The following is a 56,742-nucleotide window of genomic DNA, read 5'->3' as shown; positions in this document are numbered from 1 at the left end:
TCGGACCTGATGCGCGAGGAGATCTTCGGGCCCCTGCTGCCGATCGTCGAGGTGGCGGACCTCGACGCCGCGATCGCGTTCGTCGCTGCTCGCCCGCATCCGCTCGCCGCCTACCTCTTCAGCGACGACGACGAGCACCTGACGCGTTTCACCGACGGCGTGCAGGCGGGCGGTATCGCGCACAACGTCTGCACCATCCAGCTCGCCGTCCCGGGCCTGCCGTTCGGGGGCGTAGGGGCGAGCGGCACGGGGAGCTATCACGGCCGGCGGTCGTTCGAGACGTTCAGCCACCTGCAGCCGGTGTTCTCGAAGCCCGGACGGGTGGACACGTTACGGCTCGCCTACCCGCCCTACGGCGCCGTCAAGCGCCGTCTGCTGCGCAGACTGCTCTGACTGCTGGAGGCCAGCGAGGCGCCTAGCTGATGACGCCGTCCACGAGCGCCTTGGCCTCGGCCTGCACGAGCTCGAGGTGCTCCTGCCCCCGGAAGGACTCCGCGTAGATCTTGTAGACGTCCTCGGTGCCGGACGGGCGGGCGGCGAACCACGCGTTCTCCGTGGTCACCTTCAGGCCGCCCACGGGAGCGCCATTGCCCGGCGCCTCGGTCAGCCGCGCGGTGATCTCCTCGCCGGCGAGCGTGGTGGCGGTGACGTCCGACGGCGAGAGCTTGCCCAGCGCCGCCTTCTGCTCCCGCGTGGCCACGGCGTCGATCCGCGCGTAGACGGGCGCCCCGAAGCGCTCGGTCAGCGCCGTGTAGTGCTGCGACGGCGTGCTGCCGGTGACGGCGGTGATCTCGGAGGCGAGCAGCGCGAGGAGCAGGCCGTCCTTGTCCGTGCTCCACGGCTTGCCGTCGAGCCGCAGGAAGGAGGCCCCCGCGGACTCCTCGCCGCCGAATGCCAGCTCACCGCTCAGCAGCCCGGGCACGAACCACTTGAAGCCCACCGGCACCTCCTGAAGGGTCCGCCCGAGGTCGGCGGCCACGCGGTCGATGATCGACGACGAGACGAGGGTCTTGCCGATCACGGCGTCCTCGCGCCAGTTCGGCCGGTGCGTGTAGAGGTACTGGATGGCCACGGCGAGGTAGTGGTTCGGGTTCATGAGGCCGGCGTCGGGGGTGACGATCCCGTGGCGGTCGGCGTCGGCGTCGTTCCCCGTCGCGATGTCGAACTGGTCTGCCTGCGTGATCAGCGAGGCCATCGCGTACTGCGACGAGCAGTCCATGCGGATCTTCTCGTCCCAGTCGAGCGTCATGAAGGCCCACTGCGGGTCCACCGCCGGGTTCACGACCGTGAGGTTCAGGTTGTGGCGCTCGCCGATGGCACCCCAGTAGTCCACGGAGGCGCCGCCCATCGGGTCCGCGCCGATGTGCACGCCTGCGGACCGGATGGCGTCGAGGTCCAGGACCGACGGCAGATCGTCCACGTAGTGCTGCAGGAAGTCGTAGGTGCTGATGCCCTCGGCCGTGCGGGCCTGCGCGATCGGCATGCGCTTCACGCCCTGCAGTCCGGCCTCGAGGAGCTCGTTGGCGCGGTTGGCGATCCACGTGGTGGCGTCGGAATCGGCGGGGCCGCCGTGCGGGGGGTTGTACTTGAATCCGCCGTCCGCGGGCGGGTTGTGCGACGGCGTGATGACGATCCCGTCCGCCTGCTCCGTGCGCGTGGCGTTGTACGTGAGGATGGCGTGGGACACCGCGGGGGTGGGCGTGTAGGCGCCGCGGGCGTCGATGAGCACGCTCACGTGGTTGGCCGCGAGCACCTCGAGCGCGGTGTCCTGTGCGGGCTCCGAGAGGGCGTGGGTGTCCTTGCCCATGAACAGCGGGCCCGTGATGCCCTGGCCCGCGCGGTACTCCACGATGGCCTGCGTGATCGCCGCGATGTGCCCCTCGTTGAAGGAGCGCTTCAGGGACGAGCCACGGTGACCCGATGTGCCGAACGCCACGCGCTGGGCGGGATCGGTCAGATCGGGCCGGAGGTCGACGTACGCGTCGAGCAGCTGGGTCACGTCGACGAGGTCGCTGGGGAGGGCCACTGTGCCCGCTCGATTAGCCATGGCCCCAGCATGTCAAAGAACCCCCGTGATTACACCCGCTGCGTGCTCCGCGGGTGATCGGGGTCCGGTTGCCCTCGTCCCCACCGTCAGTAAGCTGAGGATCAGCCCCCGGCCGGGGAGCGGACCGACGACGGAAGGCACCAGCATGAGCGAGAACTCCAGCGGAACCCCGAGCGGCGACCCGGACGAGCAGGGCGCCGAGGAAGCCGGCAAGCTCGAGGAGCAGGCGGCGGGCGGCTACGGCGGACCGGGCACGGACGACGAGATCGCCCCCGGCTTCGAAGCAGAGAACGACGGCGGCTCCGGGGCCTGACCGCCCCGGGTCCGGAGCGCGATATGGGACGCGAGACCGGCACCGCGATGCGCGGGACGCCTAAGGTGGACGCGTGATCACGTCCTCGCCGCAGCGCCCGCTCAGGGTGGTCCTCGCGCCCGATTCACTCAAGGGCAGCCTCCCCGCGGCGGAGGCTGCCCTCGCCATGTCCGAGGGGGTGCGCGCCGCTGCCGCACGCCTCGGGCACCCGGCCCCCGACGTCGTCCTCGCGCCCCTGGCCGACGGCGGCGAGGGCACGCTCGACGCCCTGCTCGCCGCATGGGGCGCCGAGGCCCGCGAGACCCCGTGTCACGACGCCGCCGATCGCGCGCGGACGGGCCGGTACGGCATCGCGGCGCCCATGGGCGGCGTGGTCCGCGGCGTGCTGGAGGCCGCCGAGGCCAACGGGCTGCCGCTCGTGGCCGACCTGCCGCTCGACGCGCTCACCGCCACGAGCTACGGCGTCGGGGAGATCGCCGCGCGGCTGCTCGACGACGGCGCGGACGAGATCCTGCTCTGCATCGGCGGGTCCGCGACCACCGACGGCGGGGTGGGCCTGCTCTCGGCCCTCGGGGCACGCTTCCTGGATGCCGACGGCGATCCCCTCCCTCCCGGCGGCGGTGCGCTCGCGGCCCTGGCGACGATCGACGTCGCCGCGCTCCATCCCCGCGCGCGGGAGGTGCGGTGGCGCATCGCGGTGGACGTCGACAACCCGCTCTGCGGACCGCGCGGCGCCGCAGAGGTGTTCGGGCCGCAGAAGGGTGCCACGCCGGACGACGTCGCCGTGCTCGACGCCGGACTCGCCCACCTCGCTGGTGTTCTGCGGGACGCCACGGGTGTCGACGTGCTGGAGATCGCGGGTGTCGGGGCCGCCGGCGGACTGCCGGCCGTGCTCGTGCCCTTCCTCGACGCGGAGATCGTGCCCGGCTCCGCGCTGGTGGCCGACGCCGTCGGGCTCGCGGACGCCCTCGCCGACGCCGACCTCGTGCTCACGGGGGAGGGCTCCTTCGACGCGCAGTCGCTCGGCGGGAAGGTGGTGCAGGCCGTCGTGGAGAACGCGGCTGCCTCCTGCGCCGTCGTGGTGATCGCCGGCCGCGTGCAGCTCACCGCGGCGGAGGTGCAGGACGCCGGGATCGCCGGGGCGTTCTCGCTCGCCACGGGCCCCATGCCGCTCGACGCGCTGATCCGCGACGCAGCAGCGCTGATGACGGACGCCGCGGCGCAGGTGTACGGCGTGTTCAGCGCCTCCCGCCGAGCCTGATCCGCAGCTAGACGCTGATCTCCCGCTTGAGGATCTTGCCGGTGGGGCCCTTGGGCAGGGCGTCCACGAGCACCACGCGGCGCGGGTACTTGTAGGCGGCCACCCGCTCCTTCGCGAAGTCGAGGATCGCGGTCGAGAGCGCCTCCCGTGCGGCGTCGTCGGCCGGGGCGTGCTCGGCCTTGATGCCGATCACGGCCACGATCTCCTCGCCGTGCAGCTCGTCAGGCACCCCGATCACGGCGGCCTCCGCGACCGCGGGGTGCTCGTACAGCACCTCCTCGACCTCGCGCGGGTACACGTTGTAGCCGCCGCGCAGGATCACGTCCTTCTTGCGGTCCACGATGTAGAGCAGGCCGTCCTCGTCGATGCGCGCGAGGTCGCCGGAGCGGAACCAGCCGTCCGGGATGGCCGCTGCTGTGGCCTCGGGATTCTCCCAGTAGCCCTTCATGACGCAGTGCCCGCGGACGGCGAGCTCGCCCACCTCGCCCTGCGGCACCTCGTTGCCGAGGGGATCGAGCATGCGCACCTCCACGCCCTCGATCGGCGTCCCGATGGAGCCAGGCTTCCGCAGCGCGCCCACGCGGTTGAAGCTGACGATCGGGGACGTCTCGGACAGGCCGTAGCCCTCCAGGAGATCGGCCTTGAACACGCGCTCGAACTCGTGCAGCACCTCCACCGGCAGCGCCGAGCCACCGGAGACCGCCACGCGGACCGAGGAGAGGTCCGTGGTGGCCACGCTCGGGTGCCGCAGCATCGCGACGTACATGGTGGGCACGCCCTCGAAGACCGTGACGCCGTCGCGCGCGATGATCTCGAGGGCCTTGCCCGGCTCGAAGCGGGGGAGCAGCGTGACCGTGGCGCCGGTGAGGACGGCCGCGTTCAGCGCGCACGTCTGGCCGAAGATGTGGAAGAACGGCAGGCCGCCGAAGAGCACCTCACCCTCGGCGGTGCCCATGAGGTCGCGGGAGATCTCCGTGTTGCGGGCCAGGTTCGCGTGGGAGAGCGTGGCTCCCTTGGGGCGGCCGGTGGTGCCGGAGGTGTAGAGCACCACGGCGGTGTCCTCACCGTCGAGCGCCACCACCCCGGGCGTGGGCTCGGCGGCCGAGACCCGCTGCATGAACGCGCCCGCATCGACGGTCACGACCTCCACCGGAGCACCGACCTCCGCGGCGGAGGCCTCCGCACCGCCCTGGGCCTCGGCGATGATGCCCTCCCACGCGAAAACGAGCCTCGAGCCGGAGTTGGTGAGGTGGTATGCCACCTCGCGTGCCTTGAGCAGGGGGTTCAGGGGGACGACGACGGCACCCGCACGCAGCACCCCGTAGTACACGAAGGCCATCTGGGGGATGTTCGGCATGATCAGGGCCACGCGGTCGCCGCGCTGCACGCCGTGTTCGGCGAGGAGCGTCGCGACCTTCTGGCTGAGGACCTCGAGGGCCCCGAAGGTGACCTCCACGTCGTCGAGCTTGATGGCGACGGCCGAGGGGCTTCTCGTCGCAGTGGCCACGAGGTTGTCAGCGAGGTTCGGCACGCGATCTCCTTTGATCATGAGGCACGGTGGTGCGGCTCCCGGCACAGAGGTTACCGGTGGGTAGAAGTCTCTGTGATCGGGGCCGCACGTGCAACAGACCCGCGGCCGGAGTGGCTGCCGGGCGCTCAGCGGACCCCGCTCATGCCCTTCCGGATCGCTGGCGCCGCCGCCACGAGTGCGGCGCCCAGCACGATCGCCGTGATGCCGCTGAAGGCGAAGTACGAAACCTCCGTGTCCTCGGAGTAGAACCCGGCGAGCAGGCCGGACGCCGTGGTGCCGAGGGAGATGGACAGGAAGAACAGCGCGAGCATCTGCGTCCGGAAGGCCTCGGGCGCCAGCTTGGTGGTGACGGACAGGCCGATCGGGGAGATGAACAGCTCCGCCCAGGTGAACAGCAGCAGGATGCCCACGAGGGCCAGGAGCGGTGTGCTGTTCTCGCCGCCCCCGGCGAACGGGATGAACGCGAGGAACGCCACGCCCATGACGATCAGCCCGAAGGAGAACTTCAGCGGCGACGACGGCTGGCGGCTGCCGAGGCGCGTCCAGACGGTCGCGAAGACACCGGCGAACACGATGATGAAGATCGGGTTGATGGACTGCACCATGCCCGGGGGCATCTCCCAGCCGAACAGCGTGCGGTCCAGGCGGCTCTCGGAGTACAGGGCCACCACGGTGAACTGCTGTTGGAACAGGGACCAGAACGCGGCGCTCGCGATGAACAGCGGCATGAACGAGTACACGCGCCGCCGCTCGAGGGCAGTGACTTTCCGGCTCGTGAGGATCACCGCGAAGTAGGCGATGGTCGCCGCGATGGCGGTGTACGCCATCACGGTGGCGAGGTTGCCGGCGTCGAGCAGGCCGGTGGCGAGGGCGCCCCCGATCAGCAGGACGACGACGGCGGCGACCACACCCCAGCGCGCGTACTGCGCGCGCGGGAGGGGGTTCTCGACGGCGTGCGCCTCGGCCGGGAGGTTCTTGCGGGTCGCGGCGTACTGGACGAGGCCGGCCGCCATGCCGACCGCCGCGAGGCCGAAGCCCACGTGGAAGCCGAGGCTGTCGGCGGCGAGGCTCGTGAGCAGCGGGCCCACGAGGGCGCCGATGTTGATACCCATGTAGAAGATCGAGAAACCGGCGTCGCGGCGTTCGTCCCCCTCGGAGTACAGGGTGCCCACGAGCGAGGAGGCGTTGGCCTTGAGGCCGCCGGAGCCGAGGCCCACGAGCACGAGGCCGATGGCGAGGCCCACCGCGCCGGGCAGCAGCGCCAGGGCGATGTGCCCGAGCATGATGATGACGGCGGAGACGAACAGGACGCGCTCTGAGCCGACCACGCGGTCAGCCAGCCAGGCGCCGAGGATGGTCGAGAGGTACACGCCACCGCCGTAGGCGCCCACGAGTCCCGCGGCCGCGCCCTCGTCGATCCCGAGGCCGCCCTCGGCTGCCGAGTAGGTCATGTAGAACAGCAGCAGCGCCTGCATGCCGTAGAAGGAGAAGCGTTCCCACAGCTCCACGCTGAAGAGGTTCGCCAGCATGCGCGGATGGCCGAAGAAGGGTGTGTCGCCCGAGGTGGAGGGCTTGAAGAGAGTGCTCACCTACTCCATGGTGCGCTCGGTGTGGCAGCCGGGCAAAATCGCCACCCTACTGCCCGTGACCCTCGAGTTGTGCTGCGAGTGCGAGCAGCTGCGCTTCCTCGCTGGGCCGTCCGATGAGCTGCACGCTCATCGAGATCCCGTCGGGTAGGCGGAGCGTGGGCACCGTCACGGCGGGCAGGCCGATCACGTTGACCATCGACGTGTAGGGGGAGTACTGGCACTGCCGCAGGTAGTCGGTGTCGCCGTCGGCGTCGGTGTACCAGCCCAGCGGGCGCGGGGTCATCGCGACGGCGGGCGTGAGCACCATGTCGTAGGGCGAGTACCGGCGGATGGTGGTCTGCTCGAACTCCCGCAGCACGTCGACGGCCCGTGCGAGGTCGGCGGCGCTCGCAGCGAGGGCGCGACGTCGGAGCGCGCGGGTGATGTCCGTCAACCGGTCCTCGCGCTCGGCGGGAATCGGGGCGGTGGCGAGCCCGGCGGTCCACACGGTCCGGAAGGCGTCGTGGTACCGCGGGTCGTAGGTGAGGTCGGCCTCGACGACGTCGTGACCCGCGCGCTGCAGTGCCTGGATGCCGGCGTGGTAGGCGTCGGTCGCGGCGCTGTCCAGCCGGATGTCCACGGCGGCGGCGAAGGGCGACACCGTGCTGACGCCGATGCGGAAGCGGCCCTCGGCGCGCAGGGCGGCGTCCGTGAAGGAGCCCGCGTACCGCGACGCCGCGCTGGTGGGCCGGAAGGTGGGTTCGCGCACCAGTGCGTCGAGGAGCAGGCCGGCGTCGGCAGCGGTCCGCGCGAGGGGACCGGCGACCACGAACTGACCGAGATCGGCCTGGCCCGAGCCGGAGGGCACGCGTCCGCGGTTGGGCTTCAGGCCCACGAGGCCGGTGGCCGCGGCCGGGATCCGGATCGAGCCGCCACCGTCGGTCCCGGGCGCGAAGGGGATCATGCCGGCGGCGACGGCCGCCGCGCTGCCGCCGGAGGACCCGCCGGGGCTCAGCCGGCGGTCCAGCGGGTTGCGGGCGGGGGCCGCGATGCGGTTCTCGCTGTAGCAGCTGAGGCCGAACTCGGGCACCTGTGTCTTGCCGAGGCTGATGGCACCGGCCCTGCGGAGCACGGCTGCGAGCGGGGCGTCCTTCTCCGCGACGGCGTGGTCCAGGGCGGCCGTGCCGAGCGTGGTCCGTACCCCGGCGACGTCCGTGAGGTCCTTGTGGGCGAGGGGCACCCCGTGCAGCGGGCCGAGGGCCGCCCCGGAGGAACGCAGCCGGTCGGCGTGATCGGCGGCGCGCAGGGCGTCGTCGTGGGTGACGGTGATGAACGAGCCGAGATCCGGATTCAGGGCGTCGATGCGCCGCAGGAAATGCTCCGTCACCGCGCGGGCGCTGACGGCGCCGCGCGCGAGGGCGTCGCGGAGGGCGAGGGCGGGGAGTTCGTACAGGTCGGTCATGCTCAGCTCCGTCGGAAGGCGGGGGTCGCCGGGCCCGCTGCGGCGCCGTGCGAGAAGGCTGCCAGACTATCGGCTCCGTCCTCCGGGCCGCCGAGGACGAACCCGGGCTCAGATGCTGTTCATCCGGGGTGTCCGGGTGCGTGGGCCGTCGTCGTCGCCCGACCCGGATCTGGCGGAGCGCCGCCGCACCGTGACAAGGTAGGCGCATGAGCGATCCCCAGAACGTAGCGGTGACCGATGTGCCCAGTGATGCCCGCATCCTCGACGTGCGTGAGGACCACGAGTGGGAGGCGGGCCACGCGGAGGGCGCCGTCCACATTCCCCTCGGTGAGCTCCCCGAGCGGTTCCAGGAGCTCGATCCGGACCAGGAGCTGCACGTGATCTGCCGCAGCGGCGGCCGGTCGCAGCGCGCAGCCGAGTGGCTCGAGGGCCACGGCTACTCGGCCGTCAACATCAGCGGTGGCACGGGCGCGTGGCTGGAGGCCGGCAAGCCCATGGTGTCCGAGACCGGCGGCGAGCCCACCGTCCTGTGACGCCCCCGCCGCACGGCACCGGCTCCGCGTACGCCTACCTCGGGCCCGAGGGCACCTTCACCGAGGCGGCGCTGCTGCAGGTACCGGGTGCTGCCTCCGCGCGCCGCGTCCCCGTTCCCTCCGTCGGTGCAGCTCTCGACGCCGTCCGCACGGGATCCGTCGACGCCGCCATGGTGCCCATCGAGAACTCCGTCGAGGGCGGCGTGAGCGCCACCCTGGACGCCATCGCCGTCGGCGAACCGCTGCGGATCCTCCGCGAGGAACTCGTGCCCATCACCTTCGTGCTCGCGGCACGTCCGGGCACCACGCTCGACGCCGTGCGCCGCATCTCCACACACGGCCACGCGTGGGCGCAGTGCCGCACCTGGGCGGACACCCATGTGCACCACGCCGAGTACGTCCCGGCGTCGTCCACCGCCGCCGCGGCCCTCGCCCTCTCCGAGGGCGACGACGCCTTCGACGCCGCGATCTGCTCGCCCCTCGTGGCGGGCCGGCTGGGCCTGACGGTGCTCGCCTCGGACATCGGGGACGTCACGGATGCCGTCACGCGCTTCGTCCTCGTGGGCCGGCCGGACACCCTGCCCGCGCCCACCGGGGCGGACAAGACCACCCTCGTGATCCCCCTCCCCGAGGACCACCCGGGTGCGCTGATGCAGATCCTCGACCAGTTCGCGGCCCGCGGCGTCAACCTCAGCCGCATCGAGTCGAGGCCCACCGGCCAGTTCCTCGGCGACTACGTCTTCAGCGTGGACGCGGACGGTCATGTGGCGGACGCGCGCATCGCCGACGCCCTCAAGGGCCTGCACCGCATCAGCCCGGGCCTGCGGTTCCTCGGGTCCTATGCACGCGCGGACCGGCGCTCCACCGCCGTCGAGCGCCACACGTCCGACGACGCCTTCGGTGCCGCCGACGCCTGGCTGCGGGAGATCCTCGGGGACTGACCTTCCACCGGGGCAGAAACGCAGTAGGCTTACCATCGACACCCCTCCCGTTCGAAGGCTGGTTCACGATGGCTCGACTGCGCCGCAGCAACACGCGCCGCCCCGGCATCACGCGTCGTCGCCACGGCAAGGGTTTCAGCTACCGCGAAGCGAGCGGGAACCTCCTGCAGGACCGCGAGCAGCTCGAGCGCATCAAGGAGCTGGTGATCCCGCCGGCCTGGAAGGACGTCTGGATAGCCCCCTACGCGAACGGGCACGTGCAGGCGATCGGTACCGACGACGCCGGGCGCCGCCAGTACCTTTACCACCCCGCGTGGCGTGAGCAGAAGGACCGCGAGAAGTTCGACCGCGCACTGGACTTCGGCGCCAAGCTGCCGAGTGCGCGCCGCGTCATCACCCAGCACCTGCGCAGCGACGGCGTGACGCGCGAGCGGGCGTTCGCCGCGGCCCTGAGGATCGTGGACGCCGGCGCGCTGAGGATCGGGTCCACGCAGTACGCCGAGGCCAACGGGTCCTTCGGCGTCACGACCCTCCTCGTGGAGCACGGCCTCGTGGAGGGGCACACCGTGTCCTTCGACTTCCCCGGCAAGAGCGGCCAGCACTGGGACACGCGCCTCGAGGACGAGGACCTCGCGAACGCCCTGCGGCCGATGCTCGAGCGCGAGGACGCCGACACCGTGCTGGCCTACCGGACCGAGGACGGCAAGTGGCACCACGTCGACGGGTCGCAGCTCAACGAGTTCCTGCGTCAGGTCACCGGCGGTCCGTTCACCGCGAAGGACTTCCGCACGTGGCAGGCCACCGTGGTGGCGGCCATGGCGCTGGCCAAGGAGGATCTCGGGGCCACCACGCGCACCGCGCGGCAGAAGGCCGTCAGCACCACCATGAAGGCCGTGGCGGAGCATCTCGGCAACACCCCGACGGTCGCGAGGACCTCCTACGTGGACCCGCGGCTCGTGGACCGTTTCATGAGCGGCGAGGTCATCCCCATCACCACCTACTCGGGGTCGGAGAAGGCCGTGCAGGAACTCCTGCGCGACTGACGCCCACGTTCCCAACCTTCTCGGCGGTCAGTACGCTGACACCGGGCGCCCAACGAGGAGCGCATCCTTCGACGAAAGGCAGCATGATGACGGAGAACGCGCACGGCGGACACATCGTGAACCCCAACGAGGGCGACGGCTCGACCTCGGATCCGAATTGGCATGGCGACATCGGCGACCAGGGGAACGATCTCCGGTTCGCCGAGGAGCAGGCGCTCATCAACGAGCAGGCCGACCGCGCCGACCGCGACCCCTCGGAGGCCGTCCAGGCCGCCGAGCAGGAGGGCCACTACACGAGCACCGAGCCCGCAGGCGAGTCCGGCGGCTACACCTCGGCGCAGGACCCGGCCGAGGAGGGCGAGTACACCGACAAGGACAAGCCCCTGCTCGACGCGCCGGCGGGCGAGGGCGAGTACACCGACCGCGACCGCTAGTCACGGTCGTGACCGCTCGGCGCACCAGCGCCGCAGCGGTCAGGAACGACGACGGCCGAACCCCAGCCTCTCGCGGTAGTCCTCGAGCCGGCGCACGGACACGGACGTCGACCCCGATGGTCCGGATACCCCTCTCGGGGGTACCCGGACCATCAGTGCGTCCGGGTCCACGCGAGCGGTCAGCGAGGTGATCGATCCGGAGGGGTCGCCGTCGAGCTGGGTGGCGATCGGCTCCGCCGACCACACCGTCACCTCGCGGGCCCGGTAGTAGGTGATCACAGGGATCCCGCCCCGGTGGCGCAGGAGGATCTTCGCGGCCATCCAGGTCCATCCGAGCAGGCTGCGGGGACTGAGCACCACCACGTCGAGGTGGCCGTCGTCGATCACGGCGTCGGGCACGAAGTCCACGCCGGCCGGCAGCTTGCCGCAATTGGCGACCAGCAGACTACGCACCTTCCGGCTCTGCGGAGGCTGTCCGTCCAGGCTGATCGAGATGCGCCGCCGCCGCCCGGGCAGATGGCGCACACCCGCTTCGCTGTAGGCCAGCCAGCCGAACTTCTCCTTGAGATCCTGTTTGGCGTCGGCCATGACGCTCGCATCGAAGCCCACGCCGCCCATCACGAGGAACGGGTGCTCGCTCGAGGCGCCCGTGCGCTCGTTGCGCAGCGTGATGCCGGCGGCGTCGATCCGCCGTTCGTGACCGTGCAGCGCCGTCCCGAGGCACCCGGCGACGTCGTGGTACGGCAGCCCGAGGTTCCGGACCAGGAGGTTGCCGGTGCCCAGGGGGAGGAGGCCGAGGCTCGCCGGTGCGTGGGCCAGCGCCTTCGCGACGGCCCGCACCGTGCCGTCGCCACCCGCGGCGATCACGAGGTCGGCACCGGCCGCGAGCGCCCGCTCCGCCTGGCCGGTCCCCGGATCCTCCACGGTCGTCTCCAGGACCAGCGGCGGCTCCCACCCGGCCTCGGAGCACGCCTGCTCGAGCAGGGCGCGCGCCTGCGTCGCCTGGGACTTCGTGGGATTGACCACCAGCGCCACGCGCTGCGGCCCGGGGCGTACGGGTACGGGATCGTGGACGGACGCGGTCGGTGTACGGGTCTGCCGCAGCCGGCGGACGGACCAGTAGCTCTGGAGGGAGGCGGCGGCGGCGGACGCCGCGGCGGTTCCGGCGAGCAGTTTGCGGCCCATGCCTCCTCACAATAGCGGCAGCCACCCGGGCCGTCGGGGGACGGTGCGGCCTTGGGTAGGCTTGACCGCGTGATCGACGTCAACGAACTCCGCCAGAGCCCCGAGCAGTTCCGAGCATCGCAGCGTGCGCGGAGGGCGGACGAGACCCTCGTGGACGCCGTCCTCGCGGCGGACTCCTCGCGCCGGGAGGCCGTGACGTCCTACGAGACTCTGCGCGCCGAGCAGAACGCCTTCGGCAAGAAGGTCGCGCAGGCCACGGGGGACGAGAAGAAAGCGCTGCTCGCCGAGGTCAAGGACCTCGCCGCGTCGGTGAAGGCGGCCGCTGCCGCCTCCGAGGCCGCGAAGGCCGAGCAGGAGGCCCTGCTCAGGAAGCTCCCGAACCTCGTGCAGGACGGCGTGCCCGAGGGCGGCGAGGACGACTACGTGGTGGTCAAGACCGTCGGGACCCCCCGGGACTTCGCCGCCGAGGGCTTCGAACCGCGCGACCACCTGGAGATCGGCGAGCTCATCGGCGCGATCGACATGGAGCGTGGCGCGAAGGTCTCCGGCTCACGCTTCTACTTCCTCAAGGGCGTCGGCGCCCGGCTCGAGCTCGCGCTGCTGCGGATGGCCCTCGACCAGGCCATGGACGCCGGGTTCACCCCCATGATCACGCCCACACTGGTGCGCCCCGAGACCATGCAGGGAACGGGCTTCGACATCGCGCACGACGCCGAGATCTACCGGCTCGAGGCGGACGACCTCTACCTCGTGGGCACCTCCGAGGTGGCACTGGCCGGGTACCACGCGGACGAGATCCTGGACCTCACCGGCGGCCCCGTGCGCTACGCCGGGTGGTCCTCCTGCTACCGCCGCGAGGCGGGCTCCCATGGCAAGGACACCCGCGGCATCATCCGCGTGCACCAGTTCAACAAGGTGGAGATGTTCACCTACACGTCCGTGGAGGACGCCCCCGCGGAGCACGAGCGCATGCTCGCCTGGGAGGAGCAGATGCTCGCCAAGGTGGAGCTCCCCTACCGCGTCATCGATACGGCGGCCGGTGACCTCGGCATGTCCGCCGCCCGGAAGTTCGACTGCGAGGCGTGGGTCCCCACACAGGGCGACTACCGCGAGCTCACGTCCACCTCCAACTGCACCACGTTCCAGGCCCGGCGCCTCAACATCCGGGAGCGGCAGGACGGCGAGGGGCAGAAGGGCACGCGCGCCGTCGCCACCCTCAACGGCACCCTCGCGACCACGCGGTGGATCGTCGCAATCCTCGAGCACCACCAGAACGCGGACGGTTCGGTCACCGTCCCGGCGGCGCTGCGGCCGTATCTTAACGGACTGGAAACCCTGCCCGTCCTCTGAGTGCACTGTGAGCGTCGCCCTACTGCGGCGTCGGTGGCAGGTGCTTCACTGAAGTATGAGTACCTTGATCGACGCCGGCATCGATGACCGGCACGAGAACCGCAGACACCACCTGATCGCCCTCGACGTCGACGGCACGCTCGTCGACCACGAGGGTTCCATGACGGAGGAGGTGCGCGACGCCGCCCGGGCCGTCATCGAGGCGGGGCACGACGTCGTCATCTCGACCGGCAGGTCCCTCGGGGCCACGCTGCCCGTCATCCGCCTGCTCGGGATCACCCGCGGCCACGCGGTCTGCTCGAACGGCGGCGTGACCCTCCGCCTGGATGCCGACCTGCCCGAGGGCTTCGAGGTGATCGATCGCGTGACCTTCGATCCGCGACCGGCCCTCACGGCGCTCCGCGAGCGGTTGCCGTCCGCGAAGTACGCCCTCGAGGACGACCGCGGCAGGTTCCTCTCCACCGAGAGCTTCCAGGACGCCAGCTTCGGGTCCGAGGCCGAGAACGTCTCCTTCGAGGAGATGCTCGGCAGCCGGGCCGTGCGCGTGGTGGTATTCAGCACGGACAGCTCCGCGGAGGAGTTCGGCGAGGCCGTCGCCTCCATCGGTCTGCACGGCGTCACCTACTCGGTGGGCTGGACGGCCTGGCTGGACATCGCGGCCTCCGGCGTCACGAAGGCCAGCGCCCTCGAGGCGCTGCGTACCCGGCTGGGTACCCCGGCGTCGATGACCGTGGCGGTCGGGGACGGCCGCAACGACATCGAGATGCTCCAGTGGGCCGCCCGTGGCGTCGCCATGGGTCAGGCGCCGGAGGAAGTGCGCGCGGTCGCCACCGAGATCACCGGATCGGTGTACGACGACGGCGCGGCCAAGGTGCTCCGCTCGATCGTCTGACGGCGTCTGCGTCTGACGGATTTCGGCCTTCGCGTCCGACCGTCGCCTCTGACGGGCGACTGGCCGTCTGATGGCCCGTCCGGTCCCGCTCCGCCTGCTCAGTAGGCGAGTGCTGCCTCGGGGAGCGAGGCGGGCCCGTGGGTGAGGTCGAGCAGCCGGGCGGCGGCAGGCCGTGTGGCCCACTCCTCCAGCCAGTGCGACCTGACCACGGCGCGGCTCACGGCCTGTGCGGTGATGCCGAGTTCGGCAGCGATGTACTTCTGCTGCCCGCGCGCGCCCGGTGTCATGAGGTCCAGGACCGTCCACTCGGCGTCGGTCCGGGTGTAGACGATCTGCCCGAGCAGTCTGAGCACCGCTTCCGCCTCCGCCGCGATCTCGCCGTCGGGCCCTTCGACCGCCAGCGGGATGCGCTCGCCGGTCTTCCGCGCCCGGTCGACCGCGCGGCGGGCGTAGACGAGCCCGTAGCCCTCGGCGTCGACCAGGCGCTCCGGAACGGGTGGAGTCAGACCGCCGACGCCGATCCCCACGTGCCACCGGCGGTGGCGGATGGCACGCAGTGCGGCATCCACCGCAGTTGCCGCGTCGTCGACGACGCCCTGCACCTCGTCCCCGACCGATCGCTGGAAGGGGACCAGGGTAGGGAGCGGCCGCAGGGTCTTGAGGAGGTCGCCCGTCAGGTCGCCGACCTCGCGCGAATCGCGCTGGTTGATGGTCAGGACGTACCGCATGGGATCAGTATGGGCCGGAGGCGCCCGAAACCAACGCATTCGGGTTGATTCCGCGCAGTTGAAAGCGGGAGTCGCTAATTCCCGAGACGCACCACGTCGTCGGTGAGGCGGCGGCGGAGGGTCGCGGGCGAGACGTCGACGATGCTGTACTCGATGCCGCTCGGGCCCTTGCTCGCATCGAGTGTCCGGACCCGCGTCGGTTCGGCGTAGACCGTGACCGTCGCCTCGGTGTCGGCCTCGACACCGCCGGCTGCGATCGTCGTCACGGTGTGGGCATCGGCGAAGATCACCGGTGCCCCGCTCTCGAAGTCGCGCTCCCCGAGCACCTGCGGCACGCCGTCGTCGGCCGCGGCGGCCTCGCGATCCACGAGGACGCTCAGCCGATCCACGAGCTGCCCCACCGGGTACACCTCGAAGGCGTGTACACCGGCGTCGCTGATCTGCTCCTCGAGCACCTGCTCACCGTGCACGTAGCCGAACAGCCAGTGCGTGCCGGCGGCGGAGCGTCGCTCTCCGGATACGATCCGCTGACCTGAGCGCCGGAGCGTCAGAATGCCCGTGATGTCCGTCCGGACCCCGAGGCGTGACGGCTCGGTCTCGCCCTCGGGCGTGATCGGGAAGGCGATCTGCTTGGCGAGGAGTCCCCTGAGAGCCACCGTCGCCAGGGCGCGCCGTTCCACGGTCTGCCCGTCGAGGAACGGCAGCGGCACCAGCTGCGGGCGTTCCACGCCGTCGAGCGCCACGATCTCCTCGTCCGTCAAGGTGGGGAGATCGACCTCCGGACCGGCGTCGAGCACCGCCCGGGCACAGATGAGGTCCCGCTCGGTCCAATCGATCTGCTGCGTGCTCATGAGAGCCATCCTCCAAGTTTCCCGACCGGGTCCTTCATGAACTCACCGACGTCCTCCGCCGCGTCACCGACGTTCTCGGCCGCGTCCCCGATCACCTCGGACGCGTCGTCCAAGCGATCTTCCGCGTAGTCCTTCACGGCGCTCCCCGCATCACTGATGGACTCCCCCACGTTCCCGGTGAACTCCGTGATGTTGTCCCAGTTGTCGTAGATGTAGTTACCCGCGGCCCAGGCGCCCGCCGCGAGGCCGGCACCGATGACGATCCCCGCACCCACCGGGTTGAGCAGACCGGCCGCCATGAGCAAGGTTCCGCCACCACCGATCACGCTGAGCCCGCCTGCGACGCGGTCACCGACTCCACGCGCTCCCGAATGGGCGGGATCGATCATGTCGTGGATGCCGCCGGCGATCGCGAAGGGGGCCAGGGCCGGGCCACCGAACCGGAGGGCCTTGCTGAACCGGCTCGCGGTGACGAACTCGTCCGCGTAGGTCGCGTTCCGGATCCCATTCGTGATGTCGAGGAGCCGCTTGCTGTTGAGCAGCGCGCTCGGGGTACGGAGAAGACCGATCGCGTCCTTGATCTTGAGCCCGAGGGGTACCGCGACACTCCCGGCAGCGATTGCCTCGAGCAGCCAATTTCCGCCGGACGTGGCTCCGCCATCACCGGCCCCGCCAGGTCCGGACCCTGCCCCGGTTGACCCCGGTCCGCTGGATCCACCGGCGCCTGCTGCAGAACCTGAGGCCTGATCGCTGGCCTGCTCCTGCTCGCGCACGTTGTCGATCAGCTGCTGTGAGCCGGTGTCGAGGCTGCCTGCGATGCCTGCGAGGGCCGCATCGTGGGAGCCCCACTGGGCCTTGAAGCGGTCCGCGTCGCCTCCCCGCCAACCCTGATTGTTCACCACGCGCTGCGTGAGCGTGGAACGGATCAACCGCAGTTGCTCCGCCGACTGGGAGAACTGCTGCGCCAGTGTCGCGAGGTCCTGCAGGTTCGCGCCGATGATCGCCGTCATGGGAGCCTTCCTGAGCTGAGTGACCGCATTCCTTGCCAGACCCTACCTACGGCGGAGGTGATGGACCATGGGGAGCACTCCCCATGGTCGGTCCGCCACCTGGTCCACCGCACCACCCGAACGGTCAGCGTGCTGGCGGTCGCGTGGTGACCACGGCGAAGCGCGGAGGATTGACGAGGCTGAACGAGGAGCCGCTGGTCACCATGCCCACGACGATGATCGGGATCCCCGGCACGAGGAGTGCGCCGCCAAGCATCCGGAGCATGCCGCGCCACGCGCCGGGGCGCCCGCCGTCCGCGATGCGCACGGTGCGCACCCCGAAGAGCGTCTGACCGAGCGTCCGCCGAAGGCCGTAGAAGAGTCCGTAGAAGACGACGGCGGAGAAGAAACCGCCGACGATGAAGATGAGACCCGCGGCGGCGTCGTCGAGCCGCTCCGATGCAGGAACGAGGACGAGCACGAGGACAAGGAGCGCGGCGAAGGACGCCCAGAGGATCAGCCCGACGACGACGTCCACGGCGTAGGCGCCGAGCCTTGGCCCGAAGGCGGCCCGCCGGAGGGTCTCACCCGTTCCGAGGTTCACGACCGTGCGGTCGATCGGCGTGCGGGGCTTCCGATCGGCTGTCTGGCTCATGAGGCCACAGTGTACCGACCAGCAGCGCGCGGACAGGAGCCCCCGCTGCGCGTGCAGCGGGGGCTCCTGGTCGAGGGCTCCGGAGAACCCGACGGCGCGCTCGGGCGCCGTGAGGTAAAGGGTCAGCGTCCCTCGGGCGTCTCCGTGGTGTTCTCGGCCTGCACGTCGACGTCGCGGCCCTGCGGCTCGTCGTGCGCGCTGGCCTCGCCCTGATCCTTGAAGCGCTTCAGCGATGCCTCGACCTCCGCCTCGGCCTCCTCGCGGCCCGCCCAATCGGCGGCCTCCACCCACTTGCCCGGCTCCAGGTCCTTGTACTTCGTGAAGAAGTGCTTGATCTCGTCGAGCAGGAAGTCGGAGACGTCGGACAGGTCCTGGATGTGGTCGAAGCGGACGTCGACCGGCACGCAGAGCACCTTCGCGTCACCGCCGCCGTCGTCCACCATGTTGAAGACGCCGATGGGGCGGGACTCCACGAGGACGCCGGGAATGAGGTCGAAGTCCTGGAGCAGCACCAGGGCGTCCAATGGATCGCCGTCCTCGCCGAGCGTGTTCTCGAAGTACCCGTAGTGCGTTGGGTACTGCATCGACGTGAAGAGCACGCGGTCGAGGCGCAGCCGGTGGGTCTCGTGGTCGATCTCGTACTTGACGCGCGAGCCCTTCGGGATCTCGATGGTGACGTCGAGCTTCATCATGGCAACTCCTGGGTAGGTCGGGAAAGCGGACCGCGCCGTGCGGGGGAAGGGGCGAGGCGCCGGTCTACTGTTGATCGTCAGCCCTAACATATCGGTCGCGCACCGGGAGCAGGGCATCATGCTGGTGCGCAGGCGGGCCGCCGGGCGTGTACTGCGGGTGGCCGGCGCGGTGTCGGGCGCAGTGTCGGGCCGGTGTCGGACGGCCGACCGAGCACCTGATGAGCACCTGATGAGCACCGTCCGAGAGCCGCACCACCGCAGGAAGGGTTCCGTGAAGCGTCCACTGCGTCTGCTGACCAGCCTGCTGCTGATCATCGCGATCGCCGCGCTCGCCGTCCCGCTCGCCCTCCACCTCACGCCCGCGGTGCTGGCCGCCATCGATCCGCCGCCTCCGCCGCGGCCCGCGGTGACTCCCGCCGCGCAGATCCCACCGACGTCGATCCCGGCCCCCGACGTCGTCGGACCATTGACCCCCACCGCACCCGCGCCTGCCCCGGCGGTACTCGGTCCGCAGCTCGACGCCGCCCTGCAGCTGGCAGGGCCCGGCGAGCTCGCGGGCACGGTACTCGACGCCGCGGACGGCACGGTGCTCTACGCGCGGGAGGGAACCCGCGTGCAGCCACCGGCCTCGAACATCAAGCTCGTCACGGCGGTGGCTCTCATGACGCACGCGCGGCCGGAGCAGACCCTCGCCACCTCCGTGCTCGCGGCGCCGAGTACCCCGGGAGTGCTCTACCTGCGCGGCGGCGGCGACGTGCTGCTCGGCTCCGGGGTCTCGGACCCCGCCTCGGTGGTGGGCCGCGCCGGGCTCTCGACGCTCGCGGCCGAGACGGCCGCAGCACTGCCGGCGGGGTCGGGGCCGTACACCGTGACCCTGGACGAGTCGCTGTTCTCCGGCGCCACCCTCAACCCCACGTGGGCGCAGGGTGACATCGACGCCGGGGAGATCGCGCCCATCCATCCCCTCGCCGTCACCTCGGCGTGGCTCGAGGAGGGCAGCACGGGCGGGCCGCGGTCCCAGGACGCAGGGCTCGACGCCGCGCGCATCTTCGCCTCCGCACTCACCACCGCCGCGGCGGGGCGGGGCATCTCTGTCGCCGGGGATGTGCAGCGCCGGACGGCACCCGAGGACGCCGAAGGGCTCGCCTCGGTGGAGTCGGCGCCCCTCGGCGAGCAGCTCGAACGCATGCTCGAGGTCTCCGACAACTACCTCGCCGAGTCCCTCGCGCGGATCGCCGCGCTCAGGAGCGGCCGCCCGGGGTCCTTCGGCGGCGCCACGGAGACGATGACCGCGGCCGCCGTCGGGCTCGGCGTCCCGCCGGAGGGGCTCCTCATCGGCGATGCCGCGGGCCTGTCCACCCGCAACGCCCTGTCCGCCGACCAGTTGGCCCTGCTGCTGCGCGCAGTCGTCACGTCTCCGGAGCCGGGGCTCGCGGGGATCGCCCATTCCATGCCCGTCGCAGCGCTCACGGGAACGCTGTCCACGCGGTTCGTCCCGGGCTCCGAGCCTGCGCAGGGTGCCGGAGTGGTACGCGCCAAAACCGGCACCCTGAACGCCGTCACCGGTCTCACCGGGTACGTGGTCACCACCGACGGCCGCCTCCTCGTCTTCTCGTTCCTCGCCTCGGGCCTCGACGGCAACACGGTCGAGGCGAGGGAGGCGGTGGACCGGGCAGCCGCGGTGCTGGCGGGTTGCGGCTGCCGCTGATGCAGCCCGGCGTCGGACGGCGCCACCGCCGGTCCGTCAGCGCGATGTGATCGAATGGGTGCATGACCAGGAACGAGTCCGAGACCTCACGCCCGCAGCTGGTCAACTGGGACATCGCGGCTTCCACCGCGGCGTCGCTCACGCCCGCCGGCCCCACCATGAAGCCCGCCGACATCGCGCGGGCCGTGCAGAACATGCGGGAGCTCGCGGATGCCTCCGTGGGCCACGTACACACCATCTCGCGCCTCGATGCCGCCCGGGACCTCCGTGACTCGGAATTGCTGATCGTGGACCGCGCCACGTGGTCCAGGGCGAACTCGCAGAGTTTCAGGACGCTGCTGGAGCCGGCGCTCGACCAGCTCGCGGCCTCCCGCCCCGACGCCCTGAAGTCGGCGTCCCTCGTGCTCGGTGGCACCCTCACGGGTGCGCAGCTCGGCGCGATCCTCGCGTTCCTCTCCAGCAAGGTGCTCGGGCAGTACGACCCCTTCACGCCCTCCCGCAACGGGCAGGGCGGACGGCTCATGCTCGTGGCACCGAACATCATCTCCGTGGAGCGCGAGCTCAACGTGGACCCCTCGGACTTCCGCCTGTGGGTGTGCCTCCACGAGCAGACCCACCGCGTGCAGTTCGCCGCCGCGCCGTGGCTGAAGGACCACATGACCGGGGAGATCGGGCAGCTGACGTCGGGTCTGATGGACAAGGCCGACACCCTCTCGGAGCGCCTCGGCGCGGCCGTGAAGAGCATCACCGCCGGCAGGGCCCGCGCCCGGGGTGAGGTGACGACGTCGGACGGCGCCCCCGCGCAGGAGATCGGCGTGCTGTCCATCCTGCAGGACCCGGACGACAAGGCCCGCCTCTCGCATCTCACCGCCGTCATGAGCCTCCTCGAGGGCCACGCGAACGTCGTGATGGACGGCGTGGACGGCAGCATCGTGCCCTCGGTCAAGACCATCCGCCGCCGCTTCAACGCCCGCGGCACGTCCCGTGGACCGCTCGAGAAGGTCATCCGACAGCTGATGGGCCTCGACGCGAAGATGCGCCAGTACAGCGACGGCTCGAAGTTCGTGCGCCGCGTGGTCAACCAGACCGGGATGGACGGCTTCAACGCCGTCTGGGAGTCGGCGTCGCACCTGCCCACCGAGCGCGAGATCCACGCTCCCGACGAGTGGATCGACAGGATGAGCCTCCGGCGCCATGGCTAGACGCCCGCGGCTCCTGCCCGCCGTCGGAACGGCCCGCAATCTCGTGTCGACGAGCCTCGCCGATCTGCTGCCGGAGCCGTCCGGACGGAGCGGCCGCGTCGAGCCCGACGACGGCACCGAGGGAGAGACGGCGCTCGCCGACCGTCCGCTCGTGCTCGTGGCCTGCAGCGGTGGACCGGACTCCCTGGCGCTCGCCGCCGTCGTCGTGCACCTCGCCCGCACGCGGCGTGCCCGCGTGGGCGCCGTCGTCGTCGACCACGGTCTGCAGCCGGGAAGTGACGAGGTGGCGGCTTCGGCCGCGCGTGCGCTGACGGAGCTCGGGCTGCAGCCCGTCGAGGTGCACCGCGTCTCCGTGGCGAGCGAAGGCATGGGTCCGGAGGCCTCCGCCCGGACCGCCCGGTACCGCGCCCTCGACGATGCCGCGGCGAGGCTCGGGGCCGACGTCGTGCTGCTAGGCCACACGCTCGACGACCAGGCGGAGCAGGTGCTGCTCGGGCTCGCGCGGGGCTCGGGCACGCGGTCGCTCGCGGGGATGCCGCAGCGGCGGGGCATCTACCGCAGGCCGTTCCTCGAGCTGCGGCGCACGGATACCGCGGCGATCTGCAGCTTCTACGGCCTCGACCCCTGGCACGACCCCGCCAACCGTGATCCCGCCTTTGCCCGGTCACGCGTCCGGACGGACGTCCTGCCGTATCTCGAGGACACCCTCGGCCCCGGGATAGCGCTAGCCCTCGCGCGGACGGCGCGGATCCTCGGCCAGGACGCCGACGTGCTCGAGGGCATGAGTGCCGAGGCCTACGCTCGCCTGCGGATCGAGGGCGACGACGGCGAGGTGCTGCTGCCCGAGGACGGCCTGCTCGCACTACCGGCAGCTCTTCGGCAGCGCGTGATCGCGCTCGCAGCCCTGGACCTCGGCGCCTACCAGCCGAGCTCGGAACGGTTGCGCGCTGCGGAGTCGCTGCTGGACCGCACGGGTTCCGCGGGGCCCGTGCAACTGGGCGGCAAGGTGAGCGTCCACCGCCAGGTACGGGGCCGGGCGGTTCTCCGCGGGCAACCAAGCTATGGCAATCTTGTCCTACGCGGTGCCGGCTCCCCGAGCGGTGCCCGCGGGCCCAGCAGCGATACGCCGGCGTGAAGCAGCCGTGCCGTCCAACACAGGAGTGACCGGTGGATTCCAATGACGTCCAGGCAGACCTCAAGCACGTCCTCTACACCAGGGAGCAGATCCAGCAGCGCGTCGACGAGCTCGCGCAGCAGATCGACGCCGACTACCAGGGCCGGGAGATCCTCCTCGTCGGCGTGCTGAAGGGCGCCGTGATGGTCATGGCGGACCTCGCCCGCTCCCTCCACTCGCACATCACGATGGACTGGATGGCCGTCTCCTCCTACGGCTCCGGCACACAGTCCTCCGGGGTGGTGCGCATCCTGAAGGATCTGGAGACGGACCTCATGGGCAAGCACGTGCTCATCGCCGAGGACATCATCGATTCCGGCCTGACGCTCTCGTGGCTCAAGGCGAACCTGCTTTCCCGCGGCCCGGCCTCGGTGGAGATCTGCACGCTGCTCCGCAAGCCCGACGCCGCGAAGGTGGACATCGACGTGAAGTACGTCGGGTTCGACATCCCCAACGAGTTCGTGGTGGGCTACGGGCTCGATTTCGCCGAGAAGTACCGCAACCTCGATTTCATCGGCACGCTCGCCCCGCACGTCTACGAGTAGGTCCGGCGGCCGGGCGCGCTTCGCCCAGAGGGAACTAACCCCCGGAGCCGCGCGTGGTCAGACACAGACGGTGTATATGTTGAGGTTCTCGCAAGGGCACCCGCACAGCAGTGCGCCCGCACACAGATACTTGCATCAGCAGGAGGGACGGGGCTTGCTGCCCCGAGACAAATGAAATTCAAGAACATCTTCAAGGGGCCGTTCTTCTGGATCGCCCTCGCGGTCGTGGCGCTCCTGCTGGTGCTCCCGAGCCTCTTCGGCAACGGCACCTCACGCGTGGACACCAACGTGGGTCTCCAGCTCCTCGCCGATGACCAGGTCACGCAGGCCAAGATCTACGACGGCGAACAGCGCGTGGACCTCACACTGCGCGACGACTACCAGGACATGGGCCGGAGCGTGCAGTTCTTCTACAGCACCGCACGCGCCGAGAGCGTCGTCGACGCCATCACCGCGTCCGACACCGACGGCTTCACCGACCAGCCCGCCGAGAGCAACTGGCTCCTCAGCCTCGCCGGTCTGATCTTCCCCATCCTGATCCTCGGCGTCATCTTCTGGTTCCTGCTCAGCCGTATGCAGGGCGGCGGCTCGAAGGTCATGCAGTTCGGGAAGTCCAAGGCGAAGCTCATCTCCAAGGACATGCCGCAGGTGACGTTCAACGACGTCGCCGGCGCCGACGAGGCGGTGGAGGAACTGCTCGAGATCAAGGAGTTCCTGCAGGAGCCCGCGAAGTTCCAGGCGCTCGGAGCCAAGATCCCCAAGGGCGTGCTGCTGTACGGGCCTCCCGGGACCGGCAAGACCCTCCTCGCCCGCGCTGTCGCCGGCGAGGCCGGCGTACCGTTCTACTCCATCTCCGGCTCGGACTTCGTCGAGATGTTCGTCGGTGTGGGTGCGTCCCGCGTGAGGGACCTCTTCGAGCAGGCCAAGAACAACTCGCCGGCCATCATCTTCGTGGACGAGATCGACGCCGTGGGCCGTCACCGTGGCGCCGGCGTGGGCGGCGGCAACGACGAGCGCGAGCAGACGCTGAACCAGCTCCTCGTCGAGATGGACGGCTTCGACGCCACCACCAACGTGATCCTCATCGCGGCGACGAACCGCCCCGACGTCCTCGACCCCGCACTGCTGCGTCCGGGCCGCTTCGACCGCCAGATCGGCGTGGAGGCACCGGACATGAAGGGCCGCGAGCACATCCTCTCCGTGCACTCCAAGGGCAAGCCCATGGCTGCCGGCGTGGACCTCAAGGGCGTCGCGAAGAAGACCCCGGGCTTTACCGGTGCCGACCTCGCGAACGTGCTCAACGAGGCGGCGCTGCTCACGGCCCGCTCGAACGCGCAGCTCATCGACGATCGCGCCCTCGACGAGGCGATCGACCGCGTGATCGCCGGCCCGCAGAAGCGGAGCCGCGTGATGAAGGAACTCGAGCGCAAGATCACGGCGTACCACGAGGGTGGTCACGCCCTGGTGGCCGCCGCGCTCCGCAACACGGACCCCGTCACCAAGGTGACCATCCTGCCGCGCGGCAGGGCCCTCGGCTACACCATGGTCATGCCGAGCGACGACCGCTACTCCGTGTCGAGGAACGAGCTCCTGGACCAGCTCGCGTACGCCATGGGCGGCCGCGTGGCCGAGGAGATCGTGTTCCACGATCCGTCCACGGGTGCCTCGAACGACATCGAGAAGGCCACCGGTACGGCACGGAAGATGGTCACGCAGTACGGCATGAGCGAGCGCGTGGGCGCCGTGAAGCTGGGTCAGGGCGCGGGGGAGCCGTTCCTCGGCCGCGACATGGGCAGTGACCGCGACTACTCGGACCAGATCGCGCTCGTGGTCGACGAGGAGGTGCGCCGGCTCATCGACAACGCGCACGACGAGGCGTACCAGATCCTCACGGAGAACCGTGACGTCCTCGACCGCCTGGCCCTCGAACTGCTGGAGCGCGAGACGCTGAACCAGGCCGAGATCGCGGAGGTCTTCCACAACGTGCGCAAGCGCGATCTCCGGGAGATCTGGCTGTCCAAGCAGTCACGCCCCGTCCACTCGCTCCCCCCGGTGACGTCCCGCAAGGAACGTGCCGAGGCGCTCGAGAGCGGACGCCCGGCACCCGAGACGGTGTCCCCGCAGGACCAGATCGCGGATGCCGACGTGCCCGGCGACTTCGACGTCCACGGCTCCGAGCTGCCCTCGCCCGAGGCCGGCGGAGCGCCCGGGGGCGGCCGGGACTCCTAGTCCGGTCCGGCACCTGCGAGCGGACACGACGGATGCGGATCCGTCGGTGAGTACTGCCCGGTCCGATGTACGAGGGAGGATGGGCCATGACTGATTTCGACGACGAAGTGGTGGACGCGGCGCTGGTGGCCTCCGGATCGCCGGTGGACCAGCTGCGCATCCAGCGGGCCGTCCGTGAGATCCTCGCGGCCATTGGCGAGGACCCGGACCGCGACGGGCTGCTCGACACCCCGAAGCGTGTGGCGAAGGCCTACGCCGAGATGTTCGCCGGGCTGCACCAGGACGCCGGCGAAGTGCTGTCGACGTCCTTCGACATCAACCACCAGGAGCTCGTGCTGGTCAAGGACATCCCGTTCTACTCGACTTGCGAGCACCACCTCGTCCCCTTCCACGGAACCGCCCACCTCGGTTACATCCCGTCGACGGACGGCCGCGTCACGGGGCTGAGCAAGCTCGCACGCCTCGTCGAGGTCTATGCCCGGCGTCCGCAGGTCCAGGAGCGGCTGACCACGCAGATCGTTGATGCGATGATGGAACACCTCAAGCCAAAGGGCGCGATCGTCGTCATCGAATGCGAACACATGTGCATGTCGATGCGCGGGGTGCGGAAGCCCGGTGCGAAGACCGTCACGTCCGCCGTCCGCGGTCAGATCCGTGAGACGGCGACGCGTGCCGAGGCGATGAGCCTCATTCTCGGAAGGTAGGACCCGTTCCATGGATTCACTCGCCGCAGCGCCCGGTACAGGGCCGGCGACGTCGCCGCTGCCCGTGATCCGGCCGGTCCGGGTGGCACGGAAGGTCGCGGATCTGCCCGTGGGCCGGGCCGTCGTCATGGGGATCCTGAACGTCACCCCCGATTCGTTCAGCGACGGCGGGAAGTACGCCTCCACGAACGACGCCATCAGCCACGGGCTGCGGATGCACTACGCCGGGGCGGACATCATCGACGTCGGCGGCGAATCGACCCGGCCTGATGCACGGCAGGTGCCGAGGGACGAGGAACTCGCCCGCGTGCTGCCGGTGATCAACGCGCTGGTGAAGGCGGGGGCGCTCGTCAGCATCGACACCATGCACGCCGAGACGGCCCGGCAGGCTCTCGACGCAGGAGCCGCGATCGTCAACGACATCTCGGGGGCAGGGTTCGATCCGGAGATGCCCTCCCTCGTCGCGGAGCGCGGCGTGCCGTACATCCTCACGCATCGCCGGGGAACCGCCGCGACGATGAACGGCCACGCCCGGTACGAGGACGTGGTGCGCGAGGTCGTCGACGAGCTCACGGAGCTCCGCGACCGCTTCGTCGCGGCGGGCGTGGACCCGTCCTGCATCATCCTCGATCCAGGGCTCGGCTTCGCCAAGGCCGCCGAGCACAACTGGACCCTCCTGCAGAACCTCGGGGCGTTCACGGCCCTCGGTCACCGGGTGCTGATCGGTGCCTCCCGCAAGCGGTTCCTCGGGACCCTGCTCACCTCGGCGGGGAAGACGGCCACGCCGCTCGAGCGTGATCAGGCGTCCCTCGCGGTCGCCACCCTCGCTGCGGCATCCGGCGCCTGGGGTGTCCGTGTGCACGACGCCGCGGCCACGCTCGACGCCGTCAAGGTGGCAGCCGCGTTCGGTCGCAGGCCGTGAGCGACGTATCGGACGGCGTCCGCACCGGATCGCCGTCGGGTGAGCTCGACGCCGTGGAACTCCGCGGCATCACCGCCACGGGCCACCACGGGGTCTTCGACCACGAGCGGCGCGACGGACAACCCTTCGTGGTGGACATCATGCTGCACCTCGACCTCCGGCCCGCCGGTGTGAGCGACGACCTCACGCGGACGGCGCACTACGGCGAGCTCGCGGAGCTGGTGCACGGCATCATCGGGGGTGAGCCCTTCGACCTCATCGAGGCCCTGGCGGAGACCATCGCCGCCGCGGTCCTGACGGCGTTCCCCGTCTCCGCCGTGGACGTCACGGTCCACAAGCCGAAGGCGCCCATCGGGGTCCCGTTCGGTGACGTGGCGGTCACGCTGCGGAGGGGCCGGGCGTGAGCGCCGTGCGTGCGGTCCTCGCGCTCGGCAGCAACCTCGGTGCGAGCAGCGACACCCTGCTGCACGCCGTCGCCGATCTCGTGGAACCGGACGACGTCCGTCTGCACGCCGTCTCGCCCGTGGTGCGTACCCGGCCGGTGGGCGGCCCGGAGCAGCCCGACTACCTCAACATGGTCATCGAGGTCGAGACGGCCCTCGGCCCCTACGATCTCCTCGCTCACTGCCAGGCCGTCGAGGCGAAGCACCAGCGGGAGCGAACCGTCCGCTGGGGCCCGCGGACGCTCGACGTCGACATCATCACCTTCGGGTCCTGGACGTCCGACGACGAGGTCCTCACGGTCCCGCACCCGCGGGCGGCGTCCCGTGCGTTCGTCCTGCAGCCGTGGGCGTGGATGGACTCGGGGGCGGAGCTGAACGGGCGGTCGGTCGCGGAACTCGCCGCGGAGGCCGAGGATCTCCCCGGCCTGGTGCCCTTCGAGGGAGTCTAGGACGCCGTGAGCACCCTCCGGTTCCGCTGGCTGCTGGTCGTCGGGCTGCTCGCCGGGCTCGCCGGGTACGTGGTGAACCTGCTCGCCACTCGGAACGGCTACGGCACGCCCACGCTGCCGCTGACCTCGCTGGTGACCACGGCGGTCATCATCACCATCACGCTGGTCTTCGGGCGGCGGGTGCAGCAGTGGCGCAATGGTCGGCGGGACCGTCCGCTCGATCCGATCCTCGCCACGCGGACGCTCGTGCTGGCGCAGGCCTGCGCGTACGCCGGGGCCCTCAACCTCGGCTGGCACGCCGGGATCCTCGTGGACCAGCTCACCCTGCTGGGCGTGCGCTCCACCGTGGCCCCGCTCTGGGGGTCCGTGGCGCTGATGGCGGGCGGGATCGTCATGATTGTGGTGGGATTGATCGTCGAGAGCTTCTGCAGGCTGCCGCCCGACGACGACGGCACCGCAGCTCCGGGGCACAGCGAGGGGGAGTATGCGTAGCGAACCGATCGATCCGTCAGGGCTCGAGTGGACCCGGGTGTCGCCCAAGTACCTGCGCGTCCGGCTCCTGGGGTGGTTCATCGGGTCCCTCGTGTGGCTCGTGCTCGCCTGCGTGCCCCTGGCGCTCCGCCTGGCCGGCGTGTGGGACAGCTTCCCGCCGTACTGGCTCGCGTGGGGCCTGCCGGTGCTCGTGCTGGTCATCGCCGCGTGGCGCGGAGTGCTCCTGCCACGCCAGGTCGCGGCGATCGGGTATGCCGAGCGCGACGACGACCTCCTGGTCCGCCAGGGCGTGTTCTTCCGGCGCACCATGGTGGTGCCCTACGGCCGCATGCAGTACGTGGACGTGGCCGTCGGCCCCCTCGAGCGGGCCTTCGGCATCTGCACGCTGAAGCTGCACACGGCCGCCCCCGCCACCAACGCGTTCATCCCCGGCCTGCCCACCGACGAGGGCACGAGACTGCGGGAGCAGCTGTCCGCGCGGGGAGAAGCCAGGCTGGCCGGGCTGTGACCACCGAGCGCGCGCACGCCGAACCGCCGGAGCAGGCCCCGACCGCGCCGTCGCCGTCGTCCCGCACTGCCGGCGCTCCGGCGCCGTCGGCCGAGGCACCCTGGCTGCGCGTGCACTTCATCTCGCCGCTCGTGCGCGGGTGGATCGCCCTCGTGGCCATCCTCTACTTCGCGGGCCGCGACTGGTTCGAGGGCCTGTTCGACGCCGAGACGCGGGGGAGGAGCCCGCTCCCCGAGGGTGTGGGGCTCCTCGTGGCGGTCGGCGTGCTGGTGGGCGTCGTGGTGCTGATCGCCCTGGTGTTCCTCGTGTCCTGGTACTTCACGCGCTACCAGGTCACCGAGGACCACGTGCGGGTGCACTCCGGCGTCGTCTTCCGGCAGCAGCGGCAGGCGAGGCTGGACCGCGTGCAGGCCATCGACATCGTCCAGCCCCTGCTCGCGCGCATCTTCGGCCTCGCCGAGCTCAAGTTCGAGGTGGCGGACGCCGGCGAATCCGCGGTGCGGCTCGCGTTCCTCAAGATCGACGACGCCAAACGCCTTCGCGCCACCATCCTGGCCCACGCGGCGGGTGTCCGGACGGATCCGGAGCACCCGGAGGAGATCGTCGAGGCGCCCGAGCGTGAGGTCGTCGCGATCCCGCCCCGCCGCGTGGTCGGAGCAGCCCTGCTCTCCGGGACCACCGTGGCACTGGTGCTCCTCGTCGTCGTGGTGGTCACCCTGAGCATCGTGCTGGAGACGGTCATCATCGGGGCCTCGATGGCACCCATCCTCATCGGTGTGGTGGGTGCCTACTGGTCCGTGCTCAGCACGGGCTACAACTTCCGCGCCGCCACCTCGCCGGACGGCATCCGGCTCCGGTACGGGCTGCTGGACACCCGGGCGCAGACCGTCCCGCCGGGCCGCGTGCAGGCGCTGAGCATCACCCAGTCACCCCTCTGGCGGCTCAAGGGCTGGTACCGCGTCAAGGTGAACGTCGCCGGCTACGGGTTGTCCGGGAGCAACGAGGGGCAGGCGCGCGCCACCCTGCTTCCTGTCGGGACGCTCGATGAGGTCCTGCAGATCGTTGCCCTCGTGCTCCCGGATCCGGGTACCGCGCGTCCGGTGGAACTCTTCGCTCAGGGGCTCACCGGCCGGGATTCCGCCGAGGGCTTCGCCACCACCCCGCGTCGGGCCCGCTGGCTCGCACCGCTCGCCTGGCGCCGCAACGGATTCGCGGCCACGGACACGGCGCTGCTCGTGCGGTCCGGGGTGCTGTGGCGCCAGCTCGTGGTGGTCCCGCATGAACGGACGCAGTCGCTCTCGCTGCACCAGGGGCCGCTCGGCCGGCGCTTCGGCGTGGCCGACCTCCAGTTCCAGACAACCCCGGGCCCGGTCAGCCCCCACGTCATCCAGGCCGACGACGCCGTCGCCTGGGAGCTGTTCCACGCGCAGTCGGCGCGCGCGGCCGAGGCGCGGAGCCGCAGCCTGCCCGAGCAATGGATGATGCCCGTCCCGGTGCGCGTGCCCGACGCCGCCACCTCCGGGCATGCGCCCGGCACCACCGGTCCCGGGTTCGGCGGCCCCGGGTTCGGCGGCCCAGTGGAGTCGGCCGCCCACACGGGAGCAGTTCCGGATCACGCGGGCGTCGCGGGTGCCGGTGATCCGGGCGCTGCCGAGCGTGCTTCCTCCCAGCCCGCCGACGACGTCGTGCGCATCGACCCGACCGTCCACGCACCCGCGCCCGCACCGGCTCCGGCGGGTGGCACGCGAGACTCCCGGTCTCTCGCCGTCGGTAACGCCGACCATGCGCGTACCGGCGCGCTGGCTCCCGCGGCTGACGACGCACCCGTCCCCGCCGGGGGATCGGCCAACGTCTCCGACGGCGCCGGGGGATCGGCGCACATCTCGGACGCCGCACCCGCGTCCGCCGGCGGACCGGCCCACCTCTCCGACGACGCACCCGCGTCCGCCAATGGATCGGACCACCGGGTCGAACACGAACCTGCGCTTCCAGGGGACGGGTCTGCCGGAGACCCCGCCCCCGCGCACCGCGCGTCGGGGACGAGCGGTGCTCCGCAGCAGACGCAGGTGATGCCCGAGGCCCCCCGTTACGTTCCGGCGGAACCCGAAACCGGCACCGGCGACGGCAGGGACGCGCTCGATGGCCGGGAGTGATCCGTCGCGCCGACCGGGCAGGCTCGGCGTCGGCATCATCGGCGCCGGCAAGGTGGGTGCTGTCCTCGGGGCGGCTCTCCGCGCTGCGGGCCACGCCGTCGTCGGCGTCTCCGCGGTGTCCGAGGCCAGCCGTGAACGCGCGGAGAGCCTCCTCCCGGGCGTCCCGGTGCTCGAGATCCGGCAGATCGTGGAGCGGGCCGAGCTCGTCCTCGTCGCCGTGCCGGACGACGCCCTCCCGGAGCTCGTGGACGGACTCGCGCGGCTGAAGGCCTGGCAGGCGGGCCAGCTCGTGGTGCACACCTCCGGCCGGTACGGCATCTCGGTGCTCGCGCCAGCGCGGGCGGCGGGCGCCATTCCCCTCGCCATCCACCCCGTGATGACCTTCACCGGCCTGAGTCTCGACCTCGGGCGGCTCCCGGACAGCGTTTTCGGCATCACCGCTCCGGCCGCCGTCCTGCCGATCGCGCAGGCGCTCGTCGTCGAGATGGGCGCGGAACCCGTGGTGGTGGAGGAGGAGAGCCGCGTGCTCTACCACGCGGCCCTCGCGCATGCCTCGAACCACCTCGTGACCATCGCCGCGCAGTCCTCCCAGATCCTCGCGGACCTCGGGGTCCAGCACCCGGACCGCATGCTCGGCCCCCTGATGAAGGCGGCCCTCGAGAACGCCCTGTCCTCCGGCGAGGGAGCGTTGACCGGACCGGTGGCGCGGGGCGACGCCGGAACGGTCTCTGCGCACCGCGCCGCGTTGGAGTCACATGACGCCCCCGATGTCCGGCAGGCCTACCTCGGGATGGCGCGCGCCACGGCGCTGCGTGCGCTCGAGCGGGGGGTGCTGTCCGCCGCCCAGGGTGCGGCCATCCTCGCGGCGCTCGGGGACTCCCGGGACTCGGGCGGCACGGGCGGCTCGGGCGGCTCCGGCGCTTCTCCGGGCGCTGCCGGGCGTACCTGACCCGCGCCGGGTGACCTCGAGCGTCCGCTCGCCCCGAGCAGCCCCGCCGATCGGACTCCTCGAACCGCCGCCGAACGCAGACCGTCGAACCCAGACCACGAACCACAGACCCTCGAGAACAGACCACAGGTGCCACCCCGCCCCGTCCGGAAGGACTCCCGTGACCCCCACCGGAACCGACCACCGCTCATCGCTCTCGGTCGTGACGACCCCCGCCGACCTCACGTCCGCGACGTCCGCCCTGCTCCACGCCGTCGGACCGTCCGCGCGTCGTACCGTCGGAGACTCGACCGGCACTGATGACCGGCGCCCGTCGCTCGGCCTCGTGCCGACCATGGGCGGCCTGCACGACGGTCACGCGTCGCTCGTGCGGACGGCGCGGGAGGCGAACGACGTCGTCGTCGTCTCGATCTTCGTGAACCCCCTCCAGTTCGGCGATCCGGCGGACCTCGAGCGGTACCCGCGCACGCTCGACGCCGACCTCCTGCTGCTCGCCGAGGCCGGCGCGGACATCGTCTTCGCCCCCGGGCTCGAGGACATGTATCCCGGTGGCGAGCCTCTCGTCCGCCTGAGCGCCGGTCGCATGGGCGAGGTGCTCGAGGGCGCCGCGCGCCCCGGGCACTTCGACGGCATGCTGACCGTCGTCGCGAAGCTCCTGAACCTCGCGATGCCGGCGGTCGAAGCCCGGTACCGCGCGTACTTCGGGGAGAAGGACGCCCAGCAGCTCGCGCTGATCCGCCGCATGGTGCTGGACCTCGACGTACCCGTGCACATCGAGGGGGTCGCCACGGTCCGCGACGCCGACGGGCTCGCCCTCTCGAGCCGCAACCGCTTCCTGGCGCCGGGGGAACGCCCGGCGGCACTGGCGCTCTCGCAGGCCCTGTCCGGGCTGCGGCACGCTGCCGAGCGCGGCACGCGCCCCGACCTCGCTGCAGCGCGCGCGGCCATCGAGGCGGTCGACGGCGCGCACCTCGACTACCTCGAGGTCGTCGATCCGTCCACGTTCCGGACGCTGACGGAGGACGACGACGCCTGGTCGCGACCGGCGCTCGCCGTCGTCGCGGCTCGCGTGGGCTCCGTCCGGCTCATCGATAACACCTTCCTGCCCGCTACGGGCTGACGAGGGCCCCGGACGCCGAGCCGGTGCCCTCGGGGCGGACCCGTAAACTTAGGTTCCGTGACCCACCGAGACGCCCCTCCCACCGATGCCCTTCCCGAGGACGACCTCAACGAGCAGATGCGCTTCCGGCTGCAGAAGCGCGCAGCCCTGCTGGAGGCTGGCACGGAACCGTACCCGGTCAAGCCCGAGCGCACGCACTCCCTCGCGGCGATCCGCGAGCAGTTCGCCGAACTCGGAACGGGTGAGTCGAGCGGGGTGAACGCCGCCGTCGTCGGCCGCGTGGTCTTCATCCGTAATTCCGGGAAGCTCTGCTTCGGCACGCTCCAGGAGGGCGACGGCACGCGCCTGCAGGTCATGCTGAGCCTCGCCGAGATCGGTGAGGGGCGGCTCGCGGACTGGAAGGCGCAGGTGGATCTCGGCGACCACGTGCAGGTGCACGGTGAGGTCATCAGCTCACGCCGCGGCGAGCTCTCGGTCATGGCGGACTCCTGGTCCATGGCGTCCAAGGCCCTCCGCCCGCTGCCCACGCTGCACACGGGCCTGAGCGAGGAGACCCGCGTACGTCAGCGCTATGTGGATCTGATGGTGCGCGAGGAGGCGCGCCAGATGGTGAGGACGCGCGCCGCCATCACCAGGACGCTGCGGGAGACCCTGCACGCCCGGGGCTACACCGAGGTGGAGACGCCCGTGCTCCAGCTGGTACACGGTGGCGCGACGGCCCGGCCGTTCGAGACGCACCTGAACGCCTTCGACCAGAAGATGACGCTGAGGATCGCCCTGGAGCTCTACCTGAAGCGCGCGGTGGTCGGCGGGATCGACCGCGTGTACGAGATCGGGCGGATCTTCCGCAACGAGGGCGTGGATTCGACGCACAGCCCGGAGTTCACGATGCTCGAGTCCTACGAGGCCTACGCGGACCAGTTCGTGATGGCGGACCGCATGCAGGAGATGATCGTGGCCTGCGCGGACGCCCTCGGCTCGCGCACCATCGAGACGCCGAAGGAAACCATCGACCTCGACGGTGACTGGGCCTGGCTCGGTGTGTACCCCGGGCTCTCCGCCGCCGTGGGGCAGGAGATCACGCCGGATACGCCGGTCGAGGAGCTGCGGGCCGTCGCGGACCGCCACGAGGTGTCGCTCGACCCGTCGTGGGGAGCCGAGAAGATGGTCCTCGAACTGTTCTCCGAGATCGTCGAGCCCACGCTGATCCAGCCGACGTTCGTCCACGACTACCCGCCCTCCGCACAGCCCCTCGCCCGCCCGCACCGGGACGATCCCCGTCTCATCGAGGCGTGGGACCTGATCATCGGCGGGATGGAGCGCGGCACAGCATTCTCCGAGCTGATCGATCCGGTCATCCAGCGTGAGCGCCTCACCGAGCAGTCGCGTCAGGCGGCAGCGGGCGACGACGAGGCGATGCAGCTGGACGAGGACTTCCTCCGCGCGCTCGAATACGGGGCTCCCCCCATGGGCGGAATCGGTCTCGGACTCGACAGGCTCGTGATGCTTTTCACCAGTGCGGGAATTCGGGAGTCCATCCTGTTCCCCGTGCTCAAGCCCGAGGCAGGTCATTAGCCGTGGAATATGTCGCCGTCCTCCTACCCTCAGCCTGCTTGGCACTACTTTTCTATTTCGTGATCAAGTCCATATTCAACGCTGACCGTGCAGAGCGCGAAGCCATGGCCCGCGCGGAAGAATTGCAGGATGCCGAGGATTTCCGGGCGCGCGAGGCCTCGCAGCGGAATGACGAACCAGGAATAGATCCGCGAAAAGAATGAATCTTTTGACCTCGCTCGAATAGTGCCCCATACTTCATTGGGGTATCAATTCGAAGAGTTCAGAGGAGCATGCCGTGGCACAGAAGGTGAAGATCATCCTCATCGATGACATCGACGAGGGAGAAGCCGATGAAACGGTGAGGTTCGGCCTCGATGGTGTGAACTACGAAATCGATCTGTCCGAGGCCCACGCCTCGGAGCTGCGATCCGCTCTCGGTGACTACGTGGCGGCCGCCCGGCGCAGCAATCAGTCCCGGCAGCGGTCCGCAGGGACGGGGACGCCGTCGGCCTCCCGCAACCAGGAAGCCGCGCAGATCCGTGAGTGGGCCAAGGAGAACGGCTACACCGTCTCCGCCCGCGGACGCGTGAACAGCGAGATCGTCGAGGCGTTCCGGGCCGCCCAGCGCTGACCCGCAGGGGCAACTGCGCGAGGACGCCCCACCAGCGGATATCTCGCCTGTGGCGAACAGGCCCCCGCAACACACTCCGTGCCCGTAGCATCGAAATACGCGTTAGCTAGGAGTGTGTGTCCTCATGTTTGAGCGATTTACAGATCGTGCCCGTCGAGTTGTCGTGCTGGCCCAAGAAGAGGCCCGCATGCTCAACCACAATTACATCGGCACCGAGCACATCCTGCTTGGCCTGATCCACGAGGGCGAGGGCGTGGCCGCGAAGGCCCTCGAGTCGCTCAGCATCTCGTTGGGTGCAGTGAGGGAGCAGGTGCAGGAGATCATCGGCCAGGGCCAGCAGGCCCCGTCCGGTCACATCCCCTTCACCCCTCGTGCCAAGAAGGTCCTGGAGCTCTCCCTGCGGGAGGCACTCCAGCTCGGTCACAACTACATCGGCACCGAGCACATCCTGCTCGGCCTCATCCGTGAGGGAGAGGGTGTCGCGGCGCAGGTGCTCGTGAAGCTCGGCGCCGACCTCAACAGGGTGCGCCAGCAGGTCATCCAGCTCCTCTCGGGCTACCAGGGCAAGGAGCCGGCTGCTGCCGGCGGACCGCAGCAGGAGGGGACTCCCGCCGGTTCGGTGGTCCTCGACCAGTTCGGTCGCAACCTCACGCAGGCTGCCCGCGAGTCGAAGCTCGACCCGGTGATCGGACGCGAGCAGGAGATGGAACGCGTCATGCAGGTCCTCTCGCGCCGCACGAAGAACAACCCCGTCCTGATCGGCGAGCCAGGCGTCGGCAAGACCGCCGTCGTCGAGGGCCTCGCCCAGGCGATCGTCCGCGGCGACGTCCCGGAGACCATCAAGGACAAGCAGCTCTACACGCTCGACCTCGGGTCGCTCGTGGCGGGCTCGCGGTACCGCGGTGATTTCGAGGAGCGCCTGAAGAAGGTCCTCAAGGAGATCCGCACCCGCGGCGACATCATCCTGTTCATCGACGAGATCCACACCCTCGTCGGGGCGGGTGCTGCCGAGGGGGCGATCGACGCCGCGTCGATCCTGAAGCCCATGCTGGCCCGCGGTGAGCTCCAGACCATCGGTGCCACCACCCTGGACGAGTACCGCAAGCACATCGAGAAGGACGCCGCCCTCGAGCGACGCTTCCAGCCCATCCAGGTCGCCGAGCCCTCCGTGGCCCACGCGATCGAGATCCTCAAGGGCCTGCGCGACCGCTACGAGGCACACCACCGCGTCTCGATCACGGACGGCGCCCTCACGAGTGCCGCCACCCTCGCCGAGCGCTACATCTCCGACCGCTTCCTGCCGGACAAGGCGATCGACCTGATCGACGAGGCCGGGGCGCGCCTGCGCATCCGCCGCATGACCGCGCCGCCGGAGCTCAAGGAGATCGACGAGCGTATCGCCGACGTCAAGCGCGAGAAGGAGTCGGCGATCGATTCGCAGGACTTCGAGGGTGCTGCCTCGCTCCGTGACAAGGAGCAGAAGCTGCACGACGAGCGCAGCGACAAGGAGCGCCGGTGGAAGTCCGGCGGCCTCGATGACATCGCCGAGGTGGACGAGGAGCTCATCGCCGAGGTGCTGGCGAACTCCACCGGTATCCCCGTGTTCAAGCTGACCGAGGCCGAGTCCTCGCGACTGCTCAACATGGAGGCCGAGCTCCACAAGCGGGTCATCGGTCAGAACGAGGCGATCAAGTCGATCTCGCAGGCCATCCGGCGCACACGTGCCGGCCTGAAGGACCCGAAGCGCCCGGGCGGTTCGTTCATCTTCGCCGGCCCCACGGGCGTCGGTAAGACCGAGCTGGCCAAGGCACTCGCCGAGTTCCTGTTCGGCGAGGAGGACGCCCTCATCACGCTGGACATGTCCGAGTACTCGGAGAAGCACACCGTCTCCAGGCTCTTCGGTGCCCCTCCGGGCTACGTCGGCTACGAGGAAGGCGGCCAGCTGACCGAGAAGGTCCGCCGCAAGCCCTTCTCCGTGGTGCTGTTCGACGAGGTGGAGAAGGCGCACGCCGATCTCTTCAACTCGCTCCTGCAGATCCTCGAGGACGGCCGCCTGACCGACAGCCAGGGCCGCATGGTGGACTTCAAGAACACGGTGATCATCATGACCACCAACCTCGGAACACGTGACATCTCGAAGGGCGTCATGACGGGCTTCCAGTCCGGCACGGACACAACGACGAGCTACAACCGGATGAAGGCAAAGGTCACGGAGGAGCTCAAGCAGCACTTCCGGCCCGAGTTCCTCAACCGCGTCGATGACACCGTGGTGTTCCCGCAGCTCACGCAGGACGAGATCGTGCAGATCGTGGACCTGTTCCTCGAGCGCCTGAGCGGTCGCATGGCTGACAAGGGCATGACGATCGAGCTCACGCCCGCGGCCAAGGTGCTGCTGGCCACGCGTGGCTACGACCCGGCGATGGGTGCGAGGCCGCTGCGCCGCACCATCCAGCGCGAGATCGAGGACCAGCTCTCGGAGAAGATCCTCTTCGGCGAGATCACGTCCGGCGAGCGGATCGACATCGACGTCGAGGGCGAGGGAGACGAAGCACGCTTCACCTTCATCGGCCATGGCGCACCGAAGGAGATCGAGGACGCGCCCGCCGCGCTCGAGGCCTCCGTCCGCGACTGATCCCTCCGGATCGCTCGACTGCTCAATCGCTCGATGAACGAAGCCCGTTCCGCGTCTCGCGGGGCGGGCTTCGTGCTGTCCGCCCCCATGCCCTCGGGTGCCGTCGACCGCCGCTGGAGCCATCGGTGCCTGCGGCAACCGTATTCCTCTGTCAGTGAACTCCTGTGACGGGGCGCACAGCTGCTGGTAGAGATGAGCCATGACCACCCCCTTCTCCTCCCTCGACGACTTCGTCGCCCTTCCCCGTCTCAGCGGCCTCACCCTCAACCGGGACGGCAGCCGCCTCGTCACGTCGATGGCGACGCTGACGCTGAAGAAGACGGGGTACCAGACGGCGCTCTGGGAGATCGACCCTGCCGGCGACGCCCCGGCCCGCCGCCTCACGAGGAGCGCGGCAGGGGAATCGGGCGCTGCCTTCCTCGCCAGTGGTGACCTCCTGTTCGCGTCGTCGCGCCCTGATCCGCAGGACGCCGACGCCGAGAAGCGCACGGCTCTGTGGCGGCTCCCCGCGGCCGGCGGCGAGGCCGCGCTGCTCCTGACGCGCGAGGGCGGAGTGGGAGGCGTGACCGCCGCGGAGGCGAGCGACGTCGTCGTCGTGACCGCTGACGTACTCGCGGGCTCCACCGGGGAGGAGGACGACGCCGAACGGCGGAAGGCGCGGAAGGACTCCGGCGTGGCCGCGATCCTCCACTCCGAATATCCCGTGCGGTACTGGGACGCCGATCTCGGTCCAGGCGAGCCCCGGTACTTCGCCCTCACGAACCTTCAGAGCCTTCACCCCGACGGCCCCGGTGACCTGGAGAACTTGGAGGACCTCACGCCCTCCGCCCGTGGCAACCTGCGCGACGCCCATCCGGTGCTGTCCCCGGACGGAGCCGCGCTCTTCACCTCGATGACGCTGCCGGAGGCACGGGGTTCCCAGCGTGTCGTCCTCGCACGCGTGGACCTCGCCACGAAGCAGGTGGACGTGCTCCTCGAGGATCCGGCGTACGGGTATGCGCCCGGCCCGGTCAGTCCGGACGGAAAGACGCTCGTCGTCTCGCGTGACCGCCGCACCACCGCGGACCTGGCGCCGCAGACCTCCCTGGTCCTCGTCCCCCTGGACGGCAGCGAGCCCGTGCCACTCGCCACCGACTGGGATCGTTGGCCCGCACCCGCAGGGTGGCTCCCCGACGGCTCCGCTCTCGTGGTCACGGCGGACGACGACGGCGCCTCGCCCGTCTTCGTCATAGACGCCGCATCGGGAGCGGTGCGGCAGGTCACCACGGATGCAGCCTCCTACACCGATGTGCAGGTGGCGCCCGACGGACGGACCGCCTACGCACTCCGCAGCTCCTACCTCTTCCCCCCGGAAGTAGTGCGGATCGACCTCGCGTCCGGTGCCACGGAGCGGCTGCACAACCCCTTCGAGCGCCCCGCCCTCCCCGGCACGCTCGAGCGCTCGGAATCGGTGGGTGAGGACGGCCAGCGGATCGGCTCCTGGCTCGTCCTGCCGGAGGGTGCCTCGGCGGACGCCCCGGTACCCGCGCTCCTGGCCATCCACGGCGGTCCCATCGGCTCGTGGAACGCGTGGTCCTGGCGATGGACACCCTGGCTGCTGGCCGCCAAGGGGTACGCGGTGCTGCTCCCCGACCCCGCGCTGTCCACCGGCTACGGCCAGCACATGGTGGATCGCGGCTGGGGCGAATGGGGCCGCGCGCCCTACACGGACCTGATGGCGGCGACGGACGTCCTCGTGGCGCGCAGCGACATCGACGAGACCCGCGTGGCGGCGATGGGTGGCAGCTTCGGCGGCTACATGGCCAACTGGATCGCCGGGCACACCGACCGGTTCGCGGCGATCGTCACCCATGCCTCGCTCTGGGCGCTGGACCAGTTCGGCCCCACGACGGACGCCGCCTTCTACTGGGAGCGCGAGATGACGCCGGAGGCCCGCGAGGAGAACTCCCCGCACCACCACGTCGCCAACATCAGCACGCCGATGCTGGTCATCCACGGCGACAAGGACTACCGCGTCCCCATCGGCGAGGGCCTCCGGCTCTGGTACGAACTGCTGTCGCACTCCCGGCTGCCCGCCGACGAGAGCGGCCGCACGGCACACCGTTTCCTGTACTTCCCGGACGAGAACCACTGGATCCTGAAGCCGCAGCACACGAAGGTCTGGTACTCCGTCATCGACGCGTTCCTCGCGGAGCACGTCCTCGGACAGGAGCGGGAGCTGCCGCGTGAACTGGGGCTGTGAGGCCTGCCCCGCCGATGGGGCAGAACCCGTCGACGGGGCGCCACGGACATCTTTCACAGATTGTGGAAAATAGCTTCTACAAATCGTAGAAGAATGCTTCTACCGGGCGTAGAATCAGCGCACACGCCGCGTGGAACAGGACAGTTTCCATTGTCCACCGCCGTGCAGAGATCATTCGATTCTGTGCGAAGGAGCACGTTCATGATTCCAGAAACCCTCACCCAGGGTCAGTTCGACACCGTCTACAACTTCCTCTCCCTGGTCATCGCCTCCCAGTTGTTCACCGCGCTCTTCCTCGTGCTCGTCCTCCAGCGGGTCCTCCCGCGATACCGCCAGGCACTCATCATCGCCGCGATCGTGTGCGGGATCGCGGCGTACCACTACTTCAGGATCTTCGACTCGTTCAAGGAAGCGTTCGTCACCGACGCGATCGGTGGGCGCGGAACCTACACGCAGGCCGCCGGGACGTCCTTCAACGAGGGGTACCGCTACGTCGACTGGCTGTTGACGGTCCCGCTGCTGCTGGTGGAGCTCATCGCGGTGCTCGCCCTGACCCGCCAGCTCCAGTCGAGCCTGCTGCGCAAGCTGATCCCCGCCGCCACGCTGATGATCGCACTCGGGTACCCGGGGGAGATCAGCACCACGGACGGCTCCAGGATCATCTGGGGTGTCCTCTCGACCCTGCCGTTCCTCTACATCCTGTACGTGCTGTTCGTGGAGCTCACGAAGTCGCTGGACCGGCAGCCGCCGGAGGTTGCGAAGCTCATCTCGAGGCTCCGCGTCCTGCTCCTCGCGAGCTGGCTCGTGTACCCGCTGGCCTATGCGCTCCCGCTGCTCGGTATCTCGGGCGCGGATGCCTGGGTGCTCAAGCAGGGCGGCTACTCGCTGGCCGACATCGCGGCGAAGGCCGTCTACGCGCTGATCATCTACCGCGTGGCGAAGCTGAAGTCGTACGCGGATGACCCCGCCTTCGCTGCCGTCGAGGAAGCCCATGGCGAGGAGCCGAGCGCCACGCCGAGGGGTACGGCCGCCGCAGGGCGCTGACCCCTGACCATCGCGTCGGCCCCGCGGGCCGATGGACCGCCGGATCGGTGGACGCCCCCAGCGTCCTGCGGTCCGGCGGTTTGTCGTTAGGGTGAACAGGATGAGCCCGACCTTCACCATCCGCCGCGCCCGCACCTCCGACGTCCCAGCGATCAAGGGTCTCGTGGAGCCGCTGGCCGAGCAGCGCATCCTGATGGCCAAGGAGACCGTGGCCTACTACGAGGGCCTGCCGGAGTTCCGGATCGCGGAGTCGGAGACCGGCGAGGTGCTCGGCTGCGGTGCACTGCACGTCATGTGGGAGGACCTCGCAGAAGTACGCACCCTCGCCACGTCCAGCGCTGCCCGCGGCCGCGGTGTGGGTCACGCCCTCGTCGAGGCGCTGTTGGAGGAGGCGAGGCAGGTGGGGGTGGCTCGCGTCTTCTGCCTCACCTTCGAGGTGGAGTTCTTCAGGCGCCACGGGTTCGAGGTAATGGCGGACCAGTCGGCCGTGGACCCGGTGATCTACTCGGAGTTGCTCCGCTCACACGACGAGGGCATCGCCGAGTTCCTCGACCTCGCCCGGGTGAAGCCCAACACCCTCGGGAACACGAGGATGCTGCGGCTCCTGTAGTGCCGCAGGGCCCGGCTGGCCATCGGGCACCGGGTGAGCCTAGAGTAAGGCTACTTAGCATCGCCTCGTGCGGAGCAGGCGGGCCATCGGAACCGATGGCCGATCACCGAACTGAAGGAGGTCCGCATCATGGGACTGGATGACAAGATCGGGAACAAGGGCGAAGGCCTGGGCGGCAAGATCAAGGAAGGTCTGGGCAAGGCGACCGGCGACGAGAATCTGGAAGCCGAAGGCCACAAGGACCAGGCGTCATCGAGCATCAAGGATGCCGGCGAGAACGTCAAGGATGCGTTCAAGCAGGGCCACTGATTACTGCCGCCGCACATGATGTGAGCGCAGGACACTCGAGGGAGGGCACCCGTCACGGGGCCCTCCCTCGGGCGTTCCGGGCGGCACCGATGGCTGCGTGCGGACCTATAGGCAGGGTCAGGTGCGGGCGGTAACGTTCATCGTGGCCGGGGTGGTCCACGTGAGGCGGGCTGCAGGTCATCGACACGTCCGTAGCAGTCCGTCCAGAACCAGGAGCACCTTTCGTGAAGAAGCTCATCAATGACCCCAGAGCCGTGGTCGGCGAGTCCGTCGAGGGATTCGGCATCGCGCACGCAGACCTCGTCACGGTCCATCCGGACCCGCTGTTCATCACCCGCACGGATGCCCCCGTCCAGGGCAAGGTGGGCCTCGTGTCCGGAGGCGGGAGCGGCCACGAGCCGCTGCACGCAGGCTTCGTGGGGCGCGGCATGCTCGACGCCGCCGTGCCGGGTGCCATGTTCACCTCCCCGACGCCCGACCAGATCATCCCCGCCACGGTAGCCGTGGACGGCGGCGCGGGTGTGCTGCACATCGTGAAGAACTACACCGGTGACGTCCTCAACTTCGAGACGGCGGCCGAGATGGCGGAGGCCGACGGCGTACGCGTCCGCTCGGTCCTCGTGAACGACGACGTCGCCGTCGAGGACTCCCTCTACACCGCAGGCCGGCGAGGCGTGGGCGGCACCGTCCTGGTCGAGCGGATCGCGGGCGCCGCCGCGGAGCGCGGGGACGACCTCGACGCCGTCACCGCCGTCGCCCAACGCGTCATCGACAACGTGCGCTCCATGGGCGTCGCGCTCGCGGCCTGCACCGTGCCGCACGCCGGCGTTCCGAGCTTCGACCTCGGGGAGGACGAGATCGAGATCGGCGTCGGGATCCACGGCGAGCCGGGGCGCCACCGGATCGCGATGGAGGACGCCGACGGCATCACGCAGCGGCTCCTCGACCCGATCGTGACCGACCTCGGCCTCGCCCGCGGCGACCGCACCATCGTCATGGTGAACGGCATGGGCGGGACGCCCGCCAGCGAGCTGTACATCGTCTTCCGGAAGGTGTCCCAGCTGCTCGAGGGGCTGGGCATCACCATCGACCGCTCACTGGTCGGCAACTACATCACGGCCCTCGAGATGCAGGGGGCGTCGCTGACCGTCCTGAGGGCCGACGACGAGATGCTCGGCCTCTGGGACGCACCGGTGCACACCGCGGCACTGCGCTGGGGGGTCTGAGGATGACCGAGCCCCTCGACACCGCGTGGGCCGTCCGCTGGATCCGGGAGACGGCGCGCGTCGTCTCGGAGAACCGCGCTCTGCTCATCGACCTCGACCGAGTGATCGGCGACGCCGACCACGGCGAGAACCTCGACCGCGGTTTCGGCGCCGTCGTCCTCAAGCTGGACTCGGGAGATGCACCCGCCACGCCCTCGGCGGTGCTGAAGCTCGTCGCCATGACGCTGATGTCCACCGTCGGCGGAGCCGCCGGGCCGCTGTACGGTACCGCGTTCCTCCGCGCGGCGACGTCGCTCGGTGACGTGGAGGAGATCGACGCCCAGGCAGCGGCGACCATGATCGCGGCTGCCCGCGACGGGATCGTGGCGCGCGGCAAGGCCGAGGTGGGCGACAAGACCATGGTGGACGCGTGGACGCCCGCCGCCGAGGCGGCCGAGACCGCGGCGCAGGCCGGCGCCTCCGCCGCCGATCTCCTCGCGGCGGCGGCGAACGCGGCCCACGCCGGCGCCGTGGCGACGGAGCCGCTGATCGCGCGGAAGGGCAGGGCGAGCTACCTCGGTGAACGCAGCGCCGGGCACCAGGACCCCGGAGCGGTCTCGACCGCCCTGATCCTCTCGGCTGCCGCCCGCGCCGCCGGAGGAGAGGTGGCATGAGCGTCGGGCTGGTCATCGTCTCCCACAGCGAGAAGATCGCGGAGGGCGTCGTCGAGCTGGCCGGGCAGATGGCGGCCGACGTCGTCATCGTCGCCGCGGGTGGCGTCGACGACGGTGGGGGGACCTCACGCATCGGCACGAGCCTCGAGCGGGTGCAGGCGGGGATCGAGAGGGCGGACGGGCACGACGGCGTGGTGCTGCTGACCGATCTCGGTTCCGCCGTGATGACCGCCGAGATGGTGCTCGAGTTCCTCGACCCGTCGGTCCGCGACCGCGTGCGGCTCGCGCAGGCGGCACTCGTGGAGGGAGCGGTGGCCGCCGCGGTGCAGTCCCAGGGCGGAGGGTCGCTGGACGAGGTGGTCCGCGCCGCGGAGGGCGCCGTCGTGTCGATCCGGCCCGAGGAACTCGAACCGTTCGTGACCCACGCAGCGGCTGCACCGGGCGGACCGGTCGACACCCCCGCCGGGAGCGACGGCCCGCGAGCCGAGGGGTCGTGGACGCTACGGAACCAGATGGGTCTGCATGCCCGGCCGGCGGCCGCGCTCGCAACGGCCCTCGCGGAGCTCGACGCCGAGGTCCTGGTGAACGGCGTGGACGCGAAATCGGTGATGTTGCTCATGAGTCTCGGGCTCGGGCAGGGTAAGACGCTCACCGCGGAAGCGACCGGGCCCGACGCCCGCACCGCCGTCGAGGTGATCGGTACGGCCGTGGAGTCGGGGTTCGGCGAGCAGGCCTGACCCGCGTCCGTGACGCCGCCGGACCATTCCGTCCGGTCCGCGTGCTGTCCTGGGCCGATCACACGGCCGGTCCGCGTGCGTCGCCGGGCTCAATTGTGCAGCCGGATTGCTCAGCGTGTCGGACAGGTGTCAGCCCGGCAATGCCAGCGCGCCGTCGGACTCCTCCGCCAGGCCGTCCGCGAGGAGGCCGGCGATGGCACGGTCGAGCTGCTCCGGGGGCGCCTGCAGCGCGTGCAGCGTGGCGAGCGCCCCACCGCTGATGCCGCTGCCCGGTGCTCCGCCCCGCCCTGCGAACGTGAGCTGCCCGGCACCCGGGTCGGCACTCGGGTCGGAACCTGAGTCGGTACGCGGGTCGGAGCCCGAGCTCACCCGCGGGACGGCGCCCGGGTCAACCCCCGGGTCGGTAGGCTGATCGACGGACAGGGCGACGGGTGGTTCGGAGAGCCTGGCCCGCGGTACCGGTTCCTGCGCTTCCCTGAGCACGGCGACGATCGCCCCCCGCACCTGGCGGTCCGTCCCCGCCCACGACTGGCCCCGCGGCACGTAGGTCGGTGCGGGGCGTCCGGCCTGCACCCACGCGCAGCTGTCGATCACGGGGCAGGCGTTGCACAGCGGTGATCGGGCGGTGCAGATGACCGCTCCCAACTCCATGACGGCCGCATTCCACCGGACGGACAGGGCGTCGTCCTCGGGTAAGAGGGCGGCGGCACGCTTCATCTCCGCGCTGGTGAGCGACGGCGACGGGAGCGCCTCTCCGCCGAACAGTCGTGCGTGGACGCGACGGATGTTGGTGTCCACCACCGTCTCGCGGCGCCCGAAGGCGAAGGCGGCAACCGCGGCGGCCGTGTAGGCGCCGACGCCGGGGAGCGAGAGCAGTTCGTCGTGCGTGGAGGGGACGGCGCCTCCGTGATCGGCCACGATGGCGGTGGCTGCGGCGTGCAGACGCAGGGCGCGGCGCGGATAGCCGAGGCGGCCCCAGTGGCGGACCGCCGTGCCGGAGGGTTCGGCAGCGAGATCGGCGGGAGTGGGCCACCGTTCAAGCCACTCGCGCCAGACCGGCAGCACCCGGACCACGGGGGTCTGCTGCAGCATCACCTCGCTGACGAGGATGCCCCAGGGCGAACACCGCTCTTCCCGCCACGGTAGATCCCGGGCTGTGGAGGCGAACCATGAGGTGACGCGGAGGTGCAGGTCCTCGAGCGTCGCGCCGGTGGTCCCGGTGGTCCCGGTGGTCTCGGCCATGCCGGTCGGCGTAGCCGTGCCGGTCGACGTCGCCGTGCCGGTGGAACGAGCCGCGCGGATCGAGGTGGCCGCGCCGGCACCGGCCGTTCCTGGAGTGATCATCCTGAATACTCTAGCCACCGGCGTGGTGGCAGCCTGAATGCGGGCACCGCTCCCTAGCCTTGATGCATGGCATCGACGGGCAGTCCTCACTTCGACCCACCCCTGCGCGGCGGGCGGCGGCCGAGTCAGGCCGTGTACCGCAGGCGGCGCCTCGTCGCCGTCGTCCTGCTGCTGCTCCTGCTCGCGGGTCTGGCCGTCGGTGCCGCGACGCTCGCGGGTGCCTTCGGTCCGGGGGCGCGCGGCACCGAAGCGGCTGCCCCGACCTCCTCCGCGACGGACGCTCAGGCACCCACCCCGGACACGACGGCCCCACCGTCGGCTGCGTCGACGCCATCTCCGACACCGACACCGACACCGTCGCCGACCGCCGCATCCCCGTCCGCAACCCCGACGCCGTCCGCCACTCCGGCGCCGTCAGCGACGGCCGCCGGCTGTGCGACCGCCGTCGTCGTCGAGGCCGAGACCGACAAGCCCAGTTACGCGCCGGGGGAGGAGCCCGTGCTCTCACTCGTGGTGCGGAACACGGGCACGGAGGCGTGTGAGGTGAACGTCGGCACGTCGCAGATGGAGTTCGTGCTGACGAGCGACGGCGAGCGGGTGTTCTCCTCGGTCGACTGCCAGGCCGATTCGCAGGACCTCCAGCAGACCATCGAACCCGGCGGTGAGGAGCGCGCCACGTTCGACTGGTCGCGCACCAGGACGGTGCCGGAGTGCACGGTCGTCGACGAGGAGCCCGCGCCCGGCGAGTACACCCTCACCACGCGGCTCGGCGCGCGGAGCAGCGAGCCCGTCGGGTTCACCCTGCAGGAGTGAGCGGCCCGGCGGGGCCACCCGGTGGCAGGGCTACATGAAGCGGTCGAGGAGGCTGGTCTCCGCGATGCGCGAGAGGCCCTCCCGGACGGTCCGGGCACGCTGTTCGCCGATGCCGTCCACCGCCATGAGGTCCTCGATGTTCGCAGCCATGAGGTTCTGCAGCCCGTCGAAGTGCTCCACGAGGCGGTTCGCGACCGCGGGTGGCACGGCCTTGATGCCCGAGAGCAGCCGGTAGCCCTTGGGCTGGATCACCGCTTCGAGGGAGTCGGCCGAGGGGTTGAAGCCGAGCACGCTGGCGATGGTGCCGAGATCGATCAGGTCCGTGGAGCTGAAACCCTGCAGGGTCGCCGCGCGCTCGTCGAGCGGCGCGGTGCTCGAGCCGAGGTCCATGTAGTCCCGCAGCACCATCTCGGGACCGGGGCCGAGGCCCGTGGTCAGTTCCTCCACCTGCAGCGACAGCAGCCGGCCGTCGACGCCGAGTTCCAGGACGTACTGCGAGATCTCCTCGGAGATACGGCGGACCATCTCCTGGCGCTGCAGTGTGACTGCGACGTCGCGCACCGTGACCATCGCCTCGATCTCGAGTGCCGACAGCGAGTTCGTCACCTGGTCGAGCCGCGCACGGTAGCGCTCGAGGGTCGCCAGCGCCTGGTTCGCGCGCGCCAGGACGGGCTCGGAGCCCTCGAGGACGAATCGCAGGCCGTCGATGTAGAGGGCGATGATCTGCATGGACTGGCTGACGCTGATCACGGGCAGGCCGGTCTGCTTGGCCACGCGCTCGGCGGTCCGGTGGCGTGTGCCGGATTCCTGCGTCTCGATGGTGTGGTCGGGCACCAGTTGGACGGCGGCGCGGAGGATCCGGCTGGCGTCCTTGTCGCACACGATCGCGCCGTCCATCTTCGCCAGCTCGCGAAGGCGCGTGGGGGAGAACTCGATACCGATGTCGAACCCACCGGAGCAGATGGAATCCACGGTGCGGTCGAAGCCGAGCACGATCAGCGCGCCGGTGCGGCCGCGCAGGATGCGTTCGAGGCCGTCGCGCAGCTGCGTTCCGGGGGCAACCCGGGCGAGGGTGGCTTTGAGCGAGTCCTCCGGACTGCGGACCATGGGCCTATCCTTTCGCCGCACACGCCGTCGGGGACCCGGCACGGACGGGCGGTCGGCGTCGTCGTGCTCCAGGAGAGGATGGCCGGGGCTGCGGACGGGCCGCGCAGCCAACGCAATACTACTGGCGGTGGCGGGACCTCAGCGCCGGGGCGCGTCGCAGATCGGTAACGTCGACGGCACGACGACGGCGGCCGGCCCCGTGGGACGTGCTGAGCGCACAGCCCGCCGGGTCACGCGTTGGAGGGAAGCAGTTCGCCGATCGGCACCTGGACGCGGCGCTTGATCTCGTCGCGAATGGGCCGGACGGACTCCACGCCCTTGCCCGCCGGGTCCTCGAGCACCCAGTCCTCGTAGCGCTTGCCCGGGAAGTACGGGCATTCGTCGCCGCAACCCATCGTGACCACCACGTCCGAGGCCCGGACGGCGTCCGTGGTGAGGATCTTCGGCGTCTCGGCGGTGATGTCGATACCCTTCTCCCTCATGGCCTCGACGGCCGAGGGGTTCACCTGATCGGCAGGCTGCGACCCGGCCGAGAGGACATCGATGCGCCCTCCGGAGAGGTGGCTCAGGTACGCCGCAGCCATCTGTGAGCGGCCTGCATTGTGGACGCAGACGAAGAGGACCGAGGGCCTGACGGCTTCAGCTGAGGCGGTGGTCATGGGGATCCTTCGGTGGCGGGCGCGCGCCGTACTCGGCGTTCCCGGAGGTCGATCGGTGGCGGTCCGAGTACGCGCAAACGTATCGATGAGTGTCAATGCGTTGGTATGCTGGGCGTATGACCACTGTCTCCGCGGACGTCGCAGAGCGCGCCTCCGATGCGCTGTCCTCCGACGCGCTGTCCTCAGATGCGTCGTCCTCCGCTGCGTCGTCCTCCGCTGCGTCGTCCCTCGCTGCCGAGGAGCGCTGCTGCGTGCCCTCGGGTGTACAGGCGATGAGCCCCGAGCGGGCCGACGCACTCGCCAGGCAGTTCAAGGCGCTCGCCGACCCGGGCGGCTCCGCCTGGTCTCCCTGATCTCGTCGAGTGCCGGGAACGAGGCATGCGTGTGTGACCTGACCGGCCCGCTCGGCCTCGGTCAGCCCACGGTCTCCCATCACCTGAAGGTCCTCGTCGACGCGGGCATCCTGCACCGCGAGAAGCGCGGCGTGTGGGCGTACTTCTCGATCGTGCCCGGGGCGCTCGACTCCCTCGCGCATGTGCTGACCGAAAATCCCTGAGCCCTTTCAGTCTCCACCGACACCCCGAAGCGAGAACACGTGACTCCTCAGGCCCGCCCGTCCGTCCTGTTCGTGTGCGTCAAGAACGGCGGCAAGTCGCAGATGGCCGCCGGTCTCATGGCGAAGGTCGCGGGTGCGTCCGTCCTCGTCGACTCCGCCGGCACCGCACCCGGCTCCGCGGTGAACGCCCTCTCCGCCGAGGTGCTCGAGGACGTCGGGGTGGACATCCGAGCGAACACGCCCCGGAGGATCACGGCCGAGGACCAGGCACGGGCCGACGTCGTCGTCCTCCTCGGGGCCGAGGCGCAGGTCGACGCGGTCGAAGGCCCGCGGTACGAGCGCTGGGAGACCGATGAGCCCAGCGAGCGCGGCATCGACGGCATCGAGCGCATGCGCCTGGCACGCGACGACATCCTCGCCCGCGTCACCGCCTTACACGCCTCCCTCACCACCTGACCGACCGCTTCCCACTCCCGCGTCGCCGTGCCCGCGGGAGGTGGTCCGTCATGCGTGGACGGTTTCCTCCCGTGCCACGGCATCCTCGCCTTCCTCTCAGCCCTTCCTGCCCTCCTGTAAGGAGCCCTGCGCCATGACCGGTATGACCGTGGTCGCCGTCCTGATCTTCCTCGCCACCCTGACCCTCGTCATCTGGCAGCCGCGGGGTCTCGGCATCGGCTGGTCCGCGCTCGGCGGGGCGGTCGCGGCGCTGCTCACCACGGTGGTGAGCCTCTCCGACGTCCCGGTGGTGTGGGACTTCGTGTGGAACGCGACCTTCGCCTTCGTGGCGATCGTGATCATCTCGCTGATCCTCGACGAATCGGGCTTCTTCACCTGGGCCGCACTCCACGTCGCCCGCTGGGGGCGGGGCAACGGGCTGCTGCTGTTCACGCTGATCGTCCTGCTCGGTGCCGCGATCTCCGCGGTGTTCGCGAACGACGGCGCCGCCCTGATCCTCACGCCGATCGTCATCCAGATGCTCCTCGCCCTCGACTTCCCGGCTAAGGCCTCGCTCGGCTTCGTGATCGCGTGCGGATTCATCGCCGACGCGGGAAGCCTGCCGCTGGTGGTGTCCAATCTCGTGAACATCGTCACCGCCGACTTCTTCGACATCGGCTTCGCCCGCTACGCCGTCGTCATGGTGCCCGTCGGCATCGTGTCGGTGGCCGCGAGCCTCGGCGTCCTGCTCCTGTTCTTCCGCCGGGCCATCCCGCGCCACTACGACGTCGGAGACCTCGCCCGGCCGGGCTCCGCCATCACCGATCCGCTGACCTTCAGGACGGGCTGGGTGGTGCTCGGAATCCTCCTGATCGGCTACTTCGCAGCGGAACCGCTCAGCGTGCCGCTCTCGGCCGTCGCGGGCGTCGGCGCGGTGGTCCTGATGCTCGTGGCCTCCCGACAGCCCGGGTTCCTGTTCGCCCGGTCCTCCGGAAGCGCCGCGGCGGGAGCCACCGGGGCGCCGGGACCCTCGAGGGCCACCCCGACGGCCCCGGACGGCACCGCCCCGGCGCGCGCCATCTCGGTACCGCGGATCCTCCGGGAAGCGCCCTGGCAGATCGTCCTGTTCTCCATCGGGATGTACCTCGTGGTGTACGGGCTGCGGAACCAGGGCCCCACGGACGAGCTCGCGGGCGTCTTCGCGGGCATCGGCTCCCACGGTGTCCTGATCACGGCACTCGGTGTCGGGGTGATCGTGGCGGTCCTCGCCTCGCTCATGAACAACCTCCCCACCGTGCTGATCGCGGCACTGGCCATCGGCTCGGCCGGAGCGACGGGGCTGACGCAGGAGGCGATGATCTACGCGAACGTCATCGGGTCGGACCTCGGGCCGAAGATCACGCCCATCGGCAGTCTCGCGACTCTCCTGTGGCTGCACGTGCTCGACCGCAAGGGCATCCACATCGGCTGGGGTCAGTACTTCCGCACGGGGATCGTCCTCACGCTGCCGGTCCTCGTCATCACGCTGGTGGCCCTGGCCGGGTGGCTCACCGTCGTCGGGGTGTAGGCGCGGACGAACGGCTGTGCGGTCGCCGAGATGGGCCGGGCGGCCGCGTCAGGAGAGGCTCGGGTCAGAAGAGGATCGCGAGCGCCTCGGCCAGCGTCGACACCTCGCGCACCGAGAAGCCTTTCGGCACGGGCCCGGTGCCGCCGGGTGAGGCGGGCACGATCGCGTGGGTGAAGCCGAGCCGCTCCGCCTCCTGGATGCGCCGGCCGATCCCGGGCACGGGGCGCACCTCGCCTGCGAGGCCCACTTCGCCGAACGCGATCAGCCGCGCCGGCAGCGGGTGGTCCGCCTTCGCCGAGGCGATGGCGAGGGCGACGGCGAGATCCGTCGCCGGCTCGGTCAGCCGAACACCGCCGACGGTCGCGACGTAGCTGTCGTCCTTGTGGAGGCTCAGCGAGGCCCGGCTCTGCAGCACCGCCAGAAGCATGGCGACCCTCGAGCTGTCGAGCCCGCTCGTGGCACGCCGCGGCTGTGAGTTCGGTGATTCGGCGAGCAGTGCCTGCACCTCGGCAAGCAGTGGTCGGCGCCCCTCGAGGGTCACGGTGATGCACGTACCGGAGACCGGGTCCTTGGTCCGCGAGACGAACAGTCCGCTCGGGTCGGCAAGCCCTTCGATCCCGGCGTCCGTCAGGTCGAAGCAGCCAACCTCGTCCGTGGGGCCGTAGCGGTTCTTGATGGCCCTGAGCAGCCGCAGCCGGGAATGGCGCTCACCCTCGAACTGGCAGACCACGTCCACGAGGTGCTCCAGCAGTCGCGGGCCTGCGATGGAGCCGTCCTTGGTGACGTGTCCCACGAGCAGGGTGGTCATGCCGCGGGCCTTCGCCGCGCCGATGAGCGACGCCGCGACCTCGCGCACCTGGGTCACCCCGCCGGCGCTGCCGTCCACGGCAGCGCTGCTGAGCGTCTGCACGGAGTCCACCACCAGGAGGGAGGGGTCGAGCTTCTCCACCTGACCGAGGGCCTGGCCGAGGTCCGTCTCCGCGCTGAGGTAGAGGGAGTCGGCGACGGCGTCGATCCGATCCGCGCGCAGCTTCACCTGCGCCGCGGACTCCTCGCCCGTGACGTAGAGGACGTCCTTGCCGAGCCGGGCCACGCGCGCGGCGACGTCGAGCAGGAGCGTGGACTTGCCGACACCCGGTTCGCCGGCGAGCAGGATCACGGCGCCCGGCACGAGGCCACCGCCCAGCACGCGGTCGAGCTCGTCGATCTTCGTGGGCTGGAAGCCCGAGAGGGTCGCGTCGACGTCGGCGATCCGGCGCGCGGGCGTCGTCACGGCGGTGGCCGCCGTCGTGCGCGCCGTCACCTGGCCCGCCTCCTCGACGGTGCCCCATGCCTGGCACTCGCCGCACCGGCCCACCCACTTCGCCGTGGTCCAGCCGCATTCCGCGCACCGGAAGTTGGGGAGGTTGCCGCGGCCCGAGCGCGCGGTGGTGGAGGTCTTCGTGGCCATGGTGTCAGGCTACCGGCGGGTACCGACGATCCTGGGTGGCAGGTACCGCTGTGGAGTAGGGGTCAGAGCCGCGGCATGTAATCGGCGGCGTCCTCGTGGGAGAGGCCCGTCGCCTCCAGCAGGTCCACGACCAGCGGCCGGAGCAGCAGCACCAGGCCCTCGCCCTCAAGCCCGCTGATCCGCAGGGTCTGGGGGTGGAGGTCCGTGGCCACGGCGGCGAGCTCGTTGCGGGCCTGCCGGAGGTTGAGGCTCCGCTCTGTCGAGTCCCGGGAGGACAACGCGCGGCTGAGGGTGTCGACGGCGTCCGCGGTGTCGTCGATGGACTGCCCGAGGGTCTCGATCTCGTCGTCGGACAGGGCCGTGTGGTTGATGGCGGAGGTCAGCCGCCGCGAGAACACCCTGCTGTTGCGGATCGCGAGGTCGATGGACTCGACCGCACTGCGCAGGTCGCCCAGCTCGTCCCGGTGACGCCGGTAGGCGGGCGAGAGGCGTGCCACCTCCTGCGCGGCGCGCATGCTGCCCGTCAGGCCGTCGAGCTGCGATTGACAGTTCCGGGCGCGGACGAGTGCGTGCCAGGCCATGGTCGAATCACTCTCACGGAGGGCCGAGGCGCTCTCGCGCAGCACGGCGGCCAGCTCCCCGAGGAGCCCTCGGACGTTCGTCTTCGGCTCCCGGCGGGGGTCGCGTGGCAGCAGCATCGTCACGATCAGCGCGAAGAGTCCGCCCACGATCGCGTCCGCGCTGCGCGTGAAAGGACCCCCGTCGGGAGCCGGGAGGAGCACCACCAGTAGCGACTGCAGGCCCAGCTGTGTGGTGAAGATGGTGCCGCTGTCGAGGAAGCGTGCGAGGAGGATGGAGACGAAGAGGACGACGGCGGCCTGCCAGAGCCCTGTACCGAGGACGTGCAGGAGCAGATCGCCGAGAGTGATGCCGAGGGTGCAGCCGATGGCCACCTCGAGTACCCGCCGCAGGCGTGGATCACGCGAGAACCCGAGGGCGATCAGCGAGGACGTCGCGGCGAACAGGGGGCCGTCGTGGCCGAGCACGTACTCGGCGAAACCGTATGCGCCGACGGCACAGATCGTCATTTGCAGTGCGGTGACCACCGAGTTGGCGCTGCGCCGTGATCCCACTTGTAAGCGAGTGCGCAAAAAGGCGAGGGCAGTGACGACTCCCTGACGCGGCGGCATGCCCCCAGTCTAGGAGGTGCCCTTCAGGAGATCTTCGTCTCATTCGCAAGCGCGGATCGGCCGCACCGGGCAATGGTTGTGCGCTGTTCACCTTTCGTTAACGTCTGCCGGTCAGTCTCTTTACCTGCACTGCCTAACTTCGGGATGTACCCGAAGAGGTACCTCTCTACCGAGCGCCGTCCTGCGCTCCGATTAACATTCCCTGGAAGGGGCACAATCTCGTGAAGGCACTTCGTTTCGGCCGCGCTGCGGCAGTATTTTCCATCGCAGCGTTGGCATTGACAGCATGCGGGTCTGACAACGCGACTGGCGAGCCGGCAGCATCCGGAGCCCCTGCGTCCGAAGGCGCTGCAACTGTCAGCGGAAACCTGACCGGCGCAGGATCATCGGCCCAGAACGCTGCGATGACCGCGTGGCAGGAAGGGTTCTCCTCGGCAAACGACGGCGCGACCGTCCAGTACTCGCCGGATGGCTCCGGCGCAGGCCGTGAGGCCTTCCTCGCCGAGGCCGTTCAGTTCGCCGGCTCGGACGCCTACCTGGACGACGAGGAGTACGCCGCCTCGCAGGAGATCTGTGGCCCCGATGGCGCCATCAACATCCCGGTCTACGTCTCCCCGATCGCAATCGCGTTCAACCTCGAGGGCGTGGACGAGCTCAACCTCGACGCACCGACCATCGCGTCGATCTTCCGCGGGGAGATCGCCACGTGGGACGACGAGGCCATCGCTTCGCAGAACTCCGACGCCGAGCTTCCCAGCACGCCGATCACCGTCGTTCACCGTTCGGATGACTCCGGTACCACCGAGAACTTCACCGATTACCTCGCCGCAGCGGCACCCGATGTCTGGACCGACGAGGCCGACGGCGCCTGGCCGGCAGAGCTCGTCGCGGAGAACGCCCAGGGCACCAATGGCGTGGTTTCCACCACGACGAGCACCGATGGCGCGATCACCTATGCCGATGCTTCCGCCGTCGGTGACCTCGGCACCGTAGCGGTGCAGGTCGGCGAGGAGTACGTGCCGTACAGCCCCGAGGCCGCCGCCGCCGCCGTCGACGTCGCAACCCCTGTCGAGGGCCGGTCGGACGTCGACATGTCCCTCGAGCTCGAGCGTGATACCGAAGAGGCAGGCACCTACCCCGTCGTCCTCGTCTCCTACCACATCGTCTGCAGCACCTACGAGGACCAGGAGACCGTCGATCTCGTCAAGGCTTTCGAGTCCTACGTGGTCAGCGAAGAGGGCCAGCAGACAGCTGAAGGTTCCGCCGGCAACGCGCCGATCTCGGAGACCGTCCGCACGGACGCCCAGACCGCCATCGATTCGATCACGGTAGCGTCCTAGTCGATGTGTACGCCCCGCCGGGATCCGCTGGATCCGGGCGGGGCGTGCGCCGTCCGCGGTACGATCCGGTTCTCACCGGCTCCGCGATCCTGATCCAGGCGCGTAGCGCCCACCACTCGCTCTGAAGGGTTCCCCGTGTCGACCAACACTCTGGCCAAGAGAGAGGTGGGAGGTAAGTCCGGAGACAAGGTCTTCTCCGGGGCCACCCTCGCCGCGGGCTGCCTCATCCTGGCAGTCCTGTTCGGTGTCGCCCTGTTCCTCGTCATCCAGGCTCTGCCCACGTTCAGCGCCGACCCCACGGACATCACCGGTGGAGAGGGCTTCGGCACCTACATCTTCCCGATCGTCGTCGGGACAGTCATCGCGGCCGCGATCGCGCTGCTCATCGCGACCCCCCTCGGCATCGGCGTGGCGCTCTTCATCTCGCACTACGCGCCTCGGCGCCTGGCCATGGGCTTCGGGTACCTGATCGACCTGCTCGCGGCCATCCCGTCGGTCGTCTACGGAGCCTGGGGTTATGCAGTCCTTGCTCCCCTTCTCGCCTCCGGGTACGGCTGGCTCGCCACGAACCTCGGCTGGCTGCCCATCTTCGCCGGCCCGGCGAGCCAGACCGGCCGTACCATCCTCACGGCGGGCATCGTGCTCGCGGTCATGGTGCTCCCCATCATCACGTCCCTCAGCCGTGAGATCTTCCTGCAGACGCCCACGCTCCACGAGGAAGCCGCGCTCGCCATGGGCGCCACGCGCCTCGAGATGATCCGGATGGCGGTCCTGCCCTTCGCCCGCGCAGGCATCGTCAGTGCCGCGATGCTCGGTCTCGGCAGGGCCCTCGGTGAGACCATGGCCGTTGCGCTCGTGCTCTCGGGAGGCGCCCTCGGGGCCAGCCTCATCCAGTCCGGCAACCAGACGATCGCCGCCGAGATCGCCCTCAACTTCCCGGAGGCGTTCGGGCTGCGGCTCAGCGAGCTCATCGCAGCCGGCCTCGTGCTCTTCGTCATCACCCTGGCGGTCAACATCATCGCGCGCTTGATCATCAGCCGCCACAAGGAATTCTCGGGAGCCAACTGACATGAGCAGCTCAACTCTTGAAAAGCGGAAGTCGCAGCTGACGAAGGGCAGGATGCCCTCGTACGTGGTCTGGGTGGTGCTCGCCGCCGCCGTCGTCCTCGGTGCGGCCGCTGCCGCCGTGATCGGCTTCAACGTGTTCCTGTGGGCCTTCCTCGCTGCCGTGTTCTTCATCATCGGCGCCACGGTGGTCACCGCCGTGAAGGAGGGCGGCCGGAAGGCATCGGACTCCCTCATGACGTACCTGGTGTACGGGTGCTTCATCATCGCGCTCCTCCCGCTGCTCTCCGTCATCTGGACGGTCCTCGAGCGCGGCCTGCCCGGGCTCTCCTACGACTTCTTCTTCACCTCGATGAATGGCGTCACCGGCGCGACCGACAACGCCTCGAAGGAGACCGGCGCGCCGGTGCTGGGCGGCGCTTACCACGCGATCGTCGGGACGCTGCAGATCACCCTGTGGGCCACGCTCATCTCGGTGCCGATCGGTCTGATGGCCGCCGTG

55 protein-coding genes and 1 pseudogene (2 of these 56 only partly in view) are annotated in these 56,742 nt (G+C 70.3%); 41 read left to right on the top strand and 15 right to left on the bottom strand.

Annotated elements, in window-relative coordinates; all coding sequences use genetic code 11:
- On the top strand, window positions 1-393 hold the 3' end of the coding sequence (locus AC4D12_RS10235; protein ID WP_490949819.1) for an aldehyde dehydrogenase family protein. It extends 975 nt beyond the left edge of the window; 393 of the gene's 1,368 nt are visible here — the last part of the coding sequence; its start codon lies beyond the left edge, outside the window; its stop codon occupies window positions 391-393.
- Between the two features lie 22 nt (window positions 394-415).
- Here AC4D12_RS10235 and pgm read toward each other — a convergent pair whose 3' ends face one another.
- Entirely contained in the window at window positions 416-2,047 is a 1,632-nt protein-coding gene (pgm, locus tag AC4D12_RS10230) for a phosphoglucomutase (alpha-D-glucose-1,6-bisphosphate-dependent) (RefSeq protein WP_490949818.1), read from the bottom strand.
- A gap of 145 nt (window positions 2,048-2,192) precedes the next feature.
- On the opposite strand from pgm, the gene AC4D12_RS10225 reads away from it, so the two are divergent.
- Window positions 2,193-2,360 carry a hypothetical protein gene (locus AC4D12_RS10225; RefSeq protein ID WP_490949817.1) on the top strand — a complete coding sequence of 56 codons (168 nt, stop codon included), beginning with the start codon at window positions 2,193-2,195 and terminating at the stop codon, window positions 2,358-2,360.
- Window positions 2,361-2,433: 73 nt separating this feature from the next.
- The gene (locus AC4D12_RS10220; protein ID WP_490949816.1) at window positions 2,434-3,621 is read left to right on the top strand and encodes a glycerate kinase; all 1,188 of its coding nucleotides are present in this window, start codon (window positions 2,434-2,436) and stop codon (window positions 3,619-3,621) included.
- A gap of 7 nt (window positions 3,622-3,628) precedes the next feature.
- Here the strand turns inward: AC4D12_RS10220 and AC4D12_RS10215 are convergent, their stop codons facing one another.
- The 3 genes from AC4D12_RS10215 to AC4D12_RS10205 all read right to left on the bottom strand — a co-directional run bounded on the left by AC4D12_RS10215 (window position 3,629) and on the right by AC4D12_RS10205 (window position 8,182).
- Window positions 3,629-5,152, bottom strand: a complete 1,524-nt coding sequence (locus AC4D12_RS10215) for a long-chain-fatty-acid--CoA ligase (RefSeq protein WP_490949815.1) — start codon at window positions 5,150-5,152, stop codon at window positions 3,629-3,631.
- Window positions 5,153-5,277: 125 nt separating this feature from the next.
- Window positions 5,278-6,741 (bottom strand): peptide MFS transporter, encoded by a 1,464-nt coding sequence (locus AC4D12_RS10210; RefSeq protein WP_490949814.1) that lies wholly within the window; start codon window positions 6,739-6,741, stop codon window positions 5,278-5,280.
- Window positions 6,742-6,787: 46 nt separating this feature from the next.
- On the bottom strand, window positions 6,788-8,182 hold the full coding sequence (locus AC4D12_RS10205) for an amidase (RefSeq protein ID WP_490949813.1): 1,395 nt from the start codon (window positions 8,180-8,182) through the stop codon (window positions 6,788-6,790).
- 206 nt (window positions 8,183-8,388) lie between these two features.
- On the opposite strand from AC4D12_RS10205, the gene AC4D12_RS10200 reads away from it, so the two are divergent.
- The 4 genes from AC4D12_RS10200 (at window position 8,389) to AC4D12_RS10185 (ending at window position 11,133) form a co-directional block, all read left to right on the top strand.
- A complete protein-coding gene (locus AC4D12_RS10200; protein ID WP_490949812.1) occupies window positions 8,389-8,715 on the top strand; it encodes a rhodanese-like domain-containing protein in 327 nt (108 codons plus the stop codon).
- Complete coding sequence (pheA, locus tag AC4D12_RS10195) at window positions 8,712-9,656, top strand: prephenate dehydratase (RefSeq protein WP_490949811.1); 945 nt, start codon at window positions 8,712-8,714, stop codon at window positions 9,654-9,656. The genes AC4D12_RS10200 and pheA overlap by 4 nt, the downstream gene beginning before the upstream one ends.
- A 68-nt stretch (window positions 9,657-9,724) precedes the next feature.
- Window positions 9,725-10,699: a DNA topoisomerase IB gene (locus AC4D12_RS10190; RefSeq protein WP_490949810.1), complete on the top strand. Its 975-nt coding sequence runs from the start codon at window positions 9,725-9,727 to the stop codon at window positions 10,697-10,699.
- Window positions 10,700-10,782: 83 nt separating this feature from the next.
- The gene (locus tag AC4D12_RS10185; protein ID WP_490949809.1) at window positions 10,783-11,133 is read left to right on the top strand and encodes a hypothetical protein; all 351 of its coding nucleotides are present in this window, start codon (window positions 10,783-10,785) and stop codon (window positions 11,131-11,133) included.
- Between the two features lie 39 nt (window positions 11,134-11,172).
- Here the strand turns inward: AC4D12_RS10185 and AC4D12_RS10180 are convergent, their stop codons facing one another.
- A complete protein-coding gene (locus AC4D12_RS10180) occupies window positions 11,173-12,318 on the bottom strand; it encodes a diacylglycerol/lipid kinase family protein (RefSeq protein ID WP_490949808.1) in 1,146 nt (381 codons plus the stop codon).
- Window positions 12,319-12,387: 69 nt separating this feature from the next.
- On the opposite strand from AC4D12_RS10180, the gene serS reads away from it, so the two are divergent.
- Together serS and AC4D12_RS10170 are read left to right on the top strand one after the other, a co-directional pair.
- On the top strand, window positions 12,388-13,668 hold the full coding sequence (gene serS / locus AC4D12_RS10175; RefSeq protein WP_490949807.1) for a serine--tRNA ligase: 1,281 nt from the start codon (window positions 12,388-12,390) through the stop codon (window positions 13,666-13,668).
- Between the two features lie 55 nt (window positions 13,669-13,723).
- The gene (locus AC4D12_RS10170; RefSeq protein WP_490949806.1) at window positions 13,724-14,560 is read left to right on the top strand and encodes an HAD family hydrolase; all 837 of its coding nucleotides are present in this window, start codon (window positions 13,724-13,726) and stop codon (window positions 14,558-14,560) included.
- Window positions 14,561-14,658: 98 nt separating this feature from the next.
- Here the strand turns inward: AC4D12_RS10170 and AC4D12_RS10165 are convergent, their stop codons facing one another.
- From AC4D12_RS10165 to AC4D12_RS10145, 5 genes are all read right to left on the bottom strand, one after another.
- Window positions 14,659-15,288 (bottom strand): hypothetical protein, encoded by a 630-nt coding sequence (locus AC4D12_RS10165; protein WP_490949805.1) that lies wholly within the window; start codon window positions 15,286-15,288, stop codon window positions 14,659-14,661.
- Window positions 15,289-15,362: 74 nt separating this feature from the next.
- Window positions 15,363-16,139 carry a hypothetical protein gene (locus AC4D12_RS10160; RefSeq protein ID WP_490949804.1) on the bottom strand — a complete coding sequence of 259 codons (777 nt, stop codon included), beginning with the start codon at window positions 16,137-16,139 and terminating at the stop codon, window positions 15,363-15,365.
- Complete coding sequence (locus tag AC4D12_RS10155; RefSeq protein WP_490949803.1) at window positions 16,136-17,149, bottom strand: WXG100 family type VII secretion target; 1,014 nt, start codon at window positions 17,147-17,149, stop codon at window positions 16,136-16,138. The genes AC4D12_RS10160 and AC4D12_RS10155 overlap by 4 nt, the downstream gene beginning before the upstream one ends.
- A 124-nt stretch (window positions 17,150-17,273) precedes the next feature.
- On the bottom strand, window positions 17,274-17,783 hold the full coding sequence (locus tag AC4D12_RS10150) for an RDD family protein (protein ID WP_490949802.1): 510 nt from the start codon (window positions 17,781-17,783) through the stop codon (window positions 17,274-17,276).
- Window positions 17,784-17,905: 122 nt separating this feature from the next.
- Window positions 17,906-18,472: an inorganic diphosphatase gene (locus AC4D12_RS10145; RefSeq protein ID WP_490950123.1), complete on the bottom strand. Its 567-nt coding sequence runs from the start codon at window positions 18,470-18,472 to the stop codon at window positions 17,906-17,908.
- A 232-nt stretch (window positions 18,473-18,704) separates the two neighbouring features.
- Here AC4D12_RS10145 and dacB point away from each other — a divergent pair, with 232 nt between their 5' ends.
- The 25 genes from dacB (at window position 18,705) to dhaM (ending at window position 44,714) form a co-directional block, all read left to right on the top strand.
- The gene (dacB, locus tag AC4D12_RS10140; protein ID WP_490949801.1) at window positions 18,705-20,183 is read left to right on the top strand and encodes a D-alanyl-D-alanine carboxypeptidase/D-alanyl-D-alanine endopeptidase; all 1,479 of its coding nucleotides are present in this window, start codon (window positions 18,705-18,707) and stop codon (window positions 20,181-20,183) included.
- A gap of 62 nt (window positions 20,184-20,245) precedes the next feature.
- Complete coding sequence (locus AC4D12_RS10135; protein ID WP_490949800.1) at window positions 20,246-21,385, top strand: zinc-dependent metalloprotease; 1,140 nt, start codon at window positions 20,246-20,248, stop codon at window positions 21,383-21,385.
- A complete protein-coding gene (tilS, locus tag AC4D12_RS10130) occupies window positions 21,378-22,520 on the top strand; it encodes a tRNA lysidine(34) synthetase TilS (RefSeq protein ID WP_490949799.1) in 1,143 nt (380 codons plus the stop codon). Before AC4D12_RS10135 ends, tilS begins: the two co-directional genes overlap by 8 nt.
- Before the next feature lie 32 nt (window positions 22,521-22,552).
- Window positions 22,553-23,104, top strand: coding sequence for a hypoxanthine phosphoribosyltransferase (hpt, locus tag AC4D12_RS10125; protein ID WP_490949798.1), 552 nt, complete (start codon window positions 22,553-22,555; stop codon window positions 23,102-23,104).
- Window positions 23,105-23,275: 171 nt separating this feature from the next.
- Window positions 23,276-25,333 (top strand): ATP-dependent zinc metalloprotease FtsH, encoded by a 2,058-nt coding sequence (gene ftsH, locus AC4D12_RS10120; protein WP_490949797.1) that lies wholly within the window; start codon window positions 23,276-23,278, stop codon window positions 25,331-25,333.
- An 86-nt stretch (window positions 25,334-25,419) separates the two neighbouring features.
- Window positions 25,420-26,037, top strand: coding sequence for a GTP cyclohydrolase I FolE (folE, locus tag AC4D12_RS10115; protein ID WP_490949796.1), 618 nt, complete (start codon window positions 25,420-25,422; stop codon window positions 26,035-26,037).
- Between the two features lie 10 nt (window positions 26,038-26,047).
- Window positions 26,048-26,959, top strand: coding sequence for a dihydropteroate synthase (gene folP / locus AC4D12_RS10110; protein ID WP_490949795.1), 912 nt, complete (start codon window positions 26,048-26,050; stop codon window positions 26,957-26,959).
- Entirely contained in the window at window positions 26,956-27,363 is a 408-nt protein-coding gene (folB, locus tag AC4D12_RS10105; RefSeq protein WP_490949794.1) for a dihydroneopterin aldolase, read from the top strand. Before folP ends, folB begins: the two co-directional genes overlap by 4 nt.
- Window positions 27,360-27,851, top strand: a complete 492-nt coding sequence (folK, locus tag AC4D12_RS10100; protein WP_490949793.1) for a 2-amino-4-hydroxy-6-hydroxymethyldihydropteridine diphosphokinase — start codon at window positions 27,360-27,362, stop codon at window positions 27,849-27,851. Before folB ends, folK begins: the two co-directional genes overlap by 4 nt.
- A 6-nt stretch (window positions 27,852-27,857) precedes the next feature.
- Entirely contained in the window at window positions 27,858-28,343 is a 486-nt protein-coding gene (locus AC4D12_RS10095) for a DUF3180 domain-containing protein (RefSeq protein WP_490949792.1), read from the top strand.
- Window positions 28,336-28,851 (top strand): PH domain-containing protein, encoded by a 516-nt coding sequence (locus AC4D12_RS10090; protein WP_490949791.1) that lies wholly within the window; start codon window positions 28,336-28,338, stop codon window positions 28,849-28,851. The genes AC4D12_RS10095 and AC4D12_RS10090 overlap by 8 nt, the downstream gene beginning before the upstream one ends.
- The gene (locus AC4D12_RS10085; RefSeq protein WP_490949790.1) at window positions 28,848-31,004 is read left to right on the top strand and encodes a PH domain-containing protein; all 2,157 of its coding nucleotides are present in this window, start codon (window positions 28,848-28,850) and stop codon (window positions 31,002-31,004) included. Before AC4D12_RS10090 ends, AC4D12_RS10085 begins: the two co-directional genes overlap by 4 nt.
- A complete protein-coding gene (locus AC4D12_RS10080; RefSeq protein WP_490949789.1) occupies window positions 30,991-31,953 on the top strand; it encodes a Rossmann-like and DUF2520 domain-containing protein in 963 nt (320 codons plus the stop codon). Before AC4D12_RS10085 ends, AC4D12_RS10080 begins: the two co-directional genes overlap by 14 nt.
- A 160-nt stretch (window positions 31,954-32,113) precedes the next feature.
- The gene (gene panC / locus AC4D12_RS10075) at window positions 32,114-33,073 is read left to right on the top strand and encodes a pantoate--beta-alanine ligase (RefSeq protein WP_490949788.1); all 960 of its coding nucleotides are present in this window, start codon (window positions 32,114-32,116) and stop codon (window positions 33,071-33,073) included.
- 117 nt (window positions 33,074-33,190) lie between these two features.
- Window positions 33,191-34,648: a lysine--tRNA ligase gene (lysS, locus tag AC4D12_RS10070; protein ID WP_490950122.1), complete on the top strand. Its 1,458-nt coding sequence runs from the start codon at window positions 33,191-33,193 to the stop codon at window positions 34,646-34,648.
- Window positions 34,649-34,650: 2 nt separating this feature from the next.
- Window positions 34,651-34,851 (top strand): hypothetical protein, encoded by a 201-nt coding sequence (locus tag AC4D12_RS10065; RefSeq protein WP_490949787.1) that lies wholly within the window; start codon window positions 34,651-34,653, stop codon window positions 34,849-34,851.
- Between the two features lie 74 nt (window positions 34,852-34,925).
- Entirely contained in the window at window positions 34,926-35,261 is a 336-nt protein-coding gene (locus AC4D12_RS10060) for a histone-like nucleoid-structuring protein Lsr2 (protein WP_490949786.1), read from the top strand.
- Window positions 35,262-35,385: 124 nt separating this feature from the next.
- Window positions 35,386-37,893: an ATP-dependent Clp protease ATP-binding subunit gene (locus AC4D12_RS10055; RefSeq protein ID WP_490949785.1), complete on the top strand. Its 2,508-nt coding sequence runs from the start codon at window positions 35,386-35,388 to the stop codon at window positions 37,891-37,893.
- Between the two features lie 199 nt (window positions 37,894-38,092).
- Window positions 38,093-40,135: a S9 family peptidase gene (locus tag AC4D12_RS10050; protein ID WP_490949784.1), complete on the top strand. Its 2,043-nt coding sequence runs from the start codon at window positions 38,093-38,095 to the stop codon at window positions 40,133-40,135.
- A 201-nt stretch (window positions 40,136-40,336) separates the two neighbouring features.
- Window positions 40,337-41,179: a bacteriorhodopsin-like gene (locus AC4D12_RS10045; protein WP_490949783.1), complete on the top strand. Its 843-nt coding sequence runs from the start codon at window positions 40,337-40,339 to the stop codon at window positions 41,177-41,179.
- A gap of 100 nt (window positions 41,180-41,279) precedes the next feature.
- Window positions 41,280-41,789: an amino-acid N-acetyltransferase gene (locus AC4D12_RS10040; RefSeq protein ID WP_490949782.1), complete on the top strand. Its 510-nt coding sequence runs from the start codon at window positions 41,280-41,282 to the stop codon at window positions 41,787-41,789.
- A 129-nt stretch (window positions 41,790-41,918) separates the two neighbouring features.
- Window positions 41,919-42,098: a CsbD family protein gene (locus AC4D12_RS10035; protein WP_490949781.1), complete on the top strand. Its 180-nt coding sequence runs from the start codon at window positions 41,919-41,921 to the stop codon at window positions 42,096-42,098.
- Window positions 42,099-42,322: 224 nt separating this feature from the next.
- Window positions 42,323-43,324, top strand: coding sequence for a dihydroxyacetone kinase subunit DhaK (gene dhaK / locus AC4D12_RS10030; RefSeq protein ID WP_490949780.1), 1,002 nt, complete (start codon window positions 42,323-42,325; stop codon window positions 43,322-43,324).
- A gap of 2 nt (window positions 43,325-43,326) precedes the next feature.
- The gene (gene dhaL / locus AC4D12_RS10025; protein WP_490949779.1) at window positions 43,327-43,977 is read left to right on the top strand and encodes a dihydroxyacetone kinase subunit DhaL; all 651 of its coding nucleotides are present in this window, start codon (window positions 43,327-43,329) and stop codon (window positions 43,975-43,977) included.
- Window positions 43,974-44,714: a dihydroxyacetone kinase phosphoryl donor subunit DhaM gene (gene dhaM / locus AC4D12_RS10020; RefSeq protein WP_490949778.1), complete on the top strand. Its 741-nt coding sequence runs from the start codon at window positions 43,974-43,976 to the stop codon at window positions 44,712-44,714. Before dhaL ends, dhaM begins: the two co-directional genes overlap by 4 nt.
- A gap of 129 nt (window positions 44,715-44,843) precedes the next feature.
- On the opposite strand, the gene AC4D12_RS10015 is transcribed toward dhaM, so the two are convergent.
- Window positions 44,844-45,956: an HhH-GPD family protein gene (locus AC4D12_RS10015; RefSeq protein ID WP_490950121.1), complete on the bottom strand. Its 1,113-nt coding sequence runs from the start codon at window positions 45,954-45,956 to the stop codon at window positions 44,844-44,846.
- A 168-nt stretch (window positions 45,957-46,124) separates the two neighbouring features.
- Here AC4D12_RS10015 and AC4D12_RS10010 point away from each other — a divergent pair, with 168 nt between their 5' ends.
- The gene (locus tag AC4D12_RS10010) at window positions 46,125-46,871 is read left to right on the top strand and encodes a hypothetical protein (protein ID WP_490949777.1); all 747 of its coding nucleotides are present in this window, start codon (window positions 46,125-46,127) and stop codon (window positions 46,869-46,871) included.
- Window positions 46,872-46,901: 30 nt separating this feature from the next.
- On the opposite strand, the gene disA is transcribed toward AC4D12_RS10010, so the two are convergent.
- Both disA and AC4D12_RS10000 read right to left on the bottom strand, forming a co-directional pair.
- Complete coding sequence (gene disA, locus AC4D12_RS10005) at window positions 46,902-47,978, bottom strand: DNA integrity scanning diadenylate cyclase DisA (RefSeq protein WP_490949776.1); 1,077 nt, start codon at window positions 47,976-47,978, stop codon at window positions 46,902-46,904.
- A gap of 230 nt (window positions 47,979-48,208) precedes the next feature.
- Window positions 48,209-48,637, bottom strand: coding sequence for an arsenate reductase ArsC (locus tag AC4D12_RS10000; protein ID WP_490949775.1), 429 nt, complete (start codon window positions 48,635-48,637; stop codon window positions 48,209-48,211).
- 272 nt (window positions 48,638-48,909) lie between these two features.
- On the opposite strand from AC4D12_RS10000, the pseudogene AC4D12_RS09995 reads away from it, so the two are divergent.
- The 3 genes and pseudogenes from AC4D12_RS09995 (at window position 48,910) to AC4D12_RS09985 (ending at window position 51,195) form a co-directional block, all read left to right on the top strand.
- Window positions 48,910-49,193, top strand: a pseudogene (locus tag AC4D12_RS09995) (ArsR/SmtB family transcription factor).
- 39 nt (window positions 49,194-49,232) lie between these two features.
- Entirely contained in the window at window positions 49,233-49,649 is a 417-nt protein-coding gene (locus AC4D12_RS09990; protein ID WP_490949774.1) for an arsenate-mycothiol transferase ArsC, read from the top strand.
- Window positions 49,650-49,782: 133 nt separating this feature from the next.
- Entirely contained in the window at window positions 49,783-51,195 is a 1,413-nt protein-coding gene (locus tag AC4D12_RS09985; protein ID WP_490949773.1) for an arsenic transporter, read from the top strand.
- Window positions 51,196-51,259: 64 nt separating this feature from the next.
- Here the strand turns inward: AC4D12_RS09985 and radA are convergent, their stop codons facing one another.
- Window positions 51,260-52,645 carry a DNA repair protein RadA gene (radA, locus tag AC4D12_RS09980; RefSeq protein ID WP_490949772.1) on the bottom strand — a complete coding sequence of 462 codons (1,386 nt, stop codon included), beginning with the start codon at window positions 52,643-52,645 and terminating at the stop codon, window positions 51,260-51,262.
- 62 nt (window positions 52,646-52,707) lie between these two features.
- A complete protein-coding gene (locus tag AC4D12_RS09975) occupies window positions 52,708-53,835 on the bottom strand; it encodes an FUSC family protein (RefSeq protein WP_490949771.1) in 1,128 nt (375 codons plus the stop codon).
- Window positions 53,836-54,056: 221 nt separating this feature from the next.
- Between AC4D12_RS09975 and pstS the strand changes: the two genes are divergently transcribed.
- From pstS to pstA, 3 genes are all read left to right on the top strand, one after another.
- Window positions 54,057-55,175, top strand: a complete 1,119-nt coding sequence (gene pstS, locus AC4D12_RS09970; protein ID WP_490949770.1) for a phosphate ABC transporter substrate-binding protein PstS — start codon at window positions 54,057-54,059, stop codon at window positions 55,173-55,175.
- A gap of 135 nt (window positions 55,176-55,310) precedes the next feature.
- Window positions 55,311-56,243, top strand: a complete 933-nt coding sequence (gene pstC, locus AC4D12_RS09965) for a phosphate ABC transporter permease subunit PstC (RefSeq protein ID WP_490949769.1) — start codon at window positions 55,311-55,313, stop codon at window positions 56,241-56,243.
- Between the two features lies 1 nt (window position 56,244).
- A protein-coding gene (gene pstA / locus AC4D12_RS09960) for a phosphate ABC transporter permease PstA (RefSeq protein ID WP_490949768.1) crosses the window boundary here: on the top strand, window positions 56,245-56,742 show its start. 606 nt of this gene lie beyond the right edge of the window; only the first 498 of its 1,104 coding nucleotides appear in the window; it begins with the start codon at window positions 56,245-56,247; the stop codon falls past the right edge of the window.

The organism is Arthrobacter sp. TJ-266 (assembly GCF_058269115.1).
This window is presented reverse-complemented; position numbering and strand designations above follow the sequence as displayed.

Bases quoted from the DNA above. Each gene is read 5' to 3' on its own strand.
- pgm (WP_490949818.1), bottom strand. From the start codon at position 2,047: ATGGCTAATCGAGCGGGCACAGTGGCCCTCCCCAGCGACCTCGTCGAC.
- AC4D12_RS10225 (WP_490949817.1), top strand. From the start codon at position 2,193: ATGAGCGAGAACTCCAGCGGAACCCCGAGCGGCGACCCGGACGAGCAG.
- AC4D12_RS10205 (WP_490949813.1), bottom strand. From the start codon at position 8,182: ATGACCGACCTGTACGAACTCCCCGCCCTCGCCCTCCGCGACGCCCTC.
- AC4D12_RS10200 (WP_490949812.1), top strand. From the start codon at position 8,389: ATGAGCGATCCCCAGAACGTAGCGGTGACCGATGTGCCCAGTGATGCC.
- AC4D12_RS10190 (WP_490949810.1), top strand. From the start codon at position 9,725: ATGGCTCGACTGCGCCGCAGCAACACGCGCCGCCCCGGCATCACGCGT.
- AC4D12_RS10185 (WP_490949809.1), top strand. From the start codon at position 10,783: ATGATGACGGAGAACGCGCACGGCGGACACATCGTGAACCCCAACGAG.
- AC4D12_RS10180 (WP_490949808.1), bottom strand. From the start codon at position 12,318: ATGGGCCGCAAACTGCTCGCCGGAACCGCCGCGGCGTCCGCCGCCGCC.
- AC4D12_RS10170 (WP_490949806.1), top strand. From the start codon at position 13,724: ATGAGTACCTTGATCGACGCCGGCATCGATGACCGGCACGAGAACCGC.
- AC4D12_RS10165 (WP_490949805.1), bottom strand. From the start codon at position 15,288: ATGCGGTACGTCCTGACCATCAACCAGCGCGATTCGCGCGAGGTCGGC.
- AC4D12_RS10160 (WP_490949804.1), bottom strand. From the start codon at position 16,139: ATGAGCACGCAGCAGATCGATTGGACCGAGCGGGACCTCATCTGTGCC.
- AC4D12_RS10155 (WP_490949803.1), bottom strand. From the start codon at position 17,149: ATGACGGCGATCATCGGCGCGAACCTGCAGGACCTCGCGACACTGGCG.
- AC4D12_RS10150 (WP_490949802.1), bottom strand. From the start codon at position 17,783: ATGAGCCAGACAGCCGATCGGAAGCCCCGCACGCCGATCGACCGCACG.
- AC4D12_RS10145 (WP_490950123.1), bottom strand. From the start codon at position 18,472: ATGAAGCTCGACGTCACCATCGAGATCCCGAAGGGCTCGCGCGTCAAG.
- dacB (WP_490949801.1), top strand. From the start codon at position 18,705: ATGAGCACCGTCCGAGAGCCGCACCACCGCAGGAAGGGTTCCGTGAAG.
- AC4D12_RS10135 (WP_490949800.1), top strand. From the start codon at position 20,246: ATGACCAGGAACGAGTCCGAGACCTCACGCCCGCAGCTGGTCAACTGG.
- tilS (WP_490949799.1), top strand. From the start codon at position 21,378: ATGGCTAGACGCCCGCGGCTCCTGCCCGCCGTCGGAACGGCCCGCAAT.
- ftsH (WP_490949797.1), top strand. From the start codon at position 23,276: ATGAAATTCAAGAACATCTTCAAGGGGCCGTTCTTCTGGATCGCCCTC.
- folE (WP_490949796.1), top strand. From the start codon at position 25,420: ATGACTGATTTCGACGACGAAGTGGTGGACGCGGCGCTGGTGGCCTCC.
- folP (WP_490949795.1), top strand. From the start codon at position 26,048: ATGGATTCACTCGCCGCAGCGCCCGGTACAGGGCCGGCGACGTCGCCG.
- AC4D12_RS10090 (WP_490949791.1), top strand. From the start codon at position 28,336: ATGCGTAGCGAACCGATCGATCCGTCAGGGCTCGAGTGGACCCGGGTG.
- AC4D12_RS10080 (WP_490949789.1), top strand. From the start codon at position 30,991: ATGGCCGGGAGTGATCCGTCGCGCCGACCGGGCAGGCTCGGCGTCGGC.
- lysS (WP_490950122.1), top strand. From the start codon at position 33,191: ATGCGCTTCCGGCTGCAGAAGCGCGCAGCCCTGCTGGAGGCTGGCACG.
- AC4D12_RS10055 (WP_490949785.1), top strand. From the start codon at position 35,386: ATGTTTGAGCGATTTACAGATCGTGCCCGTCGAGTTGTCGTGCTGGCC.
- AC4D12_RS10050 (WP_490949784.1), top strand. From the start codon at position 38,093: ATGACCACCCCCTTCTCCTCCCTCGACGACTTCGTCGCCCTTCCCCGT.
- AC4D12_RS10045 (WP_490949783.1), top strand. From the start codon at position 40,337: ATGATTCCAGAAACCCTCACCCAGGGTCAGTTCGACACCGTCTACAAC.
- AC4D12_RS10040 (WP_490949782.1), top strand. From the start codon at position 41,280: ATGAGCCCGACCTTCACCATCCGCCGCGCCCGCACCTCCGACGTCCCA.
- AC4D12_RS10035 (WP_490949781.1), top strand. From the start codon at position 41,919: ATGGGACTGGATGACAAGATCGGGAACAAGGGCGAAGGCCTGGGCGGC.
- dhaL (WP_490949779.1), top strand. From the start codon at position 43,327: ATGACCGAGCCCCTCGACACCGCGTGGGCCGTCCGCTGGATCCGGGAG.
- dhaM (WP_490949778.1), top strand. From the start codon at position 43,974: ATGAGCGTCGGGCTGGTCATCGTCTCCCACAGCGAGAAGATCGCGGAG.
- AC4D12_RS10015 (WP_490950121.1), bottom strand. From the start codon at position 45,956: ATGGCCGAGACCACCGGGACCACCGGGACCACCGGCGCGACGCTCGAG.
- AC4D12_RS10010 (WP_490949777.1), top strand. From the start codon at position 46,125: ATGGCATCGACGGGCAGTCCTCACTTCGACCCACCCCTGCGCGGCGGG.
- disA (WP_490949776.1), bottom strand. From the start codon at position 47,978: ATGGTCCGCAGTCCGGAGGACTCGCTCAAAGCCACCCTCGCCCGGGTT.
- AC4D12_RS10000 (WP_490949775.1), bottom strand. From the start codon at position 48,637: ATGACCACCGCCTCAGCTGAAGCCGTCAGGCCCTCGGTCCTCTTCGTC.
- AC4D12_RS09985 (WP_490949773.1), top strand. From the start codon at position 49,783: ATGACCGGTATGACCGTGGTCGCCGTCCTGATCTTCCTCGCCACCCTG.
- radA (WP_490949772.1), bottom strand. From the start codon at position 52,645: ATGGCCACGAAGACCTCCACCACCGCGCGCTCGGGCCGCGGCAACCTC.
- AC4D12_RS09975 (WP_490949771.1), bottom strand. From the start codon at position 53,835: ATGCCGCCGCGTCAGGGAGTCGTCACTGCCCTCGCCTTTTTGCGCACT.